Source organism: Oceanobacillus caeni, from assembly GCF_042678465.1.
Classification (GTDB): Bacteria; Bacillota; Bacilli; order Bacillales; family Amphibacillaceae; genus Oceanobacillus; species Oceanobacillus caeni.
In genome coordinates this window covers 34,230-81,776 of the sequence record NZ_JBHTKV010000015.1, presented here as the reverse complement: position 1 = coordinate 81,776, position 47,547 = coordinate 34,230, and the positions used below count along the sequence as shown (strand labels likewise).

48 protein-coding genes, 1 tRNA gene and 1 riboswitch are annotated in these 47,547 nt (G+C 36.0%); of the genes, 16 read left to right on the top strand and 33 right to left on the bottom strand.

The genetic code is table 11. The features are described 5' to 3' along the window. Nucleotide 1: 1 nt before the first annotated feature. Nucleotides 2–76, bottom strand: a tRNA-Glu gene (locus tag ACFQ18_RS11830). A gap of 258 nt (nucleotides 77–334) precedes the next feature. Then, the gene (locus ACFQ18_RS11825) at nucleotides 335–595 is read right to left on the bottom strand and encodes a hypothetical protein (protein WP_047184328.1); all 261 of its coding nucleotides are present in this window, start codon (nucleotides 593–595) and stop codon (nucleotides 335–337) included. A gap of 313 nt (nucleotides 596–908) precedes the next feature. Between ACFQ18_RS11825 and ACFQ18_RS11820 the strand changes: the two genes are divergently transcribed. Beyond that, on the top strand, nucleotides 909–1,955 hold the full coding sequence (locus ACFQ18_RS11820) for a lactonase family protein (protein ID WP_204798369.1): 1,047 nt from the start codon (nucleotides 909–911) through the stop codon (nucleotides 1,953–1,955). 29 nt (nucleotides 1,956–1,984) lie between these two features. Here the strand turns inward: ACFQ18_RS11820 and ACFQ18_RS11815 are convergent, their stop codons facing one another. The 4 genes from ACFQ18_RS11815 to pabB form a co-directional block, all read right to left on the bottom strand. Further along, the gene (locus ACFQ18_RS11815; RefSeq protein ID WP_257457135.1) at nucleotides 1,985–3,211 is read right to left on the bottom strand and encodes an MFS transporter; all 1,227 of its coding nucleotides are present in this window, start codon (nucleotides 3,209–3,211) and stop codon (nucleotides 1,985–1,987) included. A 13-nt stretch (nucleotides 3,212–3,224) separates the two neighbouring features. Continuing rightward, the gene (locus tag ACFQ18_RS11810) at nucleotides 3,225–3,632 is read right to left on the bottom strand and encodes a MarR family winged helix-turn-helix transcriptional regulator (protein WP_047184330.1); all 408 of its coding nucleotides are present in this window, start codon (nucleotides 3,630–3,632) and stop codon (nucleotides 3,225–3,227) included. A gap of 130 nt (nucleotides 3,633–3,762) precedes the next feature. Next, the gene (locus ACFQ18_RS11805; protein ID WP_083452606.1) at nucleotides 3,763–3,873 is read right to left on the bottom strand and encodes a YjcZ family sporulation protein; all 111 of its coding nucleotides are present in this window, start codon (nucleotides 3,871–3,873) and stop codon (nucleotides 3,763–3,765) included. Nucleotides 3,874–4,088: 215 nt separating this feature from the next. After that, complete coding sequence (gene pabB, locus ACFQ18_RS11800) at nucleotides 4,089–5,828, bottom strand: aminodeoxychorismate synthase component I (protein WP_204798367.1); 1,740 nt, start codon at nucleotides 5,826–5,828, stop codon at nucleotides 4,089–4,091. 202 nt (nucleotides 5,829–6,030) lie between these two features. Between pabB and ACFQ18_RS11795 the strand changes: the two genes are divergently transcribed. The 4 genes from ACFQ18_RS11795 (at nucleotide 6,031) to trpB (ending at nucleotide 10,385) form a co-directional block, all read left to right on the top strand. Beyond that, on the top strand, nucleotides 6,031–6,534 hold the full coding sequence (locus ACFQ18_RS11795) for an Lrp/AsnC family transcriptional regulator (RefSeq protein ID WP_047184332.1): 504 nt from the start codon (nucleotides 6,031–6,033) through the stop codon (nucleotides 6,532–6,534). Then, nucleotides 6,531–7,703 carry an aminotransferase gene (locus ACFQ18_RS11790; protein WP_060668926.1) on the top strand — a complete coding sequence of 391 codons (1,173 nt, stop codon included), beginning with the start codon at nucleotides 6,531–6,533 and terminating at the stop codon, nucleotides 7,701–7,703. Before ACFQ18_RS11795 ends, ACFQ18_RS11790 begins: the two co-directional genes overlap by 4 nt. Nucleotides 7,704–7,887: 184 nt before the next feature. Continuing rightward, a complete protein-coding gene (locus ACFQ18_RS11785; protein ID WP_083452605.1) occupies nucleotides 7,888–9,018 on the top strand; it encodes a CAP domain-containing protein in 1,131 nt (376 codons plus the stop codon). A gap of 200 nt (nucleotides 9,019–9,218) precedes the next feature. Further along, nucleotides 9,219–10,385, top strand: a complete 1,167-nt coding sequence (gene trpB, locus ACFQ18_RS11780; RefSeq protein ID WP_047184335.1) for a tryptophan synthase subunit beta — start codon at nucleotides 9,219–9,221, stop codon at nucleotides 10,383–10,385. A gap of 80 nt (nucleotides 10,386–10,465) precedes the next feature. Here trpB and ACFQ18_RS11775 read toward each other — a convergent pair whose 3' ends face one another. Continuing rightward, nucleotides 10,466–11,785: a GntP family permease gene (locus tag ACFQ18_RS11775; RefSeq protein ID WP_047184393.1), complete on the bottom strand. Its 1,320-nt coding sequence runs from the start codon at nucleotides 11,783–11,785 to the stop codon at nucleotides 10,466–10,468. A 38-nt stretch (nucleotides 11,786–11,823) separates the two neighbouring features. Continuing rightward, nucleotides 11,824–13,023, bottom strand: a complete 1,200-nt coding sequence (locus tag ACFQ18_RS11770) for an iron-containing alcohol dehydrogenase (RefSeq protein ID WP_204798366.1) — start codon at nucleotides 13,021–13,023, stop codon at nucleotides 11,824–11,826. 471 nt (nucleotides 13,024–13,494) lie between these two features. On the opposite strand from ACFQ18_RS11770, the gene ACFQ18_RS11765 reads away from it, so the two are divergent. After that, nucleotides 13,495–15,000, top strand: coding sequence for a DHA2 family efflux MFS transporter permease subunit (locus ACFQ18_RS11765; protein ID WP_060668924.1), 1,506 nt, complete (start codon nucleotides 13,495–13,497; stop codon nucleotides 14,998–15,000). 51 nt (nucleotides 15,001–15,051) lie between these two features. Here ACFQ18_RS11765 and ACFQ18_RS11760 read toward each other — a convergent pair whose 3' ends face one another. From ACFQ18_RS11760 to ACFQ18_RS11745, 4 genes are all read right to left on the bottom strand, one after another. After that, entirely contained in the window at nucleotides 15,052–17,001 is a 1,950-nt protein-coding gene (locus ACFQ18_RS11760; protein ID WP_204798364.1) for an FtsX-like permease family protein, read from the bottom strand. Further along, nucleotides 16,991–17,752, bottom strand: coding sequence for an ABC transporter ATP-binding protein (locus ACFQ18_RS11755; protein WP_204798362.1), 762 nt, complete (start codon nucleotides 17,750–17,752; stop codon nucleotides 16,991–16,993). Before ACFQ18_RS11755 ends, ACFQ18_RS11760 begins: the two co-directional genes overlap by 11 nt. Before the next feature lie 136 nt (nucleotides 17,753–17,888). Further along, nucleotides 17,889–18,893 carry a sensor histidine kinase gene (locus ACFQ18_RS11750; RefSeq protein WP_145523726.1) on the bottom strand — a complete coding sequence of 335 codons (1,005 nt, stop codon included), beginning with the start codon at nucleotides 18,891–18,893 and terminating at the stop codon, nucleotides 17,889–17,891. Further along, nucleotides 18,886–19,578, bottom strand: coding sequence for a response regulator transcription factor (locus ACFQ18_RS11745; RefSeq protein WP_047184341.1), 693 nt, complete (start codon nucleotides 19,576–19,578; stop codon nucleotides 18,886–18,888). The genes ACFQ18_RS11750 and ACFQ18_RS11745 overlap by 8 nt, the downstream gene beginning before the upstream one ends. A gap of 161 nt (nucleotides 19,579–19,739) precedes the next feature. Here ACFQ18_RS11745 and ACFQ18_RS11740 point away from each other — a divergent pair, with 161 nt between their 5' ends. The 3 genes from ACFQ18_RS11740 to ACFQ18_RS11730 are packed head-to-tail and all read left to right on the top strand — an operon-like array spanning nucleotide 19,740 to nucleotide 20,601. After that, nucleotides 19,740–19,955 (top strand): helix-turn-helix transcriptional regulator, encoded by a 216-nt coding sequence (locus tag ACFQ18_RS11740; RefSeq protein ID WP_047184342.1) that lies wholly within the window; start codon nucleotides 19,740–19,742, stop codon nucleotides 19,953–19,955. After that, a complete protein-coding gene (locus tag ACFQ18_RS11735; protein WP_204798361.1) occupies nucleotides 19,939–20,370 on the top strand; it encodes a hypothetical protein in 432 nt (143 codons plus the stop codon). Before ACFQ18_RS11740 ends, ACFQ18_RS11735 begins: the two co-directional genes overlap by 17 nt. A 12-nt stretch (nucleotides 20,371–20,382) precedes the next feature. After that, nucleotides 20,383–20,601 (top strand): hypothetical protein, encoded by a 219-nt coding sequence (locus tag ACFQ18_RS11730; protein WP_047184343.1) that lies wholly within the window; start codon nucleotides 20,383–20,385, stop codon nucleotides 20,599–20,601. Between the two features lie 345 nt (nucleotides 20,602–20,946). On the opposite strand, the gene ACFQ18_RS11725 is transcribed toward ACFQ18_RS11730, so the two are convergent. The 13 genes from ACFQ18_RS11725 to ACFQ18_RS11665 form a co-directional block, all read right to left on the bottom strand. Beyond that, nucleotides 20,947–21,558, bottom strand: coding sequence for a histidine phosphatase family protein (locus ACFQ18_RS11725; protein ID WP_047184344.1), 612 nt, complete (start codon nucleotides 21,556–21,558; stop codon nucleotides 20,947–20,949). After that, a complete protein-coding gene (locus ACFQ18_RS11720) occupies nucleotides 21,555–22,274 on the bottom strand; it encodes a hypothetical protein (protein WP_060668772.1) in 720 nt (239 codons plus the stop codon). Before ACFQ18_RS11720 ends, ACFQ18_RS11725 begins: the two co-directional genes overlap by 4 nt. Then, nucleotides 22,271–22,765, bottom strand: coding sequence for an ECF transporter S component (locus ACFQ18_RS11715; protein WP_047184346.1), 495 nt, complete (start codon nucleotides 22,763–22,765; stop codon nucleotides 22,271–22,273). The genes ACFQ18_RS11720 and ACFQ18_RS11715 overlap by 4 nt, the downstream gene beginning before the upstream one ends. A 5-nt stretch (nucleotides 22,766–22,770) precedes the next feature. Beyond that, entirely contained in the window at nucleotides 22,771–23,205 is a 435-nt protein-coding gene (locus ACFQ18_RS11710) for a bifunctional adenosylcobinamide kinase/adenosylcobinamide-phosphate guanylyltransferase (RefSeq protein WP_047184347.1), read from the bottom strand. Further along, nucleotides 23,157–23,771 carry a histidine phosphatase family protein gene (locus ACFQ18_RS11705; protein ID WP_240473257.1) on the bottom strand — a complete coding sequence of 205 codons (615 nt, stop codon included), beginning with the start codon at nucleotides 23,769–23,771 and terminating at the stop codon, nucleotides 23,157–23,159. The genes ACFQ18_RS11710 and ACFQ18_RS11705 overlap by 49 nt, the downstream gene beginning before the upstream one ends. Next, nucleotides 23,741–24,535 carry an adenosylcobinamide-GDP ribazoletransferase gene (gene cobS, locus ACFQ18_RS11700; protein WP_047184349.1) on the bottom strand — a complete coding sequence of 265 codons (795 nt, stop codon included), beginning with the start codon at nucleotides 24,533–24,535 and terminating at the stop codon, nucleotides 23,741–23,743. The genes ACFQ18_RS11705 and cobS overlap by 31 nt, the downstream gene beginning before the upstream one ends. Next, a complete protein-coding gene (locus tag ACFQ18_RS11695) occupies nucleotides 24,532–25,374 on the bottom strand; it encodes a cobyric acid synthase (RefSeq protein ID WP_204798359.1) in 843 nt (280 codons plus the stop codon). Before ACFQ18_RS11695 ends, cobS begins: the two co-directional genes overlap by 4 nt. Nucleotides 25,375–25,414: 40 nt before the next feature. Further along, entirely contained in the window at nucleotides 25,415–26,005 is a 591-nt protein-coding gene (locus ACFQ18_RS11690; protein ID WP_204798358.1) for a bifunctional adenosylcobinamide kinase/adenosylcobinamide-phosphate guanylyltransferase, read from the bottom strand. Beyond that, nucleotides 25,984–27,063: a threonine-phosphate decarboxylase CobD gene (gene cobD, locus ACFQ18_RS11685; RefSeq protein ID WP_083452582.1), complete on the bottom strand. Its 1,080-nt coding sequence runs from the start codon at nucleotides 27,061–27,063 to the stop codon at nucleotides 25,984–25,986. Before cobD ends, ACFQ18_RS11690 begins: the two co-directional genes overlap by 22 nt. Then, nucleotides 27,038–28,003 carry an adenosylcobinamide-phosphate synthase CbiB gene (cbiB, locus tag ACFQ18_RS11680; RefSeq protein ID WP_060668769.1) on the bottom strand — a complete coding sequence of 322 codons (966 nt, stop codon included), beginning with the start codon at nucleotides 28,001–28,003 and terminating at the stop codon, nucleotides 27,038–27,040. Before cbiB ends, cobD begins: the two co-directional genes overlap by 26 nt. 2 nt (nucleotides 28,004–28,005) lie before the next feature. After that, nucleotides 28,006–29,469: an adenosylcobinamide amidohydrolase gene (locus ACFQ18_RS11675; protein WP_047184352.1), complete on the bottom strand. Its 1,464-nt coding sequence runs from the start codon at nucleotides 29,467–29,469 to the stop codon at nucleotides 28,006–28,008. Between the two features lie 165 nt (nucleotides 29,470–29,634). After that, nucleotides 29,635–30,693: a FecCD family ABC transporter permease gene (locus ACFQ18_RS11670; protein WP_047184353.1), complete on the bottom strand. Its 1,059-nt coding sequence runs from the start codon at nucleotides 30,691–30,693 to the stop codon at nucleotides 29,635–29,637. Continuing rightward, the gene (locus tag ACFQ18_RS11665; protein ID WP_047184354.1) at nucleotides 30,653–31,633 is read right to left on the bottom strand and encodes an ABC transporter substrate-binding protein; all 981 of its coding nucleotides are present in this window, start codon (nucleotides 31,631–31,633) and stop codon (nucleotides 30,653–30,655) included. Before ACFQ18_RS11665 ends, ACFQ18_RS11670 begins: the two co-directional genes overlap by 41 nt. A 244-nt stretch (nucleotides 31,634–31,877) precedes the next feature. Continuing rightward, nucleotides 31,878–32,073, bottom strand: a riboswitch (cobalamin riboswitch). 412 nt (nucleotides 32,074–32,485) lie between these two features. Between ACFQ18_RS11665 and ACFQ18_RS11660 the strand changes: the two genes are divergently transcribed. Continuing rightward, complete coding sequence (locus ACFQ18_RS11660) at nucleotides 32,486–33,784, top strand: purine/pyrimidine permease (RefSeq protein WP_047184355.1); 1,299 nt, start codon at nucleotides 32,486–32,488, stop codon at nucleotides 33,782–33,784. A 133-nt stretch (nucleotides 33,785–33,917) separates the two neighbouring features. Here the strand turns inward: ACFQ18_RS11660 and ACFQ18_RS11655 are convergent, their stop codons facing one another. From ACFQ18_RS11655 to ACFQ18_RS11640, 4 genes are all read right to left on the bottom strand, one after another. After that, nucleotides 33,918–34,523, bottom strand: a complete 606-nt coding sequence (locus ACFQ18_RS11655; protein WP_060668766.1) for a hypothetical protein — start codon at nucleotides 34,521–34,523, stop codon at nucleotides 33,918–33,920. Between the two features lie 71 nt (nucleotides 34,524–34,594). Further along, nucleotides 34,595–35,074, bottom strand: a complete 480-nt coding sequence (locus ACFQ18_RS11650) for a DUF2306 domain-containing protein (RefSeq protein ID WP_047184357.1) — start codon at nucleotides 35,072–35,074, stop codon at nucleotides 34,595–34,597. A gap of 199 nt (nucleotides 35,075–35,273) precedes the next feature. After that, nucleotides 35,274–35,705 carry a hypothetical protein gene (locus ACFQ18_RS11645; RefSeq protein ID WP_047184358.1) on the bottom strand — a complete coding sequence of 144 codons (432 nt, stop codon included), beginning with the start codon at nucleotides 35,703–35,705 and terminating at the stop codon, nucleotides 35,274–35,276. Nucleotides 35,706–35,717: 12 nt separating this feature from the next. Then, nucleotides 35,718–36,494, bottom strand: coding sequence for a TatD family hydrolase (locus ACFQ18_RS11640; protein ID WP_111014464.1), 777 nt, complete (start codon nucleotides 36,492–36,494; stop codon nucleotides 35,718–35,720). 111 nt (nucleotides 36,495–36,605) lie between these two features. On the opposite strand from ACFQ18_RS11640, the gene ACFQ18_RS11635 reads away from it, so the two are divergent. Further along, the gene (locus ACFQ18_RS11635; RefSeq protein WP_204798357.1) at nucleotides 36,606–37,574 is read left to right on the top strand and encodes a hypothetical protein; all 969 of its coding nucleotides are present in this window, start codon (nucleotides 36,606–36,608) and stop codon (nucleotides 37,572–37,574) included. A gap of 117 nt (nucleotides 37,575–37,691) precedes the next feature. Here ACFQ18_RS11635 and wrbA read toward each other — a convergent pair whose 3' ends face one another. Further along, nucleotides 37,692–38,303, bottom strand: coding sequence for an NAD(P)H:quinone oxidoreductase type IV (gene wrbA, locus ACFQ18_RS11630; RefSeq protein WP_047184397.1), 612 nt, complete (start codon nucleotides 38,301–38,303; stop codon nucleotides 37,692–37,694). A 475-nt stretch (nucleotides 38,304–38,778) separates the two neighbouring features. On the opposite strand from wrbA, the gene ACFQ18_RS11625 reads away from it, so the two are divergent. From ACFQ18_RS11625 to ACFQ18_RS11615, 3 genes are read left to right on the top strand one after another with little or no spacing between them, the layout of a single operon-like run. Beyond that, a complete protein-coding gene (locus ACFQ18_RS11625) occupies nucleotides 38,779–39,156 on the top strand; it encodes a GntR family transcriptional regulator (RefSeq protein WP_047184361.1) in 378 nt (125 codons plus the stop codon). Continuing rightward, a complete protein-coding gene (locus ACFQ18_RS11620; protein WP_204798355.1) occupies nucleotides 39,153–40,037 on the top strand; it encodes an ATP-binding cassette domain-containing protein in 885 nt (294 codons plus the stop codon). The genes ACFQ18_RS11625 and ACFQ18_RS11620 overlap by 4 nt, the downstream gene beginning before the upstream one ends. Further along, on the top strand, nucleotides 40,021–40,797 hold the full coding sequence (locus ACFQ18_RS11615; RefSeq protein WP_047184363.1) for a hypothetical protein: 777 nt from the start codon (nucleotides 40,021–40,023) through the stop codon (nucleotides 40,795–40,797). Before ACFQ18_RS11620 ends, ACFQ18_RS11615 begins: the two co-directional genes overlap by 17 nt. Nucleotides 40,798–40,961: 164 nt before the next feature. Here the strand turns inward: ACFQ18_RS11615 and ACFQ18_RS11610 are convergent, their stop codons facing one another. The 3 genes from ACFQ18_RS11610 to pepV all read right to left on the bottom strand — a co-directional run bounded on the left by ACFQ18_RS11610 (nucleotide 40,962) and on the right by pepV (nucleotide 45,237). Next, on the bottom strand, nucleotides 40,962–41,798 hold the full coding sequence (locus tag ACFQ18_RS11610) for an undecaprenyl-diphosphate phosphatase (RefSeq protein WP_047184364.1): 837 nt from the start codon (nucleotides 41,796–41,798) through the stop codon (nucleotides 40,962–40,964). Between the two features lie 195 nt (nucleotides 41,799–41,993). Then, nucleotides 41,994–43,805 carry a M3 family oligoendopeptidase gene (locus ACFQ18_RS11605; protein WP_047184365.1) on the bottom strand — a complete coding sequence of 604 codons (1,812 nt, stop codon included), beginning with the start codon at nucleotides 43,803–43,805 and terminating at the stop codon, nucleotides 41,994–41,996. Between the two features lie 19 nt (nucleotides 43,806–43,824). Continuing rightward, nucleotides 43,825–45,237: a dipeptidase PepV gene (pepV, locus tag ACFQ18_RS11600; RefSeq protein WP_060668764.1), complete on the bottom strand. Its 1,413-nt coding sequence runs from the start codon at nucleotides 45,235–45,237 to the stop codon at nucleotides 43,825–43,827. A 189-nt stretch (nucleotides 45,238–45,426) separates the two neighbouring features. On the opposite strand from pepV, the gene ACFQ18_RS11595 reads away from it, so the two are divergent. Together ACFQ18_RS11595 and ACFQ18_RS11590 are read left to right on the top strand one after the other, a co-directional pair. Then, nucleotides 45,427–46,089: a biosynthetic peptidoglycan transglycosylase gene (locus ACFQ18_RS11595; protein ID WP_047184367.1), complete on the top strand. Its 663-nt coding sequence runs from the start codon at nucleotides 45,427–45,429 to the stop codon at nucleotides 46,087–46,089. Between the two features lie 80 nt (nucleotides 46,090–46,169). Next, nucleotides 46,170–47,189, top strand: coding sequence for a DUF3231 family protein (locus tag ACFQ18_RS11590; protein WP_145523722.1), 1,020 nt, complete (start codon nucleotides 46,170–46,172; stop codon nucleotides 47,187–47,189). Nucleotides 47,190–47,547: the final 358 nt, after the last annotated feature.

The window sequence follows — 47,547 nt, the reverse complement described above, 5'->3', positions numbered from 1 at the left end:
ATGGTGACCCGTACGGGATTCGAACCCGTGTTACCGCCGTGAAAGGGCGGTGTCTTAACCGCTTGACCAACGGGCCATTTCATATTTCGAATTAATTTGTCAACGCGCTTTAATATATCATATTTCAATGTTTGATGTCAACAAGAAATTTCATTTGACTTTATTCGCGTTTTTTAATCGGTTTTTAACAGCAAAATTTATATTAAAGCAAACTCATATAAATGTCAACATAAAATAATAAATTTTGTTTTTTAATTTTAACAATCGACAAAAACGCCCCCAAAATGACGCTTGTTATAATTATACACAATATTGAAAGAAGAGAAACTATATACTAGGATTCCTCTTCTTCTTTTTCATCCTTATCCAAGTTCACATCTTCTAGATCAAGCCAAGATAACATTTCTCCCACAACTATATTTACTTTTTCATTTACAATATCTTCCCCATATTTTTTCTTCGCCTTTTCAATAAAACTTAAAACCTCATCATTATATTTTATAATCGGCTCATCACTTTCAAGATTATTAAACAAATCCAGTATTTCATCTAATGCTTTATCAAATCGTTTACTTTCTATTTCAGTTGCTTTCATAATAAAGTCACCTCAAGATTATCATGCCCCAAAAAAACTCAATTTCTACCTTTTTCTTTTTAAGAGTTTGTTCAAAAGTCCGGTAAAATGACACTTCGATACTAAGGAGGCGTTGCAACAAATCTTTAGTGGGACGAGTAATCGTAGTCCCAGAACGTTGGCGACCTCAGTCCGTTTCATTCACCTTTTTAAACACGCATTTTGAGAAGTCTTTTCCAAGGCTAGACTCGTAAAAGCAAGGAAGTGACAAGTGCTCATGTTATCGATATACTTAGGTAGACACTGATTTAAGTAGAAAGGGGATTCTCAGAACATGAAATACATCGGATACATTGGCACATATACAAAAAAAAGCAGTGAAGGAATCTATTCATTTGAATTAGATACGGAAGAAAAGAAAATATCGAACGTTAAAATTGCAGCTAAAGTTGACAGCCCTACTTACTTGAAGCTTACTATTGATAATAAATTTCTTTTTTCTGTCGCAAAAGACGGAGATAATGGTGGAGTTGCCTCTTTCAAAGTTAATGATAGAACCGGTGAACTAACAGCAGTTAATAATCAGGTAGAACCCGGTGCGAACCCTTGTCATATCAACACGGATAAAGATTATCAATTTTTATTCAGTGCTAATTATCATAAAGGTACGGTAGATTCTTATAAAATAAATCAAAATACTGGTGAAGTTAGCCAAGCTATATCAACTATTCAACATACTGGTAGTGGACCCGATCCTAGGCAAGAAAAATCGCATATCCATTATGCTGGCATGACTCCGGATGAAAATTACTTAGTTGTCACTGACTTAGGCAGTGATTTACTTCTTACTTACCAAGTTAGTGACAATGGTGAGCTAACTGAGGTAAATCGTTTAGTTGTTCCAGCTGGTAGTGGACCTAGACACCTAGCTTTTCATCCTAAACTTTCTACTATTGCGTATCTTGTAACGGAATTCAGTGGGGAAGTTTTTGTCCTATCATACGATCAAGAAAATGGAAGCTTCTCCATTGTTCAATCGATTAAAACCATTCCAGAAGATTTCAAGGAAAATAATCAAGGTAGTGCGATTCACGTTTCTTCTGACGGAAGATTCGTATACTCTGGAAATCGAGGACATAATAGTATCGCTGTTTTTAAAGTAGATACGGAAACTGGAAAATTATCTTTTATTGAGAATACACCAACAGAAGGTGACTGGCCAAGAGATTTCGTTCTCGATCCTAGTGAAAAGTTCTTAATTGCTTCCAACCAAGAATCAGATAATCTTACTTTATTCTCCCGTGATACCGAAACAGGCAAATTATCGTTATTACAAAAGGACATACATGCTCCTGAACCGGTATGCCTTAAGTTTTTATAAAATTACGTTTGAATACAAACAGCTAGGAACTATTGTCCTAGCTGTTTCTCTACCTCTTCATGAATCATTCTATGTTGTTTCCTTGAGCGGGATGTCTTTTTCCCATGTACGAAATAATATACAAAAATGGAAACAAAAACGATACATGCCATTCCAACATACATTCCTCTATAACCCGTTAAAGGTAAAGTAAACCCTAATAAAAATGGACCAACGCCTACTCCTGTGTCAAAGAATACAAAAAAGGTAGAGGTTGCAAGTCCAATTCTATGTGACGGAGCTCTGTTAACTGCAATAGTTTGAGCACTTGATTGTACGGTACCAAATCCAATTCCAATAACGGCTCCCGCAATAAGTAAAATCAAACCATGTGAAGCTTGACTAAGCAAAATTAGTCCAAAACCAAATATGACAAGGCATGGATAAATAACGGAGTTTTCTCCCTTTAAATCAAATAATTGACCAGTAAACGGTCTAGATATTAATAAAAACGCCGCATACATGACGAAAAAGAAACTTGCTGTATCAACTAAATTTATTTCTGTCGCATAAGACGTCATAAACGATAAAATGCTGGAGTATACAAATCCAAGGATTGCTATAAAAATCGCAATCGGTACAGTTGTCTTTTCAAAGTAATCACTAATTTGAAAGGACTTTTTCGCAGTCTCCTTTGGTACCCGAGCTACTTCTGGTACTCTCAACGTTAAAGCAGCTATCAAGGATACTAGAGCAAAGGTAGTAGTAGTTACAAATATCACTGTATAGTCGAAATGTTGGCTTATAAATAATCCTAAAAAAGGACCAATGGCCATGGCTAAGTTCATACTTGTAGCAAAATAACCCATTCCCTCTCCACGTCTTACCACCGGAATAATTTCCGCTGCGATTGTTCCCGTTGCAGTGGTACATATCCCAAATGAAAAACCATGGATAAATCGAAGGGCTAATAATAAAGGTAAATTGTTAATAGGAAAATACAATAGCATCATAGCTAGAAAAAGTACCGAACCGAGTAATAAAAGTTTTTTCTTACCAACCGTCGCAAGTGCTTTTCCCGCTATTGGTCTCACAAGCACTGCGCCAAGTACGAAAATACTTGAAGCAAGCCCAGCCAAACTTTCTGATGCATGGAAACTTTTTATCGAATAAACCGTTAACGTTACGATTAACATATAAAACGAAATAAATAATAAAAAGTTTGAGGTGGATACCATGATGAAGTCTTTCGTCCATAACTTAGGTTTTCTACTCAAACTTATTCCTCCCTTATTTAATTTTTTCTTTTAGCTTATGGATTGTATGTAAAGTCACCATTAGATCCTCATCTGAAATTTCGTTTACTAGATTTTCTTCAAAGGTGTCTATAATCCGCTTTGCATCGTCATAAACTTGCATCCCTTTTTCCGTTAAATGGATTTTTCTCTCCCGTTTATCTGTACTAGGAATTTTTTTAATTAAGCCTATTTCTTCTAAACGATTCACGGTACGAGTTATAGTTGGTTTTTCTACATCATAATAATTACTTATTTCAACAAGAGTAGCTGTATTAAAATGCTTCAAATAGAAAACTATCAACCATTGCGAATGATATAAACCAACTTTTGCTAGTTGTTCATTTATCTTTTTCGTAAATGCCCGGGTAAACTGTAACTGATGATGAAAAAAAGAATCCACATTAAACCTCCACTTGAACAATTAGTTACCTAGGTAACTATATACATTTTTTCTTTTCTTGTCTAGTACAAAAGAAAATAAGGCACCAAATGAAACGGTGCCCTACGAATTTTCCAACACTTTTTAAAGATTAGTATCCATAACCTACATAAGAGGTTCCAATAATAATTAACAGTATGAATAGAACTACAATTAAGGCAAAACCTCCACCATAGCCAAAGCCTTTTTCGGGTGCACTCATAAATTAACACCTCCTCATTCACGTACATAATTACTATATGTTAAGGCGTACGAATTGTTATAGATAAATGCCTACATTTGATACTTAACTCCTAAAGATTATGGGAAAAGAGCCGTGATTTTCCCGAAAGTTTTTGTCTACACCCTTGTCTTTCTAGCAATAAAAAATTAAGTATACACATATTGGTTCTATATGGTTCATATTAGAAGACTTAGTTAAGTAGTAGAAAAGTCAACGGGAAGCCATTTACGTACACTATTGATTAACCAAATACCCTCTTGCCTATCTAAGTCTTCTACATATAATACTTTCTCCCTTATTTTTCCTGTTGTAATCAGGAATTGACGATAAGTTCCTGCAAGTAGCCCGCATTTTATTGGTGGCGTCCATAGCTTTCCATCAATCTTTAACACAACATTACCAATCGTAAATTCCGTTAATTCTCTGTTCTTATTCCATAAAAGCAAATCATATATTCCCTCTTTTTTTTCAAAGCATTGATACATGGTACGATTCGTCGTTTTATGGTAATAAAATGGATTTTCCAAATCGATTGGCTCGTTTGCAAGCATTACTTTTACTGGAACATCTGGGGCAGTAATGGACTTGGCTTCTAACTCGATTTTTTCTTTTTTTGAAAAAAGCAAACGGACTTTATACGGACCATTTTCATAACTTTTAGCAAAAGAAAGTAAAGCTGTTTTAACCTTCTCTTTATTCATTGGTATTCCAAAGTAATTAGCGCTATTGCTAAGACGATGGATATGCTCTTCCAACAGAAAATACTCCCCATCTTCTAATAGTAAGCTCTCTAACAATCGAAAATCAGGTCTCTCTTCCTCCAACAATCTAGCTTTGTCAAGCATTTCGTGATACTCCCCTTTAGTTGTAGAATCCCAAGTGATTCCACCTCCTACTCCATAAGTGGCAACCCCTGTTTTTCCTTCAATAACAACCGTACGAATCGGCACGTTAAAAATTGCTTCCTTTTTCGGTGTAATAAAACCAATTGCACCACAATACACTTCCCGAGGAGTTGTTTCCAATTCTGAAATAATTTCCATCGTACTTATCTTTGGGGCACCGGTAATGGATCCACAAGGGAAAATCGCCCGAAAAACATCTACTAAATCAGTTTGTTTCTTTACCTTTGCTTGTACAGTTGATGTCATTTGGTGAACGGTTGGATATTGCTCGATTTCAAATAATTTCGGTACATGAACGGATGTTGGTTGTGCAATAACACTTAAATCATTTCGTAATAAGTCCACAATCATGATGTTTTCAGCACGATTTTTCTCCGATTTGTACAACCATTTTGCATTTTCCTTATCTTCCTCTACTGTTTTTCCCCTATTAATCGTTCCCTTCATTGGACGGGTTGTAATGGTTTCGTCCTTCATATGAAAGAAAAGTTCCGGTGAAGCTGATAAAATCTGATAATCTCCTATATTAAGGTAGGCAGAATAGTTGGATGTTTGCGCTCTTTTTAGTTTTTCAAAAAAAGCTACATCATCACCTTGAAATTTAGAATACAAACGAGTGGTATAATTCGTTTGGTAGGTAACTCCATTTTTTATAGCCTTTTTAATCGTTTTAATAGATTTACTATATTCATCTTTAGTTGTAGAAATATTCCATGCCCCCACCTGATAGCAACCATCACTTTCTACAGATTTTTCACTAACTTCCTTAAAAATTCCAAACCATAATAAAGGCATTTTGTTATTGGGATTTACTTTAAATTTTTCATTAAAAGCAGGTGCACTCTCATAAGCCAAATATCCTGCAGCATAATACCCTTCTTCAACCGCATCCTGTACCATTCTTAAACACGGGATCACTTCTTCCACTGCATTAATCGAAATAACTCGAACTGGATTCGTAAACGTATGTGGACAAATCTCCCCTGTTGATGAAGCAAATTCAAATGATAATATAATTTCTTTATTCATTAGTTTTTTCCTTTTCCATTTAATTTTTTCTTTTTATTATAATATTACTAAATGACACATGTCACTTCAGTAAAAACTTCGACAAAAACCTTTAACTTTCACCAAAAACCAACATTAGTTTGACTTTATTTGTTGATAAATTCTGTAAAGTGATATAAATTTAATACAGTTTATCGTTTAGAAAATGGATGGAGGAAAAGCAATGAAATTATCTAATGATGAATTGAATATATTAGCAATTCTAGAAGAAAATCATAGAATCTCCACAGAAACTATTGCAATGCAATTAAATATGACGGAAGAAAACGTTCATAGGACGATTAAAAAATTAGAAGAAGATAAAATAATTGTTAGTTATCCAACCCTTATTGATTGGAATCAAATTGAAGGTAAAGAAACTGTCGTAGCAATGATAGACGTTAAGGTTACACCACAACATGGCGTAGGATTTGATGAAATCGCCGAGCGAATTTATCGTTATCCAGAAGTTAATTCCGTCTATTTAATGTCAGGTACTTATGACTTATCAGTTACATTAGAAGGAAAAACATTGCAAGAGGTTTCGAAATTTGTTTCGAATAAATTATCAACAATTGATAATGTTATCTCCACAACCACACATTTTATATTAAAAAAATACAAACATGATGGTGTCATCATCGAAGGGAACGACGATGATGATAAAAGAATGGTGGTTACCCCATGAGCATGGATTATGAACAATACTTATCAAAAACAGCAATAGACCTAAAACCATCTGGGATAAGAAGGTTTTTTGATTTGGCAGCAAGTATGGAGGGTGTCATCTCACTTGGGGTTGGAGAACCTGATTTTATTACTCCATGGAACATTCGTGATGAGGCTATCAATGCCCTACAGGACGGATATACATCCTATACAGCAAATGCTGGGCTAATCGAATTACGCCAAGAAATATCAAATTACGTACAAAGAAGATTTGATGTTCACTATGATCCTGAGAATCAAATCATTGTCACTGTCGGAGCAAGCCAGTCTCTTGATTTAGCCTTTCGCGCCATTGTAAACCCAGGTGATGAAGTGTTAATTGTGGAGCCTGCTTTTGTATCTTACGCTTCACTAGTATTATTGGCTGGAGGGGTTCCGGTTCCAATCTCCACCTACTCCGATAATGGATTTAAGGTAACACCGGAGCAAATTGAAGCAGCGATAACAGATAAAACGAAAGCTGTTTTAATTTGTACACCAAATAATCCAACCGGTACTTGTTTAAATAAAGAGGAGTTAACACAAATCGCTAACGTCATTCAAAAGCATGACCTCATTTGTCTCACAGATGAAATTTATGCAGAACTTACATATGATGATGGATTTACGAGTATGGCTTCCATCCCAGGAATGTATGAGCGAACGATTTTAATTAACGGTTTCTCCAAAGGGTTTGCAATGACGGGATGGAGGCTGGGTTTTGTAGCAGCCCCTAAAGAAATGGTAGACCTAATGGTAAAAATTTATCAGTATACAACCATGTGTGCGCCACATATGTTACAGAGAGCTGCCATAGAGGCTTTACAAAATAGTACAGATCAAGTTGAACATATGAGAGAAAGTTACTGGCGAAGAAGGAATTATATCGTTCAAGCCTTAAATAATATTGGGCTCAGCTGCCATATACCAGGTGGCGCATTTTATGTTTTCCCATCGATTAAGCAAACTGGACTCTCTTCGGAAGAATTTGCAAGCGAACTCCTCCAACAAGAAAAAGTGGCAGTCGTTCCGGGCAATGCTTTTGGTGAATCCGGAGAAGGATATATTCGTTGTTCCTATGCTACATCTATCGAACAATTGCAAGAAGCAATGAAGCGTATGGGAAGATTTATCGATTCATTGAAATAAAATAAGAAATCCCTGCTAAAAAATTAGTTAGGGATTTCTTATTTTTTACTAACCAAATGTGCTCTCCACTTTTCCCTTCCAAATTTAGCACTTTATACCACCTATTCTAGGCTTCTTCACATTTGTTCATAATGTTGATACTTGATATGATAAAAAAACATAAATGAAGACTGGATGTGGGGACATGTTACGCTTAAGAAATTGGATAGTTTTATTGCTTGTCGCCGGAGCTTTATGGCACTTTTATGGGGAGACATATGAGCATTCTGGTTTTCAAGGTGTTTTTCATGAGATAAAAGAAGATGTAAATGAGTTTATAGAAAATCCAATCGTCACTTCGACAGTAAATACAATAAAACAAGAGTTTCAAATATTATTGTCAAGGCTAAACGGGACTCAGGAAAATCATGATATAAAAACCGAACCGACTATAGAAAAACCAAAACTAAACGAACCGACCAATCAAAGCTTTTCCATCCATAATATTGAAATTGGTGATAAACGATCAGATGTAGAGCAACAAGTCGGAACCCCCAAACGTTCAAGTCTGAACGAATATGGAGTAGAATGGAATACTTATCATGAAAATTACCAAAACTTTTTTATGGTAGCATATGATAAGGAAGACAAAGTCGCTGGTCTATATACGAACCAGGATTTATTAAGTTCTACACTTGGCATTGATTTAAATAGTTCACGAGAGACTGTTTTATCAACTTTAGACGAACCATTATCAGCTATTCGCAAAGGACTAGTCCGTTATCAAATACAAAATGATGATGAAAATGATACATTTTTCATTGATCATAACTATGTGACGATTTTTTATGATAAACATGAAAATAATACGGTTACCGCCATTCAAATTATTAGCGACAAGCTAGAACAACAGAAAAAGGAATACTTCGGAGAACCGACCCCTGATTTAAAAGCAGGACTAGAATATCAACTTTTTGATTTAACCAATGCAGCCCGGGTCGTTCATGGTTTGCCAGTATTAAATTGGGAGGAACCACTTAGAAAAACTGCTCGTGATCACAGTACAGACATGGCTGAACATAATTACTTTAGTCATACGAACTTGCAAGGACAATCACCATTTGACCGGATGCAGGAAGATGATATTGTATTCCGAATAGCCGGGGAAAATCTTGCAACCGGGCAACCTAGTAGCATTTTTGCTCATGAAGGGTTAATGAACTCCTTGGGCCACCGAGAAAATATATTGAAAAAGGAATTTGAGTCTTTAGCCGTTGGTGTCGATTTTAACCAGAATTCGCAACCATTTTATACGGAGAACTTTTTAACGAAATAACAATCATTCGGACGCAGGAAACCAGCGTCCTTTTTTTATCCCACCTAAAACGGGTAGTAAATGCGACTAACCATCAGTGGAGGATGATTGAAAACCCCACTAATGGAAGTCTTCTTTATAATTTTCTTAAAATTATCTAACATTTCATATATAATAAGAGAATGAAACATAGTATTACTAGAATAGGAGCTGAGCAGAGAATGAGTGAAGAAGTTGTATCTGAGAAAGGTTATTTTGGTGAATTTGGTGGCAGTTTTATTCCCGAGGATTTAAAGGTGATTTTGGATAATATTGGAGACCAGTTCGATAAATATAAAGATGATCCTAAATTTCTAGAGGAATATCGTTACTATTTAAAAGAATATGTTGGGCGTGAAAATCCGCTAACATTTGCTAAAAACCTTACAGAAAAAATAGGTGGGGCCAAAATCTATTTAAAACGTGAGGATTTGAATCATACAGGTGCACATAAAATTAACAACGCCTTAGGTCAAATACTTCTAGCAAAACGTATGGGTGCCAAACGCATTATTGCGGAAACTGGTGCAGGTCAGCATGGAGTTGCCACCGCAACTGCAGCGGCAATGGTTGGTTTACCTTGCACCGTGTACATGGGAAAAGTCGATACAGAAAGACAAGCCTTAAATGTATTCCGTATGCAACTTTTAGGTGCTGAAGTAGTTGCCGTGGAAGATGGCCGTGGTCGGCTAAAAGAAGCGGTAGATGCAGCGTTTGAAGACCTAGTAAAAAATCATCAAGATACGTTTTATCTAATCGGTTCTGCTGTTGGGCCATATCCATACCCAGAAATGGTGAAATACTTCCAATCTATCATCAGTGAAGAATCCAAAAGACAAATTTTAGAAAAGGAAAATAAACTACCAACAGCCATCGTTGCTTGTGTAGGTGGTGGAAGTAATGCGATTGGTTCCTTTGCTAGTTACTTAGATGATAAAGACGTTCGGTTAATTGGTGTAGAACCTTCCGAAGCTCCATCTATTTCAGAAGGTATTCCGGCAGTATTCCATGGATTTAAGTCTTATACATTATTCGATGAGAATAACGAATTAAAGCCAACCAATTCGATTGCAGCAGGTCTTGACTATCAAGGTGTTGGACCAGAACATGGTTACCTATATGCTTCCGGTCGTGGAGAATATGTTCAAGCTTCTGGCGGGGAAGCACTTGAGGCATTCCAAGAGTTATCTAGGGTGGAAGGAATTATTCCGGCATTAGAAAGTTCGCACGCTGTTGCACATGCTATGAAACTAGCAAAAGAACTAAACAAAGAAGATGTCATTATTGTTAACCTTTCCGGTAGAGGCGATAAAGACGTAGATCAGGTTTATACTATGTTGAATAAATAAGTTTAACAAGAGCAGATTTCCTGCTCTTATTTTTATTATTAAAATACTTCCACAACCTATTGGAAGGGTAATGTTTCTAATTAAAAAATACTATACAAAATAACTGCTAATGCAAGTACTGCTGTTGGTAAGATAACACTTAGCATTAATATAGGTTTGTATGCTCTCTTATGGGTTTCACCACAGATAGCACGAACGGTCGTTACAATATAACCATTATGCGGTAAAGAATCCAAACCACCTGAAGCTAATGCTGAAACACGGTGCATTGCTCCTGGATCTACTCCTTGCGCTAAATAAATGGGTGCAAGAATTGGTAGTGCAATTCCAAGTCCACCTGATGCAGACCCTGTAATACCACAAATAACGGTTACTCCAATTGCCAACCCTATTAAAGGGGGTCCTGGTATATTTACAAGACCATTAATTAGTGAATCGAAAGCGGAAACCTGTGCCGCTACACTTCCAAAACCAACTACTGCACACGTATTAGCTAATGCTACAAGTGCATTTTGCGCACCAGTTGCAAGTGCATCCCAAAACTCCTTAAGAAATCTCAACATGCTTAAACATGCAACAGCAATCCCAATAGTCAAAGCAATTAAGAGTGCTACAGTAGGGGTCAAAAACTGACCAAGAATATTAAGTATCACGATAACTAATACAAGAGGAAGAATAGCTAAAAGGGTATTGGGAAGATCACCTTTACTTTGTTCTGGCTGTTCTTCTGCAACTAAACTAGCTGCCGTTTCCTCATTTCCTTGCTTCGGTAAGGAGAAAACTTCACCATTAGCAGAAGCTTTTCTTACCATTGAACCTAACCATAATCCACCAACAATCATAATCAATAATGCACTTAAAACTCCAATCCAACCACCTGCAGTTGGAGTTGTCCCAAAGAACTCTGTTGGAATAATGTTTTGAATTTCTGGTGAACCAGGTGAAGTCATGGTAAAAGAAATAGATCCGAATACTAATGCTGCCGGGATGAATCGGTGTGGTAAATTAGCAGAACGGAATAAGGAAACTGCGATTGGATAAACAGCAAAACCAACTACGAATAAACTTACACCACCATAAGTCATAATTGCTGCAGCTGCCACTACCGCAAATACAGCACGTTTAGCCCCAAACTTATTTTTAATCCAATTTGCAATACTATCTGCAGACTTTGTTTCTTGCATCACTTTTCCAAAGATAGCCCCTAGCAAGAATACCAAGAACCATGAAGCAAAATACCCCGTAAACCCTGTCATATAATTGTCCATTAATGCTGTATCTAACCGTAGTCCCCCAGTAATAGCAACAACAACGGAACTAAGTAGGGCCGCGATAATAATATTAACGCCCTTCATCGTAAGGTAAATTAATAAAATAAGTGACCCTAACAGACCAATCATCCCAAGAAATGCCACTATTTTCTCCCCCCTTTTTTAGTTTAAGAATAAATTGATTTCTCAGATGAAAAATCATAGCTATAGCAAACCCGATATAATTCCTCTATCTCTTTCTTAGAAGGAACTCTTGGATTATTTTGTGGGCTTCCGCTATTTAAGGCATCATCAGCCATTTTGCTAATTGCTTGCTCAAATTTGTTTTCATCAATCCCAAACCCTTTTAAGTTAGGTATATTTAAATCTAAACAAAGTTTTTTCACGGAAGATACAGCCATTTCTGCGGCTTCTTCATTTGATAGACTGTTAGCGTCCTTGTTAAATAATCTTCCAAGGTCTGCTAATCTCTCGATGCATGCCTCTTTACTAAATTCAAGGACGGCAGGTAGTAACATAGCATTGGAGAATCCATGCGGAACATGAAATAATGCACCGATTGGTCTAGACATTCCATGCACTAAACATACAGAAGCATTCGTAAATGCCATTCCAGCTTGTAAAGCCCCCACTGCCATTTCTTCTCTTGCATCCATATTATTACCATCTTCATATGCTGGTTTTAAATTCCCAACTATCTTCTCCATCGCTGATAGAGCTAGCATATCTGTCATCGGTTGCTTCTTTCTTGAAATATAGGCTTCTATTGCATGACTTAGTGCATCCACACCAGTAGCAGCTGTCACTGATTTTGGTGAAGATACTGTCAATAACGGATCAACAATAGCAACATCAGGCATAAATGAAGGTTGTTTTATCATCATTTTGACATCATTACTTGTATTATTAATAACCGTAGCATCTGTAGCCTCAGAACCTGTGCCTGCTGTTGTTGGGATTGCAATATGGGGAATAGGTTTTTTCTCTGCTATTTTTTTGCCTCCCATATATTCTCCAATATAACCACCATTTGTTGCGACGACAGCGATTGCTTTAGCAGTGTCTATACAGCTTCCCCCACCAAGAGAAATAACAACATTACATTGTTCTTTTTGGAAAATCTCAAGCGCCTCTACAACATATTGATCTGTAGGCTCAGACTTAACCCCTAAATAGACAGTACTTTCTATATTTTCCTTTTGTAATACATCACGACACTCACTTACGTAACCAAGGTCATTCATGATTTGATCACTAATGATAAGAGCTTTACTTCCTCGACTTTCCGTTTCCTTTCCTACTTCTCTAAACGCCCCTCTACCATAATGAATGGTTTGTGGGGTACTAAATGTAGCAAACCTTTCCAACTCTATCTACCCCTTCCTAATTACCTTCGATTCCACATACGAAAGTCGCGCCAACTTTCATACACACGTAATGTAAGCGTTTTATTAAATACATAAGTATAGATTAGCACAAATTTTCTGATTATCCAACCAAAAAGTGTGACAGTATCAAATACTCGAAGCCCCATTAGAAAAACAAATAATTCACTGACCACTTCCAAGTCTTCCAATTAGACTAGCAGTATACTATCTGTAATTCTTTAATTTTTATCCCACCTCAAGCTTCTTGTAAAACAAAAAGGTAAGTGGGAGATCAACTGCCAATTAAGGTCCGATAAATGCAATAACCATTAGTTAGGAGATGAAGGAAAACCCCCACTGATGGAAGTCTTCTTTATAGTTAAATTTTCATATTGCAATGTAAGCTATTTCAGTGCTATGATTTTATTTATGATATGTAAATGAACTACTAGTCTAGATTGGAGGATAAAAATGAACCAAGAGTTTAATCATGAAGTACGTCCACCATATGGAATTATTGCAATATTAATGATCGGTGCTTTTATTTCTTTCTTAAACAATACATTATTAAATGTAGCCCTTCCTTCTATAATGGCAAATCTACAGGTTGATACAGCAACCGTCCAATGGTTAACTACGGGGTATATGCTAGTGAATGGTATTCTTATCCCAACAACAGCTTTTCTCATTCAGAAATTTTCTGTTCGTCGTTTATTTTTAATCGCAATGGGATTATTTTCGATAGGAACTATTATTGCAGGAACAGCAACGATATTTCCAGTTTTATTAGGGGCGAGAATGGTTCAAGCATCAGGTTCTGCGATTATGATGCCACTTCTTATGAACGTAATGCTTGTAAGCTTTCCGGTTGCCAAACGTGGTACAGCAATGGGAGTATTTGGTCTCATTCTAATGTTTGCACCAGCAATCGGACCAACTTTATCTGGCTGGATATTAGAACATTATGAATGGAGAATGCTTTTCCATTTCATTACTCCAATTGCTATTGTCGTATGGATTCTTGGATTTATTTTATTAAAAGATAAAAAGGAAAAAGTCGATATCCATCTTGATGCTATATCTGTTTTATTATCAAGTATAGGCTTCGGAGGCCTACTTTACGGGTTTAGCTCTGCTGGAAGTAATGGTTGGAATAGTCCATCCGTCTATATGACCATTATCATTGGTGTTCTTTCCCTAATCACTTTTATTGTAAGACAATCGAAGTTAAACGACCCTATGCTTAATTTCAATGTTTATCGATATCCTATGTTTTCATTAGCATCTGTTATTACTATGGTCGTAAATATGGCGCTTTTCTCTGGATTTATGTTACTTCCTATTTATGCTCAAACCATTTTAGGAATTTCTCCAATGAAAGCAGGTCTAATGCTACTTCCAGGGGCGATTGTCAATGCCTTTATGTCCCCTATAACTGGTCGTTTATTTGATAAATATGGTGGTCGCATACTTGCAGTTATTGGACTGATTATTGTAACAGGGACTACTTTCCAATTAAGTCATTTATCATTTGAAACAACCTACTATTATTTAATGTTTATCCATGCTGTTCGCATGTTTGGTTTATCCATGGTCATGATGCCAATCACAACGAATGGATTAAATCAATTACCTAAACAGCTTTATCCACATGGAACTGCAATGAACAATACGTTAAACCAAGTTTCCGGTGCGATTGGAACAGCTTTTATTATCACAATCATGTCAACTCGCGAAGCAATGTACGAAAAACAATTAACGGCACAAGTTATCGGTCAACCAACGGCGGAAGCAAAACAACATATAACTTTAGAAGCAATGCTTGGTGGAATTAATGATGCCTTTTTAATCTCCACATTTTTCATCATTCTTGCGTTAGCATTAGCCTTATTTATAAAAAGAGCAACCCCAATGGGGGATAAACCGAAAAAATCTAAAAACCTATCAAAAGTACCAGGAAATTCTCGTGCTTTGTAGTGTGATAAATAAAAAACGTCCCATCTCATACGAGTTGGGGCGTTTTCTATTTTACAAAGAATCCTTAATTACCTTCTTATAATACAGTACCGATAAAAGTCCAAATATAGAATAAAGCAATGTATACAATACCATCACAATAATCATCGGTGTCCAAAGTTCCGTTCCGAAGAAAAACCAACCAGATTTCACTGCAAAATAACTGTGACATAAACCTACTACTAATGGAATTCCAAAGTTAAACAGTTGCTTCACTCTAATCCCATTTAACAAATCCTTATTGGTAAAGCCTAGTTTCCGTAAAATCGTATACGTTCCTTTTTCTTCTTCACTTTCATCCATTTGTTTAAAATAGAGAATACATCCTGAAGTGATCAAGAAGGTGAGACCAAAAAATCCAACAAGGAACATGGCTAGCCCCATCGTTATTTTGCTGGTAGAACTTACATAAAGCCGTGAACTATATCCGAAGTTCTCTTGGAAACCTAATTCTTGAAAAATTTTGTCCGCTTCCTCTATTTCCCCTTTATCCTTCACATCGACTCCTACATAAACAGGTGAGTCCTGTTGAATCGATTCATCCATATCTTCTTCTAATTGCTGATAAACATCCTGGTCAACAACCGCTACCGGAAACCCACCTAACGTTAGAAGTGACGGTAAAACGTTCTTATCCTCAATTCCTTTATAATCTAAATGAAACGTTTGACCTTTTCCTTCTAATGAAATCTGACCAACATCCTTCAATGACATAAATTGCTGCATCGTGTCTAGAAAATTCACAAAAACACTTTCATTGCGCGGTACATCAATCCCCTCTACTGCTTCATCACTAATCACAGACATTATTGTATCTTCGGGTTTAAAATACATATTTTCTTCATCATACGTCTCCATAATCCTAGATAAATCAGCATGTACTTGATGAAAGTCGACTTTTTTCTCTGTATATTCAATTTTTGCTGCTTCCAATTCATCCATGAAGCGAGCCGCATCTGCTTCATTTGGAATCGAAAAATGATTTGGAAGCGATTCTTCAGCCGTCTTTTCTGTTGAATAATAAGATATATAAGTTAAAGACAACAAACCAATGGCTAATGCGGATACGGTTGTAATAATCGTTAACAAGATGGAATTCGACTTCATACGAAACATGATGGATGACAGGGAAAGCACTTTATTTATCGAAAGGTAGCCATTGTCCTTTTTACGAATCATATTAAAGATAAAACTAACAGAACCTTTATAAAACAAATATGTTCCCACAATGACAGAACCTAGAATGGTAAGCATTGCAAAATATAATGCATTCAATTCTGTAAAGTCTCCACTAAACAATCTAGTGGATAAGTAATATCCAAAGGCAATTAATCCTATCCCCAAAACTCCTATCAACATCCCAATAACGGAAACTCGATTTACTTTACCTTCTGTTTTGGATGTTACCTGAAACAAATGAAGAATTCGTTGCCTCTTAATAAACAAGGCATTCATTGCCATAATCACTACATAGATACATACAAATACAACTGCAGTTTGGATAAGTGCTTCAACAGAAAAACGTAAAGTTGCTACTTCATTAATACCCATAATCTTAATTAAAATCATCATAAGCAATTTAGATACGGAAAATCCAACAAAAATCCCAATCAACATGGAACCAAAATACAACATCATATTTTCAACGCTGAGAATTTGAAAGATTTTCCCCTTTGTTAAACCAACTAGTTGGAGTAAACCAATTTCTTTACTTCTGCGTTTAATAAATAAGTTATTCGCATAAATCAAAAACACAATAATAATGGCTATTAACATAACTGCCCCGGCACGTAATGCTGCAGCACCCTTAATGGATCCTTCTACCTCATCCATAGAAGGATCATATTGTAGGGTGACAAAAGCAAAATATAAAGCAACACTAAAGACTAATGCAAAAACATAAAGATAATAATTCGATAGATTCTTTTTCAAATTACGAAAAATAAGTTGTTTAAAGCTCATGTTGCACCCCACCTAAAACACCTTGCGTTTTAATAATGTCATTAAAAAATGTTTGTCTGCTTTCATCACCTTTATTTAACTGAGTAAAGATTTGACCATCTTTTATAAAGATAACCCTACTACAATAGCTTGCCGCTAACGGGTCATGTGTTACCATTACAATCGTTGCTTTTCTTTTTTCATTTAGATCCCCTAGTTTATTTAATAAATCCGAAGCAGATTTCGAATCTAATGCTCCTGTAGGTTCGTCTGCAAAGATAATGCTTGGATCATGGATAAATGCACGGGCTGCAGATGTACGCTGTTTCTGACCACCAGATATTTCCCCAGGATATTTATCTTTCACTTCTAAGATACCTAATTCCTTTGCTACTGCGGCAAATTTATTTTGGGCTTCTTTTTTTGTTACTTTTTTGATAGTAAGTGGCAGTAGGATATTTTCCTTAACGCTCAATGTATCTAATAAGTTATACTCCTGAAAAATAAAACCTAAATGATTTTTTCGAAACTCTGCCAACTGTTTTTCTTTCATCTTGGTAAATTCTTGACCCTCAATTTTAATGGACCCATTAGTAACTTTATCAATAGAAGATAATACATTTAATAACGTTGTTTTCCCAGAGCCAGAAGGACCCATGATACCGACAAATTCACCTTTTTCTACTTCAATATCAATCCCTCTTAATACTTCTTGTTTATTCCATTTATTGCCGTATCTTTTATGAATTTTTCGTGCTTCTAAAATGCTCATATCCGTTCAACCCCTTTTTCTATTAAATTTCATTTAGAACTTAAAATCTTTCTTCTAGTTTCCTACAGTATAAAAAATATCGTTCTATTTTTCCTTCGAATTTCCTAACAAAATCAATAAGCACGTGACAATCTTGTCACATGCTCGTTAGTTGTAGAAAAGTATTCTTTTTGGCAAATGTTAATGTAAAAGTCGTGCCCTTTCCAACCTTTGATTCTACATCGATATTAATTTTTAACGCGTTAGCCACTTTTTTCGTTAAATAAAGTCCCATTCCTGTTGCTTTATAGTCTTGGTGGTTTCTCGTTGATGTAAAACCTTTATCAAAAATACGAGATAAATCTTTCGTAGGAATTCCTCTACCCGAATCCTTTATGATCAGTTGGACGACACCATCATCATCAATACTACTTATGACTACATCTGAGTTTTCACTGTACTTTACAGCGTTTGTTAATAGCTGACGAATAATAAAACTGAACCACTTTGCATCTGTAAGAACTTCTGTTATTTCTAAATTCACATCAAATCCGATTCCCTTTTGCATACACCACGTTCGTAGGTCCTTTATTTCCCTATAGATTAAAGGCTTAAGAGCTACTTTTTCAATATAGAGGTCATTTTTCATAGAGGCCATACGCCTTTGATGTAATTGTTGGTCAAGAAGTAAATGAATTCTCAACCATTCGTACTGCAACTGGGATTTTAATTGATCATCTTCAAGCCTTTCTATCATAAGTTGCATAGCGGTGAGTGGTGTTTTTACTTCATGAATCCATGAAAGCAAATCATCCTTTTCCTGTTCTAACTGTTTTATATTATCATTTAATTCCCTTTTATAATGCTCTACTTGTTCCCTAACCACTTTTTCAGAAATCTTTTCAAACGGTTTGTCCGCTTCTTTTAAGTATCCAAGGTCATCACTCGGGTTCCAGTTCTTCAACACTCTATAATATGCCGACTCTTTTTGATATCGAATGATTATAAAAAGAATAAAAATCACAAAGGATAGAAATGTAACATATAAAACGGATTGAAAATTAATAGAAGCATCAAGATAGGCAACAAATAATACCAAAAATTGTAAAATGATGAATAAATAAATCCAACTTTGCCTTTCGCGTAAGTATTCCCTAATCATGGAGTTCTTCCTTCGCCACATAACCTTGTCCAACCTTTGTTTCAATCCACTTTCCTAAATCTAGTTCTCCTAGACTTTTTCTTAAACGATTAACATTAACTGTTAACGTATTATCACTTACAAAACGTTCATCATCCCAAAGACTTCTCATCATTTTCTCACGACTAACAATTTGATTTTTATTTTCAACTAAAGTCTTTAATATGAACATTTCATTTTTCGTCAGTTCCACTTCACCAGTCTTGGTACTAACGGTGTTTTTTAAAAAGTCAATTGTCGCCCCGTTCCACACTAGAATATTGGTTTGTTGTTCCGTACTATAATCATAAACCCGTCTTAATATCGCATGGATTTTAGCTATTAACACCTCAAAGTGAAATGGCTTTTGAATGAAATCATCAGCCCCTAGTTGCATGGACATAACCATATCCATCGGGTGATCACGAGAGGAAAGAAAAACAATTGGAACATTGGAATGCGAACGAATCAATCTGCACCAATGAAACCCATCAAACTTCGGTAATTGTATATCAATCACAACTAAATCTGGCATGACTTGTGTATATTCTTCCATCACTTTATTAAAATCATGAATACCATATACATCATAGGACCACTGTGAAAGTCGATCCTTTATCTCGTTAAATAATGTTTTGTCATCCTCAATTAATAAAATTTTAAACATCAAATCCACCCCGCCCCTTATGGTGTTTCCTTAGTATTTAAGTATATCACTTCAGTAAATTTATACCTATTCATTTTAGTATGGAAAGTTAACTTTACATACTTATTAGCATAGTATATAATAACGGAAAGTAAACTTTCCATCAAGGAGAAACATAAAAAGTGAAAAATAGATTAGAAGAAATACGAAAAAAACATGGAATTAAGCAAGAAGAACTAGCCAATGCATTAGAGGTAACGAGGCAAACCATTGGCTCCCTCGAAAATGGGAGATATAATCCATCCATCATTTTGGCATTTAAGATTGCAAGATATTTTGATATGAACATTGAAGATATTTTCATTTATGAGGAGGAGAATAATGAAAGGGAAAATTAGGTTACTACGATCTTTAGAAGTGGTTGGAATCTTACTTCTACTATTAGGTTTTTCCCTAGGTTTCATTGGTGTTGAATTTCTAAAAATAGCATTTATTAGACCGGATCTAGTCCCCATTACGGTTGGATTTCTTGGAGTTTTATTATTTCTAGTTGCCAGTTCTGCAATTGGTTACGAAAAAAACAAGACAAGAGAACAACAAATTGAAGAAAAAGATGAACGAGTGATCCATATCTATGAAAATTCAAAATCGAAAGCATTTGATCTAATGACCACCATTATACCTTTAGGTCTTCTAACATTCGTTATGCTTGGTTATATGAATAAGGTATCCTTTTTCTTTCTTGCAGGGCTTTATCTTATTTGTATTTGTTACTACTATTATCATCTTCTATTAAATAAAAAGAAAATGTAAGGGGGTGTATCCATGATCAATAGACTGCTTACTACTTTAAGTGTTGCATTGTATGCGTTTGTCGTAAGTTATCTGGTAGCATCTGTATTTGATAAATATGGAATAGAAACGAATACTATATTAAATTCGGTTTTCATTCTTTTAACCACTATTGTTATTATTATATTAACCGTTATATTGATTGTAGCAATTAATCGATTTCTTGTTTCGAGGCAAGGAACGGATAATTAAACTTACCTGCCACCAATCCATTTCAACTACTTACACACATTAAAAAACGTCCTGCTTTTCAATCGCAGGACGTTACATCATTCATTGATTTCATTTTTTGTACTATATAATTTTTCGCGTGTTTGAATATTCCATGTTAAAACGTTTTATAGAATAAAAGGATGGTGTGCTGAACACACATTTCCTTACGGTAACTTCATCGCTCGAAACGAGAGTTGCTCTTATAGTTTGTGAGAAGAACTACCCTTGCTTTTGGTCGAGCATTCTCGGGTGGTCTTCTTTTTGGACTTTTTTTAGAAATATAAAGTACAATGTATAGCATACAGTATGTAGTTCTTTTCCACATTACTCCTTATGAGAAATGTCCCCTTCAACTAACAGCTTTCTTTCTCCATCTTTTATTTCTATGATGGTAAGGCTCGTCCCTTCAATTTCTGGTGGTTCCCATATTTTATCGATAGAATAGTTTTTACAAATCAACTGTAAAACTTTTATAACAACGCCATGTGTGATGATGAGGTGATTCCCAGTTTGATATTTTTCCTCTGTATCTTTCAAAAAATCTTTTACCCTTGTCACAACGTCTGTTAAATTTTCAGCCTCTTTTTCTTCACGATAATATTGATTAGGATGTTTTGCATAATTTTCAAACCTATCTGGGTCCATTTCCTTAATTTCCTCAAACGTTTTCCCTTGCCAACTTCCTAGATTTATTTCTTTCAACCGCTTATCCGTTTCAATCGCAAGCGTTTGGTTTCCTCTTATTATTCTAGCAGTGTGCATAGCCCTTTCACTTGGACTAGAAATAATGGAAGCAAAACAAGTAGATTTAAGTCTCTTACTCAATAATTCTGCATGATGGATTCCATTAACTGTTAAAGGGGAATCTAAATGTCCTTGTAATCTCTTTTGTGCGTTCCATTCTGTTTCACCATGTCTTACAACAAATAACTTCAAACTTCTCCCTCCCAAAGCCTATGGAAATTCTTATCTGCTACCTTTCGTAATTCGGATTCCTTCCCCTTAGAGTACTTCACTAAAATAGATGTAGATGGCCCACCTGACTTTTCTAAATCTAGTTTAGTGCAATTTTTTACCATGCCATTATCTAAGGAAGGTACCATTCTTCTTAATTCATGCAATACTCCCTTTGAACCAACAGGCCAAACTTGGACATCTCTCATTCTGCAAATATCTTTCACTACAGAAAGGGGAACAACATCATCTTCTTGTGTTATAACTTCTTCACCAACTAATGGCAAACCGATTAAAGCAACACGATTGGAATCGGAAGTCTTCATGTTCATTTCACTCAAGATTTGCCTCTTACTAATAATGGTAACTCCAATTGCAGATTGACTTAAAGAAAAATTACTTTCCGTACTTCCCATTAGTGTAATATTTTCCATTCCAAGTTCAGCTAATCCTCTCTGAATTCCAGTGTTTAAATTACTCCATGCTTCGTCCCCACAAAAGTTTTGCAGGACGATGGAGACTGGTATTGCACCTGAGGATAAGGCTTCTACTATAGCGACGCGAAAAGAATAGTAACTTACGATTTCGTATGGAACTTTTACAGCATCCGCTTCTTTTAATCCGATTGCACCACTATTGTCAGTCGTCATAACTAATTCTTCTTGTTCATTAAACGGAATAATTAGCGCATCTCTCATCCCTTCGCTTCTCCTCTCTGATATGCCCCTTGAAAAACAGTAACTAAGCGTGGAATCATCAACCAGGCAATTAGGACATTCAATAAAGATCCGACAAATAAGGAAGGGACTAATGCGATGTAGAATGCTATATCAAGAATAAATATAAAAGGTAATGGAGCAATGAATGTATTACCTAGAACGAATACGATATATGCCAATGTTCTTTTCCCATGTTGAAACAATTTGGCGAATATATAAATGAGCAAAGCCATGCTAATTGCCACGATAAAGTGAAGGGGACCAAGAGGCATTCCTCCAATAAGTGCGGATACCATATGACCAAAACCACCTACTATTGCCCCTGGTACCGCTCCAAAAAATGCTCCGGCAAGTATCGCGGGAAAGACATCTAATGCAATACTTCCGATAATAGCGGGGATTTTAATAGCCGCTCCGATAACAGATAGGGCAATAAATAAGGCAATTAAGCTCATTTTTCTTATATTCATTTCCCTCACTCCCCCATTTTAATAGTTTGATTTATTCCATACCAAATAACATCCACCCGTTTACTTCTTCTCGCTAAATCTTGATAAAACCAACCTGTCAAATCACGCCAATCTCTTTCTTCCTTTTGCATTGGAACGATTCCCTTCATGATGTCTGCTCCAATTATAATCATGCTTCTATTGGCCTTAGCATTTTCCCATTCCAACCATTGATCAAGACAATTTCTTAAATGCGCTCGGGCTTCATCGATAGTCATTTTCTCCAAGCTTTCTTTTGTCCAACGTTCCACTCCTTCAAACACAATACGTTGGCTAGAAGAATTTTCCAAAGTCTTTGGTAACTTGTCTCCATCATAGAAGGATATCCATTTAGCGCAAGCATAATTATCTTTTACCCAAGCCTTTTTCCCGTTAAAGGCACCTCCTGTAACGAAATGCATGGTTCTCCCCTCCTTAAATCTGTTTTACGAAACTTCAAAACATATCCGGTCCCATGTTCTATTTTCCAATCCCAAAATTCCTTCTTTTCTTCACTATAACGAGTCAGTAAATATCGAATGACCCCACCATGTGTAACGATAAATACATTTTTAGCATGATTTCTGAATATCATGTCCACAACTCGATTCCATCCTTTATCCACTCTATATGTAAACCATTGAAATGACTCCCCACCAGGAATGACTTCCTTAAACGGTTGATTTATCCATCGCTGATAATTCATGTCATCCTTTAAATCCGCATATGTTTTCCCTTCAAAGATACCAAAATTCATTTCTCTTAATTCGGCTAATTTGATAGGCTTTATGTTTGGAAATAATAGATTCATGGTAGTTACACAACGATTAAGGTCACTGGAAATAAATAAATCATAGTCCTTTGCCTGAAGTCTAATGGAAGATAGTGCCAGTCTCGCTTCTTCTGTTAGCACGGAATCGGTCCAACCTACGTAAGCTTGTCGCTTATTTTCTTCCGTTAAACCATGGCGAAATAATGTAATAGCCACAACGTCATCCATAATATATTTTCAGTCCCTTCTCCTGAAGCACCAAGAATATCACCTGTAATTCCCCCAAAATGTTTTACTGTCTTTTGGCGAATAAAGAAATAACATCCCACCGTAACTAGGACAAATAAAAGTACCGGGAGAATAAACGTAAGATCAATCATACATATAAGTGCAAATAAGACAATGATATAAATGGGATATATATATAATGTATTTTTCTTTGCCGCATTTTTAAAAAAAGAAGCCAAACCTTCCTTCTTCGCTGCTGGAATAAGCAGTAACACCAATCCCATCACTATTTTACTTAGAAAAGGAATAAGAATGATGAGAAGGAATGTGTATAGCTTTGCAAATTGGATCACTTCATAAATAAATAAAAGTCGACTGCTTAGTAAAACTAGTAGAGACATGACTCCAAATGCACCAGTCCTTGGATCTTTCATTATCTCTAGTCTTTTTTCTTTATCTTGATAAGAGAAATAGGCATCACTCATGTCCATCCAACCATCTAAATGAATACCACCAGTGATGAGGATGGTAGCAAGCCAAATAATAAAGGCAATTGCTAATGTTGAAAAAGGAGTCCATTCCAAAAGAAAATATAATAGAGCACTATAAAGGATTCCTTGAAATAACCCTAGCAATGGGAAGGACTGAATACTTTTTTCAATATAATCCTTCTCCATCGGTAATGATTTCTTTATTGGTAGAGCTGTTAAAAATTGAATCGTTATAAGAAAACCTGTAATAAATTTCCTCATTCCCCGTTCCATCCGTTCAAAATGTCTTTTACTTTTTCCCAATTAAGATGTCTTTTTACTTCGAATGCTAGAGAATCATATTGTTCTTCCTTAACCCGCACCGCTTGGTCCAGCCTTTGTGACGATAATGAATCTTCTTTAGGAATGCCATGATCCATCATGTATGGAAGGACACCAAGAACGGGAACCCCAGTCTTCTCTTCTAACCATTGTACACCATCTTCAAAAAGTGAAATGTCCCCGCGAAATTTATTAATCATAATCCCTTGTATACGTTTCCTTTCCATAGGGGAAAGTAGCTCTAATGTTCCTACAATATTAGCAAAGACTCCACCACGTTCAATGTCTGCTATTAAAAGTACGGGGACATCAGCTAATTCCGCAATCTTCATATTAACTAATTCTCGATCATTCAAGTTTATTTCCACCGGACTTCCTGCACCTTCAATTACGACAACATCAAATTCCCCTTGTAAATGGCTTAAAGAGGTTCGAACCGCTTCTAATCCCCTATCATAAAATTGATTTCGGTAATCCTTTCCGGAAAGTGTTTCTACTGTTTCTCCAAGTAATATGATTTCTGATTGTGTATCAGAGTTAGGTTTTAATAATATTGGATTCATCCAAATGGAAGCCTCTGTCCTTGCAGCCTCTGCTTGAACACCTTGAGCAAGTCCTATTTCCTTTCCACCCGGAAGTATATAGGAATAATTAGACATGTTTTGAGATTTAAATGGTGCAACCTTCAAACCCTCTTGTGCAAATAAACGGCAGAGAGCAGTAGTAATGAGGCTTTTTCCAACATCCGAAGCGGTTCCTTGTATCATGATTCCTTTCATACCTTTTTCTCCTTTCAATGGTTGTTTAAAAAGTCCGTTATTATCCTCCCTTTTGAACATGCATTTTCATTAGTAAAGGTACTCCTGCTTCTACTAAATAAGCACTTTCAGCGTAACGAACTATTTTTTGATGTAATTTCCCGAGTAGTTCACTATAGGTCACCAATAATTCATTGGGAAGGATAGGCTCATTTAATACTTCATTACTAACAAGGACCACTTGATTGCTATAATCTGCTATTTCCTTTATCCCTTGCCAAATTCTTTGGAAAACCTTTTTTTTCTCCAAACGCTGCTCCACCCAATCAGCTTCATGAGCAAATAATTCATTCGATAACATCGTCGTCAAACAATCTAACAAAATGACATCTTTCTTATTAAATTCTGTAGCTAGGGTGGAAATATTTGTTTCCTTTTCCCACGTTTTCCATGAATGACCACTTTTATTTCTATCTTCCTGATGTCGTTTAATTCTTAGTCTCATTTCAGAATCTGTTGCTCTACCGGTAGCGATATAATGTAAGGAACCGCCTATTTCCTCTGCCTTTTGAATGGCTATTCTTTCTGCAAAACTGCTTTTGCCACTTCGAACGCCACCGGTAATAAACGTTATGGAAGTTGTTGTTTCCATTCTTTTAGCGCCTCCATAAGTTGATTATTTTCCTCTATACTTTTAATCGCAAATCTTAGCCATTTTCCCTCTATTCCAGGAAAATTGCATGTATGTCTAGGTACAATCCCCTTTTTTAAAAGGTAAGCAAATAATTCCCCCATATAATCCTTCTTCGGTTCTTTCAATAAATAAAAGTTAACCTTAGAAGGTGAATATACAAAGCTTTCCTTGTCAAAAAACGCAAATAGTCTTGTTCGCTCTTTCTTTATATACTGAACCGTTCTATGTACAAATGATTCGTCTTGTAAACATAATTCCCCTGCTGTCATCGCTAATGCATTAACATTCCAGTGGGATTGGTAAACCGATATTTCCTCCACAACCGATGGATGAGCCATCATATATCCTAATCTCAGGCCCGGAATGGCAAACATTTTTGTCATGGAGCGAAGAATGACTAAATTTTTATAATCATTAATCAGAGCCGCAATTGGAGTATATTCCTCCACAAAATCGTAAAATGCCTCATCGACTATAAGTAACGCATTCGCCTTCTTGCATTCTTCTAATAATTGGACAATGGTGTCATAAGAATAAAAAACACCAGTTGGGTTCGTCGGATTACATAAGAATACAGCATCTATTGCCTCTAGCTTTTCCTTTATTTCATGGATATGTAATTCCCAATGAGGCTCTTTTAAGTAGTGGTAATAAATTCGACAATCATTGGCCTGACAAGCCTTTTCATATTCAGAAAATCCTGGCTCGGTAATAAGAACGTTTTTTTCCAATAACAATCTACCCACTAGAGAAATCAATTCAGCTCCGCCATTTCCTATTAAAACGGAGTCCATATTTATCTCATTTTTTTCCGAAATCATCGTCTTCAATGAAAGAGAGTAAGGATCTGGGTAATCATTAATCTTTTGAAAAAAACTCATCCAATTTTGCTCCAAATGCTTAGGTGGACCTAACGGATTAATATTTGCGCTTAAATCCATGATTTGATCCGGTTTTTCTATTCCCATTTCTTGATATACATATTGGGGATTAGAACCATGTTGCGGTAAGTTCAATGACGCCCCCTCCAATCCATAAAACAACTAAAAAAACAATAGTCGTTCGAGTTAAGATTTTATTGGTTTCTATAATATGATCTTTATGCAAAGGGATAATCGGCTCTCCCATTTTCGCTCTATTAGAAATGACACCCTTATAATAATTGATGCCGCCAAGTTGCACACCCAATAACGCAGCTACCGAGGCCTCAAGCCATCCACTATTTGGACTTGGGTGTTTTCTTGAATCACGAAATAGTATTTCCCATGCTTTTGTTACTTTCATATGTGCTGGTTGGTGAGCAATCAATATAAGAAAACCGGTCAACCGACTTGGTATCCAATTTACCACATCATCTAGTTTTGCTGACGCCCAACCGAACTCCCCGTATTTTTCATTTTTATAACCTACCATAGAATCACATGTATTGATAGCACGGTAAACTAGAGCGAGTGGTGCACCGCCAATTAATGCCCAGAACAATGGTGCAGTCACCCCATCACTTATGTTTTCTGCTACCGTCTCCACGGTACCTCTAACCATTTCTTCTTCTCCCAAAGTTTCCGTGTCTCTACCAACAATGTACGATAATTTTAATCTTGCTTCCTTAAAATTGCCCATTTTAAGAGGTACATAGACTTCTAAAGCCGCATCTTTCAACCCCTTTCGAGCAATTGTTGTGGAAATAAGAATACTTTCTAACAAAATACCGGCAATAACGTGAATATGATAGAAGCCCCAAACTAGTAGAAACGTTATAAAGAAAGTCACTGTTATCATCATTAATACCATGATGATTCCTTTTAATTTTCGTGACTTCCCCCGGTTCCATTTCTTCTCCATTCTAGAAATTCCACTTCCCATCCATTTCACAGGATGTGGCCATGAGGGTGGATCACCTATAATGGAATCGATAAGAATTGCTAATGTTATGGCTATCAAATGATACACAATCATTCCTATTTCCTCTTTTGACTTTTTTGAATAGATTCTCTTGTACACCAATAAACTGCTTTACTAATTAACTTACCTAATGCGGTGATGGTACCTGCAAAGTCATGCTGTTCCCCTCTTTGGGTTGCAGCTATTAAAATACTATCTGTGGACGTTCCGGTTGCATAGGTTCCCGTAACAGAATCGATTACTTTTTGATCCTCAAGGGCCCTAACCTTTGCTTCCGTTGCCGTTACCATCCCTTGAATAAAGGCTTCTTCCGTTATTTTTGCGTTAATAAAAATCCATGTATTAATCGTTCCAGGAATAAACTCGGATGAATGGCTTTCACTATGTGTAGCATCCACCGCATTACCAACACCAGCAGTGACAACGACAAAAATGGATAGCCCACCGTGTTCCATCCATTTATAAGACACGTCATCTAAAACAACAGCAGTCATCATCCCTACTGTTTCAAGCGGATCAAAACCTTTTTCACGTAAATAATTCATCATTTCTTCTCGGTGATTACTACAACTGTAACCTTTGTCCACATGACGATTAACAAATGTCTGATTCCATCCTAATCCTGATCCAACTACACCAGATGACATGGTTTTTAGGGGAATTGGTGACCGGAGTACTATATGATGTTTACGATGTTGTAGCATGTCAGCAGTAATGTTCACTGCTTCTACTTCTTCCTTTTCCCATTTAGGGAGTAATGTAATTTGTGGAGCTGGTACTCTTGGGTGGGCGAATTTTTTAATATCTGTTTGATACACATCTTGGATTCGATCCTCTTTCAACACTTCATTTGTCTTATTCTGAATATTAATCATCCCTTTTTCAAGCAGCAAAAGACGATCACAATAAAGCCCAGCTAGATTTAAATCGTGGAAAATGGAAATAACCGTAAGCATTCCATCCCTTGTCCATGTTTTCAAAATATCTAATAATTCTTTTTGATAAGAAAGGTCTAGATGGTTCGTCGGCTCATCTAATAATAAAATTTCTGGTTCTTGCGCAAGAGCCTGAGCAAGATTGACCCTTTGACGCTCCCCCCCTGAAAGTTGCCCAAGATTTTTGTTTTGCAAAACATCTACCCCTGTTTGCTTCATTACTTCTTGAACAATTTTCTCATCGGTCTCTGTCCACATTTGAAGAAAACCACTTTGGTGTGCATAGCGCCCTAGAGAAACTGTCTCTTTAACCGTATAAGAAAAGGCATGTTCAGAATGCTGTGGAAGAACAGCAACAATTTTAGCCAATTCCTTTTGCGAATACTGTGATAGTTTCTTATCCTTTATAAAAATACTACCTTCTTTAAAAGGTAGTAATCCACTAATCATTTTAAGTAAAGTCGTTTTTCCACTTCCATTCGGTCCTAAGATGCCAAAGAGCTCCCCTTTAGCAACATGAAAAGATATATCTTTTAAAACCGATTCACTCGAATATCCACCTGATATTTGCTGTACTTCAAGCATTGTAACCCTTCTTTCTATCGTTGTCTCCGTTTGAGAAGTTGTTCAAAAAGTCCGGTGAAAATGACACTTCGCATTTCTTCGTTGGCTTGCTTTTCCGGTACTCACGTATTAACTGCATACGTTCCGTTCCTCAAAGCTAAGCCGCCTCGAACTACTCGGTCCTTTTCATCCTCCTTTTTGAACACGTCGTTTGATTAAAATAACAGCAAACGCTGGAGCGCCAATTAATGCTGTTATGACCCCTATTGGTAATTCCGTCGGGGAAATGATGGTCCTTGCAATCAAATCTGTCAAAATTAGAAAGCCGCTTCCTGTTAACATGGATAATGGAAGTAAATGCGTATGATCAGGTCCCCATAAGCTCCGAGTTAAATGTGGAATGACTAACCCTACAAAACCAATTGTTCCTGATACGGCAACTGCTGCTCCTGTTAAAATCGATCCAGCCGTTAAAATTACTAGTTTTCTTTTCTTTACATCTACCCCTAGATATTGTGCTCGATCCTCACCGAATGACATCGCATTTAATTCTCTACCATTCGCCATTAATAACACAGAACCTAGTACAAAAAATGGCAAAATAATTTTAATATAATCCCATCCCCGCATGGAGACACTCCCTAAAAGCCAGCCAATAATTTGCTTTAATTCATTACCAGTGAGTGATATCATGAGCGAAATAAAGGCACCTAAAAAGGAACTAAAAATAACACCTGTTAATATAATCGTTTCCACTCTCATCGAACGATCAATTTTACGAGCAAATGTTAAAACGAGAAAAATAGTAATAAAGGCAAAAACAACGCTTAAAAATGGTAAGGTGAATGCTCCAATATATGGCAGGGAAATACCAAAAAAGATGGTGACAACTGCACCCACTGAGGCACCTGAAGAAACCCCTAATGTATAAGGATCTGCTAATGGGTTTCTAAGTAGACCTTGAAAGGCAGCACCAGCAATGGCTAGTGCCGCCCCAACAAGTCCTGCTAAGATGACTCTTGGCAATCGAATATTTAATACAATACTTTGATACATCGGGTCAATATGATCAATAGAATAATGAAAGATTTCTGCACCAATAATTTGAACGATGTCTACTATTGGTACAGAAACCGTACCGATAGATATCCCCAATAATAAAGAAAGAATCGTAAATATAGTTGCTAATGTATAGGCAAGAATCTTATTCTTCGCTAAATATTTCAGGGTAAACTGCTTTCGCAACTTCTTTAACTCCTTCAACAAGTCTTGGGCCTGGACGACTTACAAGATCAGTTTGGACATCAAATACTTGGTCTTCCTTAACTGCAGTGACATCTTCCCAACCTTTTCTTTCCTTCACTTGGTCTATAGCATCTTCTGTATACTCACCATACGTCGTAATGATGACATCAGGATTATAGCCTAACAATGTTTCTTCATCTACTTTAGGCCAACCTTCCTCCTCTATAGCGTTATCTGCATTTATTGTGGCTAATATCTCATCCATAAATGTATTTTTTCCACCTACATAAATTTCTGGCGCAGGGGAAATTTCAAAAATAACAGATTTCTTATCTGCCACTTCTTCTGCTTTTGCTTGAATATCATCAAATTCATTCTTCATATCGGTTATGATTGTTTCCGCTTCTTCCTCGGTACCAGTTACTTGACCAATCATTTGAATCGTATCATATACTTGATTGAAATTTGTTGCATCATTTACAACAAGAACTGGGATACCAGAATCTCTTAATTGTTGAAATCCCTCTTCAGAACTTCCCATACTAGAAGCATGTGCTAATACTAAATCAGGCTCTAAAGATATAATTTTTTCAATATTAAATTCCATTCCACCAATTTTTTCAATATCCGCAACTTCTTCCGGATAATTATCGTTGTCAGATACTCCAACTACCTTATCACCTAAGCCTAATGCAAAGGCAATTTCTGTATTACTTGGAATTAGAGAAACGATTTTTTCAGGCTCTTTCTCAATCGTTACTTCTTGGTCTGTTGCATCCGTAATGGTTACTGGGAATGCTTGATCTCCTGCTTGTTCCGCTTGTTCTGTATTTTCAGCATTATTATCAGTGTTTGCATCCTTTGGTTCTTCACTACCACAACCAGCAATCATTCCAATTGCGAAAAACATTAAAAATAAAAGCGACATTAACTTTTTCATTCTTTACAAATCCCCCTTAGAAAACTTGGCATTCTCCATACTTTTGGATGAATGCCTTAGTTGCACTCATGAAAATCTTTACGGTGGGGCGAGTAATCGGATCCCCAGATGGAAAAGATTTTTATGCTTTCCTAACTGCTAAATACTTTTGTAAAACAAAAAACATCTCTACAGATGAACGTAAAGATGCAGATAATTCCAGATAGTATAATCCTGTCACCACCTTCCTCCCATCCTCGTAGGTACTAGTGCGTTGAATTAGGCAGGTATCCTGGCTCATGATCATTGCTTACTACACCTTCCCATACATAACGTATAGTGGTATTTGTAGTTCGCTCCCATTTACAGTGGCGGGACCGCGTTGGGTTTGCACCAACTTCCCTTTTAAGAGGTTGTTCAAAAAGTCCGGTGAAAATGACACTTCGCATTTCGCATGAATGCTTGCTTTTCCGTTCCTCACGTATTTACTGCATACGTTCCGGTAACGAAAGCTACACCGCCTCGAACTGCGACGCACAGGACGTGCTAGTATCGGCGTTGCAAAAGGACGTTGCGCAGTTAGCCGACCTCGGTCCTTTTCATCTCCCTTTTTGAACACTCACTTTCAGTCTATATTAGACACCTAATTCCATTTCGTATATAATTTTCCATTACTATTTTATCATACTACTAAATACGCAAAATGAAAACAAAGCATACTCTTTTTATAGCAAATCATGCAGAATTATGACATATTAAGATTAATTTTGGAACGTGAATCAAATGGTTCGTATACTTTTTTCTCCAAATATAGAAAACTAATGATAAAATATTACTATTAATAGTTTCTTTACAGAAATAGGAGTGTTTGAATTGAATAAATCTAACTTTGCAAGCACAACCATGGAAACCGTTCAATGGTTCGTTTTCTTACTTGCAAGCTCTGTTGCTATGCCCATTGTAATTGGAGCCATTTACCAGATGGATTTTATCGAAGTATCTGGGTTAATGCAGCGTTCCTTTTTTGCCATAGGCGTTGCTTCTTTACTTCAAGTTTTATTTGGCCATAAACTTCCAATTATGGAGGGTCCAGCGGGAATTTGGATTAGTATTTTTTCTGTCATGGCCGTAACGGGGTTACAAAATGGAAACTCTTTAGCCGATACATTACGTTCATTAGAAACCCTTATGCTCTTAACAGGGCTCTTTTTATTTTTATTCGGTTTCTTAAAACTCGCACAGAAAATCTTACCTGTTTTCACACCGTTAGTTACAGGAACCTTTTTCCTACTATTAACGGTTCAATTAAGTGGTACCTTTTTGGGCGGGATGTTAGGCCTACAAGGGGATTCCAATACCATTCAGTTAACAGAAGCAATCCTTGCATTTATTACCTTCTTTACCATTCTAGGATTATCAACCTTCGCTAAAGGTTGGTTAAGCAGTTATGCAGTTTTCATTGGAATTGTTATTGGTTGGGTAGGCTATGCCATAGTTATCGGAACAGAAAACCATCCGGGAAATGTCTCATGGTTTTCATTCCCTGAACTATTTGCCTTTGGAACACCAATTTTCGATATAAGTCTAATTCCAATCGCCTTTTTTACAGCAGTCATTGTTATTTCTAATACAGTTGCTTCCATTGTGGCAGCCAATCAAATACTAGGTCGACAACCGAAAGACAGTAATACAGAAATAAACAAAGGAACAATGTTTTCTGGTATTAGTCATGGATTAGCTGGAGGGTTTGCCGGAATCGCAAATGTGCCATTAGCTACTACTTCTGGCTTTATGGCTTTAACCGGTCAAAAACGTAGGAAACCTTTTGTTTACGCTACGATACTGTTAATTATCTTTACGTTTTTCCCACCGGTCATTTCACTTATATCTAGCCTTCCGGGTCCGATTGCGAATGCAGCAATAATGGCCTCTTTCGTTCAATTAGTTGGGTTAGCAGTGAAAAATTTAACATCAGTAAAATTGGACTCAAGAAAAATAACTATACTTGGGGTCTCCTATTTAATCGGAATGGGAATTATGTTCTTACCAACTGAAGTATTTGCTGATTTACCAATGATCGTGCAAAACGTAATGGGTAACGGATTAATTGTCGGAACAGGTTTAGTCATCATTATTGAACAACTATGGAGAACGAAAAATAACGTGGATTAACATTTAGAATCCGCATTGCGTGAATGGGATATCAGTATTTAAAGAGAAATCCGAACTAACTCAAATTCTAATGGAAGATTTTTGATCATAGTTCGGATTTTTTCAGACTAATATTTTTTTTCTAGCTTCTCCATCATTTTATAGATACTTCTTTCATCGCTTCATTTACCTGTATATTAGCTTTTTCACTAATTATTTCTGTTAACTTATCTTTCATTTCATCTGACATGACAACACAACTTGTTGATCTGAACCTACCCTTTACCTTTAATTCATACCCGTTATTCACTTCCTTATTAAATCCATAAAATCTATGATTCATATCAATCGGAATGAATTGAACATCTTTTATTTTATTCCAGGAAATAAACCGGTTTCCTGATAATATGCCGTCATCCACGATTGCGAATAAATTCAAAATATCATCGGAGTATGTCAAAGGAAGTAAAAACATGACATTTAACAGCCAATTTATACTATCTTCTTCTCGGAAAAAAAATAATAAGAAAAACATGGTAACAATAAAAAGAAGCAAACAAGAATAGAAAATAATTCCTCTTTTTTGCCGAGAAAATATTGGATGATAAATTAGCTTATCTGGATGTTTTCGAATCCCTAATAGTTCCTTTTCCGATATAGGTAAAACAACGTGATGACCTAATCGAAATAACACTTGAACAAATTGATAAATATAGTATCCGATTGCTAGAAAAAATATCAGTTCTAAAAATAAGACCAAGTGACGTTCCTCCTTTATTACAGAATAATACTTGTTACCATCCTTACGGGTTTCATGAAGAAAAGTTTCAGTTATTTGATCATTTTTCTAGGCTTTGGCCCATATTTCTTACCTACCATAACTATAAAAGGTGTTCCAATGATGGTCGGTAAAAACCAGAAAATAAGAACAGGAAATTCATTTAAGTATGGAATCTTATGTATATTAACTACTAACGTTGCTGTAACTATTCCAATATAAGAACCTAGCATTCCACCTAAATGTATCGATAACCATTTTTTCGATTTCTTCTTTTTAACAGACAGGAAACCCATTAAAGCTAAACTATAAGAAAACAAAGCAATGTAGAATAGATACTGGCTCTCTTCCCAGTTTATTATAGACATGAAAATAGCTGTTAAAAATACACCGATGTAGGACAAATGATAAATTTGTCCAAATCTCGTATGTTTTCCTCTTCTTTTTTTAGCAATCATGGCGAATACACCCGTTATTAAACAAAGAATACCAGTTAGAATATGGATGACTAGTAAAGTATCCATCATGCACATCACTTCCGATCATCTCTTTTTAAGGTGCAAATGATTATTTTAAACAATCATATCCTCCCTTATCTAACTTCCCAGTATTAATCTTGATTAATATGTTTTAAATTCCAATGGAAGGCAAGCCTAATCAGAAAACCAAAATGAAACCTTACAACTATCTCTTTGTTTTTGCTCATTTCATTCATCCCATTCATATAATTCTTTATTCACTCTCCACTAACAACATTCTAAACTTATTCGTCATCTTAGGAGAAGTATGATACACAACATCATCTGCTATGTAAACGAACGTGCTTACTTCATCTTCCTTTCCTAACCATAAATGCAAACCATGAGTTGGGAATTCACCGTTAGATGACTTATATTCAACCATTACATCATACTCAGGTTCAGAAACAACCTTCTCTCCCGGCTGCTCTACTGCAGTTCGAATAGCCGTTTCAAAGATATTCAAAGATTTTTGATCCTTAAACGAATATATAATATCCTCGTTCATACCACCTAACCCTTTTGATTCTGAGACCTTAACTTCTACAACTTTTTCATCTAATAAAGTCATCGTCTCATCATGTTGTGAGCTGCATCCCATTAATGATAAAAAGGATATAAAAATGATTGAAAAGATTGGCTTCAACATGCTTCCCCCTTAGAATCCATAATATTGCTTTGTGTTATTTAATACTTTTTCTGCAACTTCTATTTCTGAAAGACTTTTTAATCTTGCTATAGTGGATATAGATTGTTTGATCATAGTTGGCTCTGTTTTCTTATCTACGAATGGGCCTTCGAATTTCCAAGGACCATCTGTCTCCACCATCATTTGATCAATGGGATAAATTTGAACTAGCCTCTGAATTTTTTCTTTATATACGACCTCTGGAGTAACGGAGATATAGTAGCCATTTTCAATCATTCTAGCAATAGTAGCTTCATCCCCTTTAAACCAATGAAAATGTGCTTTGGTTACAGAATACTTCTCTAAAAGATCACAAACAATCGGAGCGTCGTCGTAAACAGCATGTATAACCATTGGCTTATCCCACTCTTTTGCCAGTTTAACAAATACTTCAAGCAATTCAGCATATAACTGAAATTCTTTTTCGGAAACTTTTCCTTCCTTACTCAAGTAATATGGCAGGCCTACCTCACCAATTGCAATCATTACATCTTTATGCTTCTTCATCCATTTAATTAAGCTCTCCAATTCTTGCTCATTTGGTGGCCGTTGCTCTGGATGAAACCCAAATGCAGCTTTCACTTTCCGATTATTCAAAGATAACTGGAGATTTTTCTTACATGAGTTAAGATTAGTAGATACGGATACCAATGCCTCTAAAAACTCTAGATTAAGTATTTGATTTATTTCATATTGATTATAGAAATCTAAGTGAATATGAGCATCGATGATCTTCAAACGTTTCACTTCCTATTTTCCATATTGTACCTATTATAATACTTTTTGGAATACTATTTACAATAGTTATAAAATAAGTAATATACATATAAGAGAATTTAATAGTTAAAGGAGACAAATATGAAGAACAACAAAAAGGGGTTTATATGGTCAAGGTTATTTGCCTTTCTCGCATTTATATTCTTATTAATTACGATTTACGGAAACTGGTTAGAACATAAGGAATTCATGGAAGAAGCAAATAACAACATCGTTGAAATGAAGGTCATACGAAAATTTGCAGTAGTTAATCTTTTAGAGGGGCCAGAATTTTCCATTCAAATAGAAGCAATCCCTGAAAGCCATGTTCCCACAAAATACAATTCCTCCATGATAAGAGTAAGTCAGGATTTTTTTGAAAGAGCAGAGGTTGGCGATTCCATTGCTGGCTTTGAAGCGGATGGGGAGTTTTATTTAGAAAGCCATTTAAAAGAAGAGATTCATATATTTTACATTTTATTAATGATCTTTAGCCTTTATCCAGCTGGCTATATTCTATATTGGATGATGAAAATTAAGCCCATTCGAGAAGGATTCGGGATAATAGCTAAAGTATTACACTTAGAAAAGGTTGGAAATTTTATAATAACCTTTGTTATATTTGGAGGAATCGTTGCAACTTTGTTTTACTTCTCCTTTACTGAAGGAAAAGATGCATTGGAAAATGGCTACGAAAGATTTTTCGGAGACAATCATGCAGAAGCTAATGCACTTATATTGGATAAAGATGTTGATTTAAATTCGTCTTTACATGGAGACCATGAATATTACATTTCGTTAATGTATCGACCAGCTAATCAGGATGAAAGCATATTTATCGCTAAGGGAGTTACTTGGCCCACTTATAACAGATATACAGATTCTATACCAATCATTTATAACGTGGATAACCCGTACCAAGTTTTCGTTAAAGACATAACCTTTTGGGATATCGTGGAAATAATGATGACGGATACTGTCCTTATAGGCACTATTGCTATAATATTGGGTATTTTATTAAGTCTTATCCCCTATTTTTTATGGAGAAAAAAGAAATACGGGCATTATTAGATTAAACGCATAGCCTATTGTATCATGAAAAATATTGTCGACATTTCCCGGGAAATGTCGACATTGGAATAAAAAAAGGTATTAGCTTTTATATCAGCTAACACCTTTTTTTATTCTTTATTGATTTCCTTTTTTAACCCATTCTGCAATAGTTACCGTACGCTTCGCTTGATGTTTAACAGCAGCTTCTACATCTTCCACCATTTTACCATCTTGATCGACTGTTACGCTTGTTCCGTATGGATTACCACCAGCACCAAACAATACAGGATCTGTATATCCAGGTGTCGCTATAATAGCTCCCCAATGCATCATAGAAGTGTAAAGAGATAGCAAGGTTGCTTCTTGACCACCATGTGGGTTCTGTGCAGAAGTCATCGCACTTACCACTTTATTTACTGTCTTCCCGTTTGCCCAAAGTCCGCCTTGAAGATCAATGAATTGTTTCATTTGAGATGCCATATTTCCAAATCGTGTAGGTACACTAAAGATGATTGCATCTGCCCATTCCAAGTCTTCTGAAGTTGCTACTGGCACATCTTTTGTAGCTTCTACTGTAGCTTTCCAACCTTCATTTGCTTCCACTACAGAATCTGGTGCTAACTCTTCAACTTTTAATAAACGAACTTCTGCACCTGTTGCTTCTGCTTCCTCTTTAGCCCATTTCGCCATTTGAAAGTTTGTTCCACCCATTGAATAAAATACTACTGCTAACTTAACATTTGACATATTTTCCATCTCCTTATCATTTTTTCTGAGAAATTTATCTAAAAATCCCATATTTACACCATCCTACCTATAATCAGATACGCTTTCGTTATCTTTAATTAACATATTATCATTTCATAAATACTTAATTCAACATATATGCTCATAAAAGAAGATTTCCATTAGTGGGGATTTATTCCTTCACTCCCACTGATGGTTATCGGACCTTTACAGGCAATAAGACTCCTACCTACCTTCTTTGTTTCCTCAGAAGCTTGAGGTGGGAGTATTCTTTCGATCCCCAACTCAAATATTCGTAGTGGAGAGCTCAAAGACTTTTCTTATTCTGTAGCTGCTTACGAAACTGGATAAGCCTAACCAATTTAATTGACGTACAAATTATTCTTGACCAGGGAAATAAATACCGATATAGTTATATACATAACTATATAACCATATTATCGTAAACAATAAGAAGGAATAGTAGGCGATAATCTTGAGAAAAACGTTTAATCAAGACAAACCAATTTATTTACAAGTGCGTGAACAAATTGAAGATCAAATTCTGAAACATCAACTAAAAGAAGGAGAACAAGCACCTTCAACCAATCAACTCGTTAACTTTTACAAAATTAACCACGTTACCGTATCAAAAGGTGTGAACCAGTTAGTTGATGAAGGTATTCTTTATAAAAAGAGAGGAATCGGTATGTTTGTAGCAGAAGGAGCGAGAGAAATGCTTATCCAAAAACGAAAAGAATCTTTTATGGAAGATTATGTGGTGAAGTTAGTTCATGAAGCGAATAAATTGGAAATCACAGAAAATGAAATCATTCAATTTATAAAAAATGTAAAGGAGCGTGAGGCGGAATGAATATAAAAGTGGATCAATTAAGTTTACATTTTGAAAATCATAAGGCATTGGAGGATATAACATTTGAAATAAATGAAAAGAAATTATACGGATTACTTGGTCGAAATGGTGCAGGTAAAACATCTCTTCTATCTATTATTGCTTCCTTTCGTGAACCAACATCGGGATCGGTTACAATCAATGGGGAAGTTCCTTTTGAAAATGCCAAAATCATGCAGCATGTTGCCTTTCTTTATGATAAGGATTATAAAGATGAATCAGACAATATAAAAGAGTTGTTACAAGGTATACAGCGATACCGACCTAATTTTGATATGCAATATGCAGAGTATTTAATCCAACAATTTAAACTTGATACGAAAAAGCCTATTAACAAGTTTTCCAAAGGTATGCAATCTGCTGTTAATGTCGTCGTCGGGTTAGCAAGTAGAACTCCAATAACGATATTTGATGAAGTCTACCTTGGTATGGATGCTCCGGCAAGAGATATCTTTTATAAGGAATTATTAAAAGACCAGGAAAATCATCCAAGAATTATTATCCTATCTACACACCTTGTCTCTGAAATGGATTACTTATTTGATGAAGTGATTTTCATAAACAAAGGAAAAATTTTATTACAAGAGGATTATGACTCACTCCTTTCAAAAGGGGCTACGATTACCGGAGATAGGGATTTAGTGGAGACATTTGTCCAATCGAAAATGCAACTTAACGAAGAACAATTAGGTCATACAAAGTCCGTCATGATATATGGTGAACTAACTAACCAGGAGAGAAAAATGGCAATGGAACAAGGTCTTGAAGTTGGACCAATATCCCTGCAAGATTTGTTCATTCATTTAACAGAGGAGGAAAACATCGATGAAAAACTTTCCTAAAGTGGCACGTGACATGTTTTGGGCGCAAATGATATGGACATTCGGATTTTTAGGTGTCATGTTTATCATTAACATTGTTAAAATCGTAATTAATCTTGTCCGGGGAACTGAAGCGGACGGCTATTATGCATCCGTGTTAATTGCTTCTAATATTTTTATGATTATCATTGGACTGCTAGCCATATACTTTCTTCCTTATTATGTAGAAAACGGGGTTACTAGAAAGGATTATTTTAAAGGGGCGCTTCTCGCTTCCGTTGGATTATCTCTTGCAATTCCGATTATCACAGCAATTATATCTATAGTTGAACAGTTTATTGTAACGACTTTACTAAACATAAACTTCCGTGGAATAGATATTATTAATGAAGTTGTATCGGATGTAGATGGTAATATTATTGGGGATTTGGTGCTGTCTGTTATTTTAACCCCATATGTAGATCCCGGAAGTAACTGGATTTTGGCTATAGGTGTTTTCAGTTTGCAACTCTTTATCTTTTACCTAATTGGTTGGTTCATTAGTGCAAGTTTCTACCGATTTGGTACCGTTACTGGTCTACTGTTTATTCTAGTAGCTATTATGATTAACTTGTTAAAAGATTATTTCCTTAGAATTTCACTAGGTTTACCTTTGTCTGATCGTTTTTCAACGTTGGACTCTCTTCCACAAGGGGTGACCGTCCTAGGATTATTGTTATTAATTGTTTTCACCGTCTGGATCATTCGTTTATTGACGAGAAAAGTTGCGATTAAAATGTAAGTCTTATTAGAAAAACAAATAGGAGCAACGAATACGTTGCTCCTTATTATTTGAACTTCTACCCTTTGATGGAAAACGTAATACAGCGTTTATTCCATTATATTACTACACAAAACAGACCCTAACTCCGCACAAAAATGATGAACGAAATCAGGGTCAGTCTATTAGAAATATAAAAAGTAAATAACAATTACTAAAATAATTCGATAAATCGCAAACGGAACTAATTTAACTTTATTAATTAATTTTAAGAAAAAGCGAATGGATACTAAGGCGAACACAAATGCACTAATAAACCCAACGATGAAAAATGGTAATGCCTCCAGTGTAAAGTATTCCCAGTTTTTTAATAATGACAAGAAACTTGCTCCAGCCATAATCGGAACAGCCATAATAAAAGTAAAATCAGATGCCGTACGGTGATTCATACCTAATAATACCCCACCAGAAATCGTTGCACCTGATCTAGAAAATCCAGGCCACAATGATAAACATTGAATCAACCCTACTGAAAAGGCTTGTTTATAACTAATTTGATCGACGGAAACGACCTTTGGATTTTTAGAACGAAATAAATCCGCTACAATCATAAAAATCGCACCGATAAGTAAACCAACTAAAACCGTTTTCGTCGTAAATAAATACTCATCAATGTAATCTTCAAATAGTAATCCAAAAATTCCTGCAGGTAACAAACCAACTATAATGTGTGTAAGTTTTAAATGTGGACCACTTTTAGCCTGTTCTTTTTTATTAAAAACCCGATTGAGTCCAAGTAAATCAATAAATCTATCTTTAAATACAACCACCACGGCTAAAATGGAACCGAGCTGGATAACAATTTTAAATGTATTAGCTGCATATTTCCCTAAAAAATCGGTAGACTTTAACCACATATCATCCACTAAAATCATATGACCGGTAGAGGACACTGGGGCAAATTCTGTTAATCCTTCCACCAACCCAAGTATGATGGCTTTTAGTAGTTCAATAAATTCCATGTTTAATCTCCTTACCTACATGTTTAATTCTTTAAATGCATGTTTCATAGTAAACGTTTATTCTAGTTTTGTAAATACCCTCTTCTTATACAATCTAAGTTACCAAATAGATTCCCTAAATTGTCTACCCGCTGCTTGCCTTCTATATGTTACTCAAATTAAGGTGCTCTGCAACGGGAGTAGCACCTTAATCCTCTACTTATTTTTTACTTCATTTGTCAATTCAATAAATTCCTCAACATCTTTTGCTGCTAGCTGAATTCCTGCTTCCCAGAAATCCCGTTTGGTTAGGTCAACACCCAAATGTTTTTCCGCCAAATCTTCCACCTTCATCGATCCTGTATCCCTTAATAAGGCGATATATTTATCCTCAAATCCTTCTGGTTGTTCTAAGTATTTCGCATAAATTCCCAAACTAAATAGATAACCAAATGTATACGGAAAATTGTAAAAAGGTACGTCATCAATAAAGAAGTGAAGCTTACTACACCAAAAATGGGGATGATAACTTGATAAACGATCACCATACGCTTCTTTTTGTGCTTGAACCATTAATTCATTTAGTCTTTTTTCAGAAACAATTCCTTTGGAGCGCTCCTCATAGAACGCATTTTCAAACAGGAACCTAGCATGGATATTCAAAAACATTGCCGTAGCATTTTCTAACTTAGAATTTAACAGGGAAATCTTTTCTACATCATTTTTGGCATTCTTTATCGTCGCATTCCCAATGATGGTTTCCGCAAATGTACTTGCCGTTTCTGCCACATTCATCGCATATTGACGATTTAAACTTGGAATATCCTTCATGACATCACTGTGGAAGGCATGTCCTAATTCATGAGCAAGGGTGCTCGTATCTGCTGGAGTCCCTGAGAATGTCATAAAAATCCGAGACTCTTCAAACTCTGGAAGACTCGTGCAATAACCTCCAGGACGTTTATTTGGCCTATCCTCTGCTTCTACCCAACGGCTTTCTAAAGCATGTTTCGCAAAACGAGATAGCTTAGGACCAAAGGATGCAAAGTTAGTAATAACAAACTCACATGCCTCATCATACGTAAAACGAGTTGGTTTCGCATCTTCAAGCGTAACCGGTGCATCCACATCCTGCCATCCTAATTTGTCCATCCCGAACAGAGTTGCCTTTTGGTTTAAAAAGTCGAGGAACGGTTGTTTATTATTAGCAACAGCAGACCACATCGCGTCTAAGGTTTCTTTAGACATCCGATTATACTCTAATGGCTCCTCTAGATGATCCTTTCGCCCATGTGCTTTTTGTAACGTTATTCGATAACCATCCAAATGATTAATCGTATCCGCAAAAATTGGAGCATACTTCGTCCAAGCAAGTTCCCATTCCTCGAAAATCTGCTTTCTTACTTGAGGATCGGGATCTGCATACATTCGATTCATAGCTTGTCCAACAGATAATTCCGTTACTTTTCCATCTTCATCTTTATAGGGAATTGTCATAATAGACACGGCCGTATCATAAAGACGACTCCAAGCTGCTAAACCATCTTTATTTAATTCAGCAATAATTTTTTCCTCTTCTTCTGATAAAAGGCGTTTTCCTTCATCACGCATTTCATTTAAGGTAAAGGATATTTCCTTTAACTCTTTATCATTCAAAAGCTTCTGCCAATCCTCATCTGAAATGTTTACCAGTTTTTTAGTAAAGGTTGTTGATAACTTTTGCACTTCACTAAACAAATCCATGATTTGTCCCATTACCACATTAGCATGTTCATCATCCATGTATGCGTCATGTGTCATTTGTACAAAGGTAGAAGATTGACCTAATCCCTTAGCAATCTTTTCACGTTTATTTAAAATATTTTTAAAGGTTGTAACGGACGGATCTTCTTGAAAATCCCAATCCCTTAATAACGTTTGATAAGCTTGAATATCTGTTTCAACCGATTTTATTTTTTTCTGCAATTCTTCTGATTTCGTACCACCAGGAAAAATACTTTCCAAATCCCATGTATCTGCGTATTTCATTTTTTCCTCTCCTTTCGTTTTATACCTTTGCCAGTTCATAAATAGCCTGTGCATAAATAGCTGTTGCTTTTAATAAATCATCCACGATGGCGTATTCATCTTTTTGGTGCATCACATCTTCACGTCCAGGAAATAATGCACCAAAGGCAACACCATGATCCAAGGCACGTGAATAAGTTCCTCCACCAATAGCAAGAAGTTCTGCTTTTTCCCCTGTTTGTTCCTCGTATACCCTCTGTAATGTTTGAATAAGTGGATCATCCTTCTTCACATAAGTTGGCTTAGAATCTGTAAAGTTTTCCATTTTTAGTTCATTTTTCTTTAAGGTTTCTTCTATTTTCGCTTTTCCTTTTTCTATATCAAATGTTACAGGATAGCGCATATTTAATCCAATATGGCCGCCCTTTTCTTTTGTATAATTCATGATTCCAACATTGATGGTTAACTCTCCCGATTCTTCATCTTGATAAGAAATGCCAAAAACTTCCCCACGCGATTGATTAAAGAAGGAAGAAATAGTTTCTACAAACTTTTTCCCTTGTGCGTCCAATCCTAAGCTTCGTAAAAATTTAGCCAAGAAAATACCAGCATTTTTCCCATTTCGTGGTTCAGCACCATGCGCACTTTTACCAACTAATGTCAAAGTGAGTTCATTCCCATTTGCAGAAACGTCTCCTTCTAACTCCCACTCCCTGAGATAGTTTCGATATTCCTGATCGATTTTTCCTAAATCAGAGTTCATTTGTACATGAACCTCTGCAAAATCTGGCACCATATTGTATCTACGGCCGGATTGAAATGATAGCAATTTAAAGTCGGCATTTGGAGTACTAGTACCGATATCTTGGACAATGTCATAATCAGAAATTCCCTTTTCCGCAAATATGATAGGAAAATCCGCATCAGGCACAAAGCCCATATCTGGCATTTCTTCTTCTGCAAAATAATGTTCCACACATCTCCAGTCACTTTCCTCATCTGTTCCAACAATTAAACGAACTCTTTTGTCCAGTGGCAGACCTAATTCTTTTACAATTTTCATTCCATAATATGCTGCAATCGTTGGTCCTTTATCATCACTAGAGCCTCGCGCATAAATCTTTCCATCTTTTATCACTGCACCATACGGATCGACACTCCAGCCATCTCCTTCTGGTACCACATCAACATGCCCTAAAATACCAATAAGTTTATCTCCTTGTCCCATTTCAAGATGACCTGCCAAATTGCCAACATTCTTTGTGATAAATCCATCTTTATTCCCCATATTCAGCATATATTCCAAAGCATCCTTAATCCCTTGCCCTAAAGGTGCTTCAGGGTTTTTATCGTTTTCATTCAACACACTTTTGATTCGTAAAAGTCCTTGTAAATCCTTTATAAAATCTTCTTTTCTTTTCAGCACTTCTTCCATCCAATTGATATGATTCATTTATCGTTCACTCCTTTGTTTCGACATTCAACTCCATTAGTTAAGTTTACCAAAAACAATGTTATTATAAGAGTTTACAATCTTCACTACTTTTTGTTAGAGAATAAGTTAAGTCATTCCGACCGTATCATTTATCAAGTTTCAGAACGTTGGTTATACTAAAATTATATATCAAAATAAGTTGAGGTAATGATAGTGAAATGGATAAAAAAACTATTCAAACTAGGAATCGCCCTTGTCATTCTTTTTGTAATAGCAATCGGTTTAATAGGTTACTTTCAATACAAAGAAGCTATTTCCGAAATACCTATCTCAGAAAAAGTAGAATCGGTTAAAAAAGTTGACAGCTTTGTACCATTGGGTGAAATTTCTCCTGATTTCACAGATGCGGTTGTCGCTGTAGAGGATCATCGTTTCTATGAACATGGTGCCTTTGATTTTATTTCACTCGTTCGCGCAGCCCTTGTCAATTTAAAAGCAAAGGAAATTAAAGAGGGTGGTAGCTCATTAACACAGCAAGTTGCTAAGAATCTTTACTTTAGTAATGAACAACATTTTATCCGTAAAGTAGCGGAACTTTTTGTTGCTTTTGACCTAGAAAGAATCTATAGCAAGGATGATATTTTAGAACTATACGTTAATATCATCTATTATGGAGAAGGTAATTACGGAATAAAAGAAGCAAGTACCTACTATTTTGGTAAATTACCTGTTGAACTTGATTATGATGAAGCAACTTTCTTGGCAGGTTTACCACAATCACCTAGTGTGTACGGTGCCAATATTAATTTGGCGAAACGGAGACAATCGGAAGTAATGGAGGCATTGTCTAATTATCGAATGGGAAAATAAGTGTTTCGTAAAAATACACTCATAATTTACTTCATTATAGTAGATAGTAAACATATCCTAACGCTTACAGGAGGATTTAAATGAATGGTGAAATGAATGCAAAGCTAACCTCTGCCGAAATTGCTTCACTTTGGACTGGGTACATGAATGATAGCATGGAAAAATGTATTTTAGGATTTATGCTAAAGCATATAGAAGATCCAGATATAAAACCTGTTGTTCAATATGCTTATGATATATCATCGAGTCATTTAAAACAGCTAGTTACCATTTTTAATAAAGAAGAATATGCTCTTCCTAATGGTTTTACCGAAGAAAAGGACGTTAACATGGATGCTCCTTGGCTCTATACTGGTTTATTTTGTTTAAGCTACGTGAACCATATGGCAAAAGTGGGCATGAAGGCTTATAGTGATTTTATTTCCTTGAGTTATAGAAAGGACATACGTAATTATTTTATAAAGGCATTATCAGAAATCACTACTCTCTTCGAACAATCGATTGATACTAGTCTTTTAAAAGGATTAAATGCTAGACATCCGTATATTCAAGTTCCAAAAGAAGTTGACTACATCGATAGTAAGAAGTATTTTAGTGGGTTAAATCCTTTTAGTGAAAAAAGGCCTCTAAATGCTGTTGAAATTACTTATTTGTATCAAAATGTTACAACTAACTCCGTAGGTATGAAACTATGCCTTTCTTTTGCTCAAACGTCGCCATTAAAAGAAGTACAGGATTTTATGATACGAGGAAGAGATATTTCGAAAAAACACATTAAGATTTTTGTAGATACATTAATGAAGGACGATATTGAAGCAGCACAGGTACCTGATGTAGGAATCAGCGACTCAACAACGCAAACATTCTCAGACAGATTAACGATGTTTCAAATGTCTCTTCTCATGTCTTCCGGAATAGGAAATTACGTCACTTCTACAGCCAAAAGCCAACGCAGTGACTTAGTGGTAAACTATGAACGTTTGTCCCTAGAAGTGTCTCGCTTTGCCAAAAGTGGAGCCGACATCATGATTGCAAACAATTGGTTAGAACAACCACCAGGAACTAAAAATAGAAATAAATTAGCAACCGACAAAGAATAAGGCTGTATCCATGATCAGTCTTATTTTTTGTTTAAATATGATGAGAACTTGCGTCTGGCCTCTAATATAAACGTCGAGTGCTGATATAATACCAGCTTTTGCTGATATCCCTCGCCGTGTGCTGATATAGTATCAAATTTTACTGATATCTCACGCCGTGTGCTGATATAGCTCCTACTTTTACTGATATCTCACGCCCGTGCTGATATAGCTCCTACTTTTACTGATATCTCTACCGAATACTGATATAGCTCCAACTTTTGCTGATATCCCATGCCATGTGCTGATATAGCTCCTACTTTTACTGATATCTCTACCGAATACTGATATAGCTCCAACTTTTGCTGATATCCCATGC

Bases quoted from the DNA above. Each gene is read 5' to 3' on its own strand.
- ACFQ18_RS11825 (WP_047184328.1), bottom strand. From the start codon at position 595: ATGAAAGCAACTGAAATAGAAAGTAAACGATTTGATAAAGCATTAGAT.
- ACFQ18_RS11820 (WP_204798369.1), top strand. From the start codon at position 909: ATGAAATACATCGGATACATTGGCACATATACAAAAAAAAGCAGTGAA.
- ACFQ18_RS11805 (WP_083452606.1), bottom strand. From the start codon at position 3,873: ATGAGTGCACCCGAAAAAGGCTTTGGCTATGGTGGAGGTTTTGCCTTA.
- pabB (WP_204798367.1), bottom strand. From the start codon at position 5,828: ATGAATAAAGAAATTATATTATCATTTGAATTTGCTTCATCAACAGGG.
- ACFQ18_RS11795 (WP_047184332.1), top strand. From the start codon at position 6,031: ATGAAATTATCTAATGATGAATTGAATATATTAGCAATTCTAGAAGAA.
- ACFQ18_RS11790 (WP_060668926.1), top strand. From the start codon at position 6,531: ATGAGCATGGATTATGAACAATACTTATCAAAAACAGCAATAGACCTA.
- ACFQ18_RS11785 (WP_083452605.1), top strand. From the start codon at position 7,888: ATGTTACGCTTAAGAAATTGGATAGTTTTATTGCTTGTCGCCGGAGCT.
- trpB (WP_047184335.1), top strand. From the start codon at position 9,219: ATGAGTGAAGAAGTTGTATCTGAGAAAGGTTATTTTGGTGAATTTGGT.
- ACFQ18_RS11775 (WP_047184393.1), bottom strand. From the start codon at position 11,785: ATGATTGGTCTGTTAGGGTCACTTATTTTATTAATTTACCTTACGATG.
- ACFQ18_RS11765 (WP_060668924.1), top strand. From the start codon at position 13,495: ATGAACCAAGAGTTTAATCATGAAGTACGTCCACCATATGGAATTATT.
- ACFQ18_RS11760 (WP_204798364.1), bottom strand. From the start codon at position 17,001: ATGAGCTTTAAACAACTTATTTTTCGTAATTTGAAAAAGAATCTATCG.
- ACFQ18_RS11755 (WP_204798362.1), bottom strand. From the start codon at position 17,752: ATGAGCATTTTAGAAGCACGAAAAATTCATAAAAGATACGGCAATAAA.
- ACFQ18_RS11750 (WP_145523726.1), bottom strand. From the start codon at position 18,893: ATGATTAGGGAATACTTACGCGAAAGGCAAAGTTGGATTTATTTATTC.
- ACFQ18_RS11745 (WP_047184341.1), bottom strand. From the start codon at position 19,578: ATGTTTAAAATTTTATTAATTGAGGATGACAAAACATTATTTAACGAG.
- ACFQ18_RS11735 (WP_204798361.1), top strand. From the start codon at position 19,939: ATGAAAGGGAAAATTAGGTTACTACGATCTTTAGAAGTGGTTGGAATC.
- ACFQ18_RS11730 (WP_047184343.1), top strand. From the start codon at position 20,383: ATGATCAATAGACTGCTTACTACTTTAAGTGTTGCATTGTATGCGTTT.
- ACFQ18_RS11720 (WP_060668772.1), bottom strand. From the start codon at position 22,274: ATGAGAGATGCGCTAATTATTCCGTTTAATGAACAAGAAGAATTAGTT.
- ACFQ18_RS11715 (WP_047184346.1), bottom strand. From the start codon at position 22,765: ATGAATATAAGAAAAATGAGCTTAATTGCCTTATTTATTGCCCTATCT.
- ACFQ18_RS11710 (WP_047184347.1), bottom strand. From the start codon at position 23,205: ATGCATTTCGTTACAGGAGGTGCCTTTAACGGGAAAAAGGCTTGGGTA.
- cobS (WP_047184349.1), bottom strand. From the start codon at position 24,535: ATGAGGAAATTTATTACAGGTTTTCTTATAACGATTCAATTTTTAACA.
- ACFQ18_RS11695 (WP_204798359.1), bottom strand. From the start codon at position 25,374: ATGAAAGGAATCATGATACAAGGAACCGCTTCGGATGTTGGAAAAAGC.
- ACFQ18_RS11690 (WP_204798358.1), bottom strand. From the start codon at position 26,005: ATGGAAACAACAACTTCCATAACGTTTATTACCGGTGGCGTTCGAAGT.
- cbiB (WP_060668769.1), bottom strand. From the start codon at position 28,003: ATGATTGTGTATCATTTGATAGCCATAACATTAGCAATTCTTATCGAT.
- ACFQ18_RS11675 (WP_047184352.1), bottom strand. From the start codon at position 29,469: ATGCTTGAAGTACAGCAAATATCAGGTGGATATTCGAGTGAATCGGTT.
- ACFQ18_RS11665 (WP_047184354.1), bottom strand. From the start codon at position 31,633: ATGAAAAAGTTAATGTCGCTTTTATTTTTAATGTTTTTCGCAATTGGA.
- ACFQ18_RS11650 (WP_047184357.1), bottom strand. From the start codon at position 35,074: ATGTGCATGATGGATACTTTACTAGTCATCCATATTCTAACTGGTATT.
- ACFQ18_RS11635 (WP_204798357.1), top strand. From the start codon at position 36,606: ATGAAGAACAACAAAAAGGGGTTTATATGGTCAAGGTTATTTGCCTTT.
- wrbA (WP_047184397.1), bottom strand. From the start codon at position 38,303: ATGTCAAATGTTAAGTTAGCAGTAGTATTTTATTCAATGGGTGGAACA.
- ACFQ18_RS11620 (WP_204798355.1), top strand. From the start codon at position 39,153: ATGAATATAAAAGTGGATCAATTAAGTTTACATTTTGAAAATCATAAG.
- ACFQ18_RS11615 (WP_047184363.1), top strand. From the start codon at position 40,021: ATGAAAAACTTTCCTAAAGTGGCACGTGACATGTTTTGGGCGCAAATG.
- ACFQ18_RS11610 (WP_047184364.1), bottom strand. From the start codon at position 41,798: ATGGAATTTATTGAACTACTAAAAGCCATCATACTTGGGTTGGTGGAA.
- ACFQ18_RS11605 (WP_047184365.1), bottom strand. From the start codon at position 43,805: ATGAAATACGCAGATACATGGGATTTGGAAAGTATTTTTCCTGGTGGT.
- pepV (WP_060668764.1), bottom strand. From the start codon at position 45,237: ATGAATCATATCAATTGGATGGAAGAAGTGCTGAAAAGAAAAGAAGAT.
- ACFQ18_RS11595 (WP_047184367.1), top strand. From the start codon at position 45,427: ATGATAGTGAAATGGATAAAAAAACTATTCAAACTAGGAATCGCCCTT.
- ACFQ18_RS11590 (WP_145523722.1), top strand. From the start codon at position 46,170: ATGAATGGTGAAATGAATGCAAAGCTAACCTCTGCCGAAATTGCTTCA.